Origin of the sequence: Erythrobacter sp. NFXS35, assembly GCF_040148725.1 — a bacterium.
Lineage (GTDB): Bacteria > Pseudomonadota > Alphaproteobacteria > Sphingomonadales > Sphingomonadaceae > Erythrobacter.
On record NZ_JAGDEB010000003.1, the window covers coordinates 230,687 to 288,217 of the forward strand.

The window sequence follows — 57,531 nt, forward strand, 5'->3', positions numbered from 1 at the left end:
GACCCGGAGAGCGGATCGTCGCCCGGCGCTGGCGCAGGAACTGGCCCGCAATCAGTTTCGAACGCGCGAGCGGCAGCACCAAGGGCACGCTGGTGGGACGCAAGCATGACGCCCGCAGTGCGGTACACCCGACCCCCGAAGCCGCGAACGAAAATTCGCCCTTTGCAAGCTGGCGGCGCGCCGCCGCCATCTTCGCACTGTTCGGCGCCGGCTGGCTTGCCAACGAGGTAACAGGTGACTTTTCGGCGCCGGCCCAGGCCGCCTCGATCGTTGACGAAGCGCACGCCTCGCACGCTGCTGGCCGTGCGCGCGAAGGAATTATCTCCCTGCCCGAATCCGAACGGCTGGACCGCGGCGAGATCGCACGGGCGACCGGCCTCGACCTGCCGGTACTACCGGCAGGCTGGCAGGTGAGCGACGTGCAGCTCTACCCATCCGATCTCGGAAACGTGGTGACGGTCACGCTTCTCACCGAGGCCGATGAGCGGCTTTCGCTGTTGGCCGCCCGCGCGGAAACCCCTGCCGAGGGGCTGCCGATGCTGGAACGGCGCGAAGGCGCCGCCATCGCCTACTGGGAAGAAGGCCCGCTGGCCTACGCCCTGGTCGGCGAGCTGGAGGCGCGGATTTTGCTGAAATATGCATCCCGTTTGAGCGCGGCTCCTGCGGGCTGAGGCATCGGATATTTCCGATTGCGCTCAGCTGGCAGGCGGATCAATCGGGATGAGGGTTTCATCCCCTTCGATGTCATCGACAACCTCGACGATGCCCTGCCCCAGATGGCTCCGGCGCCGACCGTAAGCGAAGTAAAACAGTATGCCGGCGGCCGTCCACGCCGGCAGCACGATCATGGCATCGCTCGGCAGGTTGAGGAACAGGAAGACGCATCCGGCGACCGTGGCCGGAGCGACGAACCACAGCCCCTGAACCCGGAACGGACGCTTTACGTCAGGCCGCTTCTTGCGAAGAACCATCACAGCGACGGCCACCATGGCGAAGGCATACAACGTTCCGGCATTGGCGATATCGGCCAATTTGCCGACCGGCAGAAACGCCGCGGCGAAGGCCACCACGCTGCCGGTGATGATCGTCACCACGTGCGGCGTGTGCCACTTGGGGTGCACCCGGCTGAGGACTTCGGGGAGCAGGCCGTCGCGACTCATGACGAAAAAGATGCGGGTCTGCGCGAACAGCAGCACCAGAATGACCGAAGGCAGGGCGATGAAGGCCGCATACCCCAGCGCATTCCCCACGCCGGACCAGCCGATCTGGCGCAGCACATGCGCGAGCGCTTCGTCCGAACACACCAGCGCGGCGGCATGCTGCGGCAGCAAGCACTGACGGGCGAGTTCCTCGGAACCTGCGGGGAAGGGAATTCCCCCCGGCCCCATGATCGGTTGCCCGCCGATGGTCCCGATCGCGCCAGCGGCGACCGCGATGTAGAACAAGGTGCAGAACAAGAGCGAGCCGACAAGCCCGATCGGCACATTGCGTTGCGGGTCCTTGGTCTCCTCCGCCGCAGTCGAAACAGCGTCAAAACCGACATAGGCGAAGAAGATCGTCGCCGCCGCCCCGATCGCGCCCACGCCGCTTCCCCAGCCGCCGAACACGCCTGCGGGAAGGAAGGGATTGAACCGATCGACCTCGACCTCAGGCAGCGTCAGCGCGATGAAGACCGTGAGCGCCGTGACCTTGATCGCCACCAGCACCGCGTTGACCTTCGCGCTCTCGCTCGTTCCGATCACCAGCAGCAAGGTGACGAGCAGGGCGATGGCGAGCGCGGGCAGATTGATAACCCCGCCCTCCACGCCGCCGAGCACAAGCGGCCCTCCGGATAGCCATGCTGGCAGTTGAACACCGAAAGTTTCGTTCAGGATCGTGCCGGTAAAATACCCCGACCAGCCGACCGAAACCGCGCTTGCGGCAATGGCGTATTCGAGCACCAGCGCCCAGCCCACCGTCCACGCCAGAAACTCGCCCATGGTTGCGTAGGTGTAGGTATAGGCCGATCCCGAGACCGGAATGGTCGAGGCGATCTCTGCATAACACAGCGCTGCGACGATGCAGATCAGCCCGGCGACGCCAAACGCCAGCATCAGGCCCGGCCCCGCCTTCTGCGCGCCAGCGGCGGTGAGGACGAAGATGCCCGTGCCGATGATGCAGCCGATACCGAACAGCATCAATTGCAGCCCACTCATGGTGCGCTTCAGGGACTTGTTGCGAGCCGCGGCCAAGATGGCATCCAGCGGCTTCACCCGGTCAAAAATCATGTTGGGATATATTCCGTGACCCGAAACGGCCGATCCCCGTCCTGCCGGTCAAAGCAGCCAGTAGCACCGCACCTGATCTTTCGGAAACAGGAAAATGGCGCGGCTGCTGGTAATCGGTTGCAGCCCGGTTGGACTCGTCTCCATGGATGCGACGCTAGTTTATGCTCCTCGAGACCGGCGTGGTCGGATTGTGCAGTATTTGTTATGTGCTGCGCCATTCAACCCGTCCTTTCAGCGGAGCCCCGCGAGGCGGTGGCTGACGCAACACTGCCCCAACAATCAGGTTCCGCCATTCTGGCACGCCATCGATTCACTGCGGCGGAAAGCGCGCAAGAAGATGCAGCACGGCATTTCTGCCATGCTGCGTCTAATAATGAATTTTTATGATATTCAATGGCTTGTTGGTAGCGGAGGAGGGACTCGAACCCCCGAAACGCGTATTATAATTCCAGCGGGAACATAGACATAGACGCGTCTACGTAGCGCTTCTATTCGCTTTTCTTGCGCTTGGTTTGGTTGCGAAACCTCTTTTCCGGTGATGTCTGCAACTGCGTCGAAGGCCGAACGGAAGCTTACTCGAACAGAGCGGAGGATTGACCAGAGAATTAGGCGCAGATCTGACGCTGGTAGCCCGCCCCGTCGCTCAATAAGCCGGCGACGGCTATGGCAGGGACTGGCCGCGAGAACAGGAACCCTTGAATGTGGCGGCAACCTTCACGTTCCAGCACTTCGAACTGGGCGATCTCTTCCACCCCTTCAGCCAGCGTCTCCATCCCCAGCGCATCGGCCAGCGTGGTGATCGCACGGATAATTGCATGGCCATTGCCGTTGGTGCCGAGGTCTTCGACGAAGCTGCGATCGATCTTGACCTTGTCGAACGGGAAAGAACGCAGGTAACTCAGCGAGGAATAGCCCGTTCCGAAATCATCGAGCGCTATCCGCACGCCTAGATTGCGCAAGGAATGCAGCGTCGTCAGCGTCGCATCGATATCGGCGATGAAGATGCTCTCGGTGATTTCCAGTTCGAGCCGCTGAGGGGGAAGTCGGCTGGCAGCCAGCGCCTGAAGTATGGTGCTGGCAAGCCCCGTAGCGGTAAACTGCTTGGGCGAGACATTCACCGCGACCGAGACATCATCGGGCCATGTGCTGGCGTGATGGCACGCCTCACGGATCACCCATTCGCCGATCGGGATGATCAGGCCGGTTTCTTCCGCCAAAGGAATGAAGTCGACCGGACTGACTTGGCCTCGGGTCGGGTGATTCCATCGGATCAACGCCTCGAACCCGGTCAGCCTGCGTTCTGCGACACAATAAAGCGGCTGAAAATGAAGCTCGAATTCGCCATCGCGAATTGCGCTGCGCAGGTCGATTTCCAGCTGGCGCCGGCGACGGGCGGCATCATCGAGGCTAGGTTCGAAAAAGTGGTAGGTCGATTTACCTTCGTGCTTGGCACGGTAGAGCGCGAGATCGGCGTTCTTCATCAAAGTGACGCCGTCGTTGCCATCGCCCGGGGCCATGGCAATGCCAATGCTGGCACCGCAGGTCGCGGCCTGTCCGTTGATTGTCATTGATCGGCCAAAGCAGCGTTGCAGCGCGTCAGCTATGCCGCCCAGACTATCGCCTTCGGCAATGCCATCGACGAGGATCGCGAATTCATCGCCGCCCAACCGCGCGATTAGCGCATCTGGATGATCTTCGCGCAAGTGGTCGGCGACCGCACGTAGCAACGTATCACCTGCTGGATGGCCGAGCGTGTCGTTGACCATCTTGAAGTCATCAAGATCGACGTAGGCGATCATCACCTGTTCGCCATCGCGGCGGCGCGCCAGCGTGTTGGCCAGCTGTTCGGTGAACAATTTGCGATTGGGCAGGCCGGTCAACCCGTCATGCAAACCGACATGAATGATCTGCCGTTCGCGTTCCTCGATCGCGGTCGCCATGTGATTGAAGCTGCTGGCGAGCCGCCCGATCTCATCATCGGTCGTAATGCTGAGCACGACTTCGCGCCCTTCGCCGATCAGCCTGGTGGCCGCATCAAGCTGCTGCAAAGGCTGGGTCACGCTGTGCGCCACCCGCCAGCTCAACCCCAGCACCAGCACAATCCCGCCCACCGCCAGTGCAGCCAGCAGCCACTTGAGGCCGGAATAGGCAGCAAGTGTTTCTGTCAGCGAATGGCTCAGCACGAGGCGGGGAGCGACGCCTTCCTGAAGCACAGTGAGGTCGGACACATGGTAAAGCAGCCGCTCGCCTTCTTGGCGTTCGAACACGTCGCCGGTGTTGGCGGCTTGCAGCCAACCGGGTTGCCGGGAGGCTTCCACCACCTGCGCTTCAAGCGCAATCGGGGCAAGTTCGACCAGCCGATCCAGCTCGGCCCGGTCCAGTGGTTGGGCGATCACCAGCCATCCGATCAGATCGGGCGCTTCAATCGGTGCGGCTGCTGCCAATGCAAGCCCATCCTTGCCTTTGATAATCCCGCGAGTTTCGCCAGCATCCAGCCGCGCCCACAGATCGGCGGCTGCCGGAGCGGCGCTGGCATCTGCGGCGAGCACCTCGCCATCGAGAGTCAGCACAAAGGCGGCGTCGCTGCGAACCCGGCTTTGAAGGCTGCTCAGAGCGCTGGCGATCGTCGGCGCATCGCCGGTTGCCACGGCTTCGCGAAACCCGAAATCACGCGCCAATACACCAGCCTGATCGCCCATCTGCCGGGCACGCGCCGCGAGAATTTCGTCAAACACCCGAGCATTGGCTGCCAGATCGCGTGCCGCGCTGGTCTCGGCAAAGCGCGACAGGCCGCTGCCTGCCAACGTCACCACAAGTGCCAGCACCACCGCAAACAAGGAGGCATAGAGCACGGCGATGCGCGCCCGCAGTGAACCGAACCGCAGCTTGGCGAGCCGGTTCAATGCCTTTGCCAAATTTGCAGGCGCAGTCGGCTCGTGGATCACCGCAAGGTCACCTTGATCTTGTGCACCTGCGCCGCGCCGCTCACGTTGAAGGCGGATTTCATTTCATTGGCGGGGCTACGCAATTGTGGATGCCACACAGTTATGCTGGCGTTACCCGCGGCCATCCCGGCCAGAATGACATAGCCATTGTGATCGGTCTTGCCTGCATACGGCGTGTCGGTAACGCGGATGTAGCCGCGCATATCATCATGGATGTTGCATCCCAGCTTCACGCTGCCAGTAATCGGAAAGCTTTGCGTGCGGGTCTGATCGCGGCCGTAAAGATCGATCTCGAAGCGCGCAGGCTTGGAAAAGCTGTAGATCGAATGGCGCACCTGATCCAGATTGGGAAAGGCGACGGTGCTGCCTTGGGCCACTACTAATGTGCCCGGTGTGAATTGCAGGCCCTTCTGAGCCATGCCCATCTTCCAAGGGAAGCGGATCGGGCCGGAAGCACCGCGAGCGTGGTGCAGTTCAACCACCGCATCGCGCACCGGCATGCCATTGACGTCGACAACCTGCACCCTCACGCTTGCACCGGCTGCAGCCTGCACAACGAATGCGCCGCCAGCAAGCGCCGCTGCGCCAGCAAGGGTAAGTGCCGACAAGAAATAGGGGAAACTGCGAAAGGCCATATCAGGGCATTGGAACTAACCTGAACCCCTTAAAAAACCGTCCCCCGCTGGTTTAGGCGCTATTTACCTTGTGCCATTAACGCCCAGCACCATGACGTTGCTCGCCACCTGTCTCCTGAGCCTGTGCCACGCTGCGGCCGGATCTGCCGCAGCGGATGATCGGGCCACGCAAGCGCCGCAAATCGCCTATGCGCCCGTGCTCGATAGTGAACAGTTCGAAGAACCGCAGACTGCCGCTGTGCCACTGGCGGCCGGTACTGGATCAGCCACGCAGCGTGCATTGCAACCGCTTGGGCCAACAAGCGCGCTCGGCGATGACGGCTTTCGGATCGGCAAGTTGCGCGCATTCAAGAGGGGGAAGTTGCTGCTGACCAACGGGATCACCACGGTCGAAGGCGCTTCGGGGGGCGGAATCGCGCGCTGGGCCACCATTGCCGGCCGGCAGACAGGCGGCGGGGTCGGAGTATCCGGCCATGCCACTGCGATCGAATTGCCTGAGTTCGGCTGGCGTTCCTATGGCGTCGCGATTGGCATCGGCGATCGGCTGGAGCTGTCGTTCGCACGGGCGGATTTCGACACCCGTGATGCCGGCGCGCTGCTGGGGCTTGGCGAAGGATTTACCTTCGGTCAGGAAGTGGTCGGCGCAAAAATGCGGGTAGCGGGTGATCTCGTCTATGGCGAAACCTGGTTGCCGCAGATTGCGGTCGGGATCGAACACAAACGCAATCGCGATGGCGCTATCGTGCGCGCATTGGGTGCTGCTGATGATGACGGCATGGACTACACCATCAGCGCTACCAAGCTGCTCTTGGCCCACAGCCTGCTGATCAACGCGACTGCGCGTTTCACCGAGGCCAATCAGCTCGGCTTGCTCGGCTTCGGCGCGGCCGCTGGCCGGGGGTATCAACTGCAATTCGAAGGCTCGCTCGGCTATCAATTGTCGCGCCGCGCGGTGATCGGCGCTGAATATCGCAGCAAGTCCGACAATCTTGGCTTGGGCGAAGACGATTGGATGGATCTGTTCGCTGCCTACGCGCTTACCGACAATGTCACTCTGACGGCGGCCTATGTCGACCTGGGTTCGATCGCCACTTTCTCGGATCAGCGCGGCGGGTTTGTGTCCGCACAAGTCGCATTCTGATGAATTTTCCGGAGCCTTCCCGATGCTGATGACCGCTGCCACCGCTCTGTTGATGGTGCTGCAACAAGCGCCTGCCGAAGGCACCGATTGGGATGCCGAGTTCGGGGTCGAAGAAAAAGTGCGCGATCCCGTGACGGGTGAACTGCCGGTCGATCCTTACACGCAGAGCGATACCAACGCCGGCGCCAAGCCTTATGACAGCGCAAGATTGGTCGCCGATTTCGGCGGACGCGAAGGCATCCGTCGAATCGCGATCCGCACTGTCGAAATGAGTCAGGCCGATCCGCGCATCGCCGATATCTTCGCCGCGCAAGACATGGTGCGGCTGAAGCGAACGCTGGACGAACAGTTCTGCTATCTGCTCGGTGCGGGCTGTGATTACACCGGCCGCGACATGCGCACCGCGCACGCCGGAATGGGCGTGACCAGAACCGATCTCAACGCGCTGGTCGAAAACCTGCAAGCCGCGATGCGCGAAGCCGGCGTGCCGTTCGCGGCACAGAACCGCCTGCTTGCGAAGCTTGCGCCGATGTCAAAGGACATCGTCGAACGTTGAGACCGTAAGCATTAGCTAGGGGTCGGATTAAGGCTTACCTTTATGGCAGCTGGGAATGGCTGGTATGGGGTCGTAACCCAAACGCCGGGTTTTGGTTGGACCCCACCCCTAAGCCGCCATCAGCCGCAGCTCCATCTCTACCTTCAATCTACGGCCTTAGCGGGGTTATGGCAGTGGTGCCCGCAGAACAGCGGAAGAGCCGCAGATTATGATTCCAGCGGGAACGTAGGCATAGACGCGTCTACGTAGCGCTATTATTCGATTTGGAAGGTATGGTTGCGGGCGTTTAGCTTGTTTTCGCTAATGGCGAAACTGGGTGGATTCCTGCCGCTAGGGCAGGATCCATTTTCATTTCTTGTGCCGGAATGCTGAACGTCGCCCCTTGATGTAACCTCCAGAAGCCGGGTCATCAATCTACCCAGTGCATTTGCTCAGACGGGGCTTACGAACGACCGGGGCCAGCGAATGGGCCGCTGACCCCGTGCAGTCCGATCTGATCAGAACCGAGTCCGCAGGCCCAGTCGATATCTGCGGCCGATGGCGTTGCCGATGAAGGGGTTGAAGCCAAGCGGCAACTGCGCCGCTGCCGGTTCGGCATCGGTGAAGTTCTCGATCGATGCCTGGAACTGGGTTTCAACCCCGCCAAGATCGAGGTCGATCGTCAGGCCAATATCGTGCTCCGTGAATGAACCACTATCGATGCCGAAATCGGTCGGGCCAGCGGAGGTCTGGAAGCAAGGATCGCGGCCGACGCAGCGATCATCCGTCACCCCGTCGATATAGGTAACCCCATAGCGCAGGTTGAAAATGTCGTAATTCACGTTGACGAAGCCGTTGGCGCGCCATTCGGGGACGGTGTTGGGATCACGGAAGTAATTGCCGAAGCCGATCGCGTCGTAACTCTCCTGAACCACCACGCCATCGATGACGAACTCGTCAAAGCTGAAGTCTAGATTCCACACCGCATTGCCGCCGAAAGAAAGATCGATCTGATCTGCGACGGGCACGTTGAAGGTCAGCGAGAAATCAAGCCCCGCCACTTTCACCCCTGGCCCATTGACGACGTCGGTCCGCACCCGGCTGATGTCGAGGCCGGTGGTGGTGCCCTGAATGCACTGATTGCCGCTGAACGTGATGAGGCCCGCCAGCGGGCTCGAACAATCGACCGGCAGTGTGCCGGTGGTCTGTCCGTTGGCCACCAGGCTGGCGATCGCATCACCCGGCGTCGTGGTGATCTGGTCATCGAGATCGATCGACCAGTAATCGACACTGAAGATCACGTTGCCCGCCCCTAGCGGCGCGTTGATGATCGCACCGATATTGTAGGTGAAGGCGGTTTCCGGGCCGAGGTCATCGGGATTGCCAAAGATATCGAGCGACTTGAAGTTGCCCCCGGCAGCAGTGAAGCCCTGCAAGGCCGTGACTGAGATCGGGGCGACTTGCGAGGGTATCGGTCCGCGGAAGGTGGTCCCGACCGAACCACGCAAGGTCAGCCAATCGGTCGCCTCGAAGCGTGCAGATCCTTTGGGATTGACGGTCGAGCCCACCGAACCGCCATAATCCTCGAACCGGATCGCACCTTGCAGTTCCAGCCGCTCGGTTACCGGCAAGCGCACTTCGCCGAAGAAGGCATAGACGTTCTGGCCGAGATCTATTGGGCGCGACCCACCAAGGAAGATGAATGGTCCGACACCTTCGGTCGTGGTGCCGACGCAGCTTGTGTCCCCTTCGATGAAGCAGGGATTGAAGTCGAGATTGGACTCATTGTTGAGCGGACGACTTTTGAAACTTGTATCACGATATTGGAACCCGACCGCGAACGCCACCGCCCCGCCGCCAAGCTCGAAACCCGTATCTCCCGAGAGGACAGCGTCGATGACGAATTGCGTTTCCTGCTCCGATGTCCCGTTGGGGATTTGCAGCCACCCAACTAGCTCAGAGGTATTTTCGGCGCCCGGCACATAGAATGGATTAGTGAGACCGAGCGTGGGGTTGGACGGGCCTGCATTGGAGAACGGATTGAAGAACAGGCAACCATTTGCGCCCGGTGTGGTGCCGGTGCAGTCAGGTCCGCCAAAGCCGTTGAGAGCGGCTTGCAACCGCGATCCGATGATCCCCGGAGCTGCGGCATCACGGTTGGATTCCCAGAAGGTCCCATCGATATCAAGCGTCAAGGTGTCGCTAAGTTCAATGTCGAAGCCGCCGCTGACGCGCCACGCATCGTTCAGCGCAAAACCAGTCCCAGCGCCGCGCGAAGGATCCTCGTCGAGCGGATTACCCAGATAGCCGAGTGGTCGGTAGAGCACATTGGTAACAGCTACGATCGGATTGGTCGGGCTGCTTGCCGGGAGGCCTTGCTGAGCGAGAAAGGCAGGCAGCCCCGGGTTGAGCGGGGACGTGGTAAAAGCGCTTTGAAAACCTGATCCCCGTGGCCCTTGTGTCGGCGGGAAGGCTGGGGAGTAATTGATCGATTCCAGATCGCTACGGGCCCAAAGCGCATCTGCTTGAAAGCGCACTCGGTCGCTGAGGTCGACGGTAAATTGTGCAAAGGCCTGATAGCGATCCTCGTCTTCAACGATGTTGTCGAATGGAATGAAGGTGAAGCGGCAGATCGCTCCATCTTGAAAACCACCGAGCTCGTTACATCCGCGGTCGGGGCGGACTTGTGTATTAACCGCGCCCGCGGCGGTGTCGAAATAGCTCACTGCGAACAATCCCGGCGTTGACAACGCTGAATAGGCCGAGGGGTTCACCGTATAGTCGAGCGATGTGAAATCGCGCGCAGTATTCGGCAGTTCCGAACGGTGCTGCCACCCGGCGCCGACCACCAGATTAGCGCGATCCCCCAGCTCGAATCCGGCCAGCGCACTCATCGTGTAGTTGTTGTCCGAGCCATTGATGAAGGTGTAATTGCCCTGCAGCTCGACCCCTGTGAACGTGCTGCGGGTGATGAAGTTGGCGACGCCGGCAATGGCGTCCGAACCATAGGTCGTCCCGGCCCCATCCTTCAGGATCTCGATCCGTTCCAATGCGAACAGCGGCATCAGCTGGGTGTCGACAAACCCTGCACCGGGCGTCTGGATCGTCCGCTTGCCATTGAGCAAGACCAGCGTGCGCTGCGGCCCGAGCCCGCGCAAATTGAGCGAACCGACACCTTGAAAACCCTGCGCAACAGTCGAAAATTGGTTGGTATCACCCAGGACTGCGCCAACGGCGGGAAGATCCTTGATGAATTCGAGCGGGCTATCCACGCCCTGTTTCGCGAGATCTTCGTTCGTGTAGACATCGACTGGCAAAGCCGCGTCTTGGGGAGTGCCGCGGATCAGCGAGCCAGTGACGACGATGGTGCGGGTTTCGGACTGCGCGGGCTGCTCTAGCGCATCAGTTGCTTGCTGGGCGAAAGCAGTTGCGGGCATCGCGGCTAGTATGCTTGCGATCGCTCCGAATGCGGTGCTCTGACGAAAAGTCGCGTTCATACACTTCCCCCTTTTCGAAAGGGAGACGACCTGACGCGGACATCATAGGCCTGCGCCTTCATCAAATCAGCAGTGAGCCGGAATTATATCCGTGCCCCAGTCTTATTCGAGGTCTCTCCCAACCTCGCAGTCATAGTGCTTTGGCCAACTACAATAGGCAAGTGCGAAAGTTACAAGTGTGTTTCAGGTATTGATATTACACCTTTATTTTCGTCAAACACGACTGTCATATAAGTTTTCTATAAAGACTGAAATTTCGCTGTGCTTTGACACAACTTGCTCATTTTGCGATGAAGAGATCGCCTAACATACATTCTTGCAGCCACTTCAGGCGTCAATGACCCAAGCTGAGGATCCGCGTGAGTGGGGTGACCGAACGAGAGCTGACACGGCCGCAGCCTTAGGGACGAAGCGTCGCATCCCAAAAAAGAGGGCGGTCGCTTGGCTGCAACCGCCCCCAGTCTGAGAGTTGCCGCCCTATCGGGGCAGGACAGCAGCTCCAATAATCGCAACTTTACTTAGCTTCGCCGCCATCCATGGGGGCCGGTTCGGCACGTTCGGCACCGGTCTCGCCCTGCGCTTGCCCGGCGATCAGTGCGTCCCCCGAAGCGCTGAACATGCCCGCCGGCAGCGTGCGGGCGACCTTGCCCTGCTTGACCACCACCTGCTCAATTTCACCGCGCCCATTGGCGACGATTTCACGAACCTTGCCAAGCGAGGCGCCATCGGGTGTCATCACCGGCATGCCGGGCGCAACCGAGGCGGCACCCTGACCGGCCGCGGCGGCGCTCCCTGCGACTGCCAGCATTGAGTCGGTCAGCGATGCAGAGCCATTGCCTTCACCCGAGGCGCTACCGCCACCAGTCACGCTGCCCAGAGCCGGAACAGCCATCATGCCGGGCATCGGCGCGTTCTGGACCATTCCGCCCGCCGTGCCCATCGCTTGGCCCGCTGCATCACCAGCCAAGCCCTTTGCCTCGTCTGGAGCCGGAGCAATCGTTCCGATTACAGCGTCGGTGCCGATCAACTGGGCGCTGGCATTGCCATTGCCGCTGGCCGAACCGCTCCCGCTGGCACTGCCCATCGCGCTGCCGAGTTGCGGCACGGCAAGATCGGCAAGGCTCGCTGTCGAACCGGTGATCGAGCCATTGGCGCTGCGGTCAGCAGCTACGCGGCCATTGCGGGCGTCAACTGACTGGCTGCCTCCTGTAGCTGCATCGCCATCGACAGTGCTGCGCACAGAACGCGTCGTGCGATCCACAGTGTTGCCGATGGAAGGGCTGATAGTGCCGCGCAACGTCCCACCGAGCGTTCCGCCGATCTGGCCGCCGAGACCACCGCCCCCGCCGAGCAGTTGCGCCTGGGCTGCTGCCGGGATCAAGGCAAAAACACTGGCTGCAAGAATGATCGTCTTCATGTCCGTATCCTTTCATTTGTTCAGCGAGCTTCGTGTTTGTGCTCGCTCGAAAGGAAAACGGATGGCCGACGCGGCTTAATGCATGGCAGCTGCCAAAAATGTCATTTTCTCTTGCCGCAGCCCGAGCACAACAATCCGCGACCATAGGTCGTGTCATGGCCCTTGGCGCCGAGGTCGCGGGCCTCGGCATCGAGCCGTGGGCGCCAATTTGTGCCGCCTCCGATCGCTGCGGCGACCCGGGCGGCAGCAAGCGGAGCAGCATAACTGGTGCCGCGCAGCACCATGCTCCGCCCGCGCGCGTCCAATGCGCGAACGTCGGCTCCCGGCGCAGCATAATCGAGATGGAGCGCACGTCCCGCCTCGATCAGTGCGCGCCCCTTGCGATCGACCCCGGTGATGGCCAGCACATCAGAATACGAAGCCGGAAAAGCGGGCGGTGCAGCGGGGCCGTCATTGCCAACGGCCGCAACGATCACAACCCCGCGCTGCTGTGCGGATTTAACTGCGCGTTCAACCAGCGCGTTCCTTGGCCCGACGAGGCTGATCGACACCACCTTGGAGCCACTGGCAGCGAGCCAGCCGAGCGCCCTGGCAATGGCGAGCGCGTTGCCGCCAGCCGGATCGCTGCCATAGACATCGGCAACAAGTAGCCGCCGCGCGCCGGTGAAATGCAGGAGGCTCGCCACAGACGTACCGTGATCCGAGGCAAGCGGCGCGCCGCGCGCAAAGCCCTTTTGTGCAGCGACTGGCACAGCCTTGCTGCTCGCACCGTCGATGATCCCAACCGGCAAATCGATAGTGGCGCCCGACACAGCAGCCAGTCCCGGCGGGGTCAGCGTTGCTGATGTCCGGGATGACTCGCCCCCTGCCTCGAAATGCAGGTGATCAGCGCTGAGTTCAAGATCAGGGGCAATTCCGCTCGCCAGCCGTTCAGCCTCTGCCAGCGGCATTCCGCTCGGCACAGCGAGGCGGTGGACGGCAACTGCCAATCCTTCGATTTCCTCGCGGGCGAGAATGCCGAAACCGGCCTGTTCCAACGCAAGCAAATCGCCAGCCGAAGAAGCGATCGCCAGCAATTCTCCACGACGTGCCAGATCGCCTTGCGTATCGCGTTCAATCACAGCCGGGTTCCGCTGGATCAATCGGTCAAGCGTCCGTTCACGCAAGCGCAGCAGGCGGCGGGCCTCGCGCGCGGCGGTGCGGTCGGCGGTTTCCACTGTGTCGCCGACCCGGTCGGTGAGATCATCCAGCGCGCTGCCTACGCCGGGCACTGGCAATCCGGGCACCTGCAATTGCGCTGCCACCGGGCCTGCCAGCATTCCTGTCAGCGCCAGCGCGGCAAGGATCGGGGGAAGGATCTGTCTCATTATTCCTCATTCGTCGTTTTCGTCTTAAGCATGGATGAAACGCTCGGCGCCATTCGTTTCATCCATGGAAAGGCACATACTCTGGCCATACGCTTCGAGAACCAGGTGTTGGAACTGCTGCCGCGGCTGCGCCGGTTCGCGATCGGGCTTGCCGGGTCGCCGGCCGATGGTGACGACTTGTGCCAAATGACAATCGAACGCGCCCTTGCCCGCCGTGACCAGTGGCAGGAGGGGACGCGGCTCGACAGCTGGATGTATCGGATCATGCGCAATATCTTCATCGACGAGAGACGTGCCACGTCGCGGCGGCGCGAGACATTTGTGGACGCGGATGCCGGTTTGACGATCGGATCGGACGGGGCGCAGGAAGCGCAGGTCGAACTTGGCATGGTCGATCGGGCGATGGCACGCCTTCCTGATGAACAACGCGAAGCAGTGCTGCTGGTGATGGTTGAAGGCTGCTCATACAAGGAAGCCGCCGAGATTGTCGGGTGCCCGGTGGGAACACTCAATTCGCGGCTGGTGCGCGGACGTGACGCGCTGCTGTCGCTGCTGGAGGACGGGCAATGATGGTGACCGACGAAATAATCGCCGCTTTTGCCGATGGCGAACTTGAGGGTGCGGACAAGGCGCAGGTCGAAGCAGCCATTGCCGCTGATCCTTTGCTCGCACGCAAGGTGGAGGCTCACCGTGCGCTGAAAGCGCGGCTTGCTGCGCACTATGCGCCTTTTGCGGAAGGCGGAGTGCCCCCGCATATCGCGGCGTTGCTGGAGAGTGGCGGTGACGAGCGCGGCACTGACACCGTCGACGTGGTCAGCTTCGCTGCCGAGCGGCAAAAGCGCGGACTTGCACCGTTCCTGCGCCGCTGGGCAACGATTGCCGGGCCGGCGCTGGCAGCTTCGCTGGTGCTGGCGCTGTGGCAACCGTGGCAGGGCGAGACGCCTGAAGGCTATGCGGGTGGCAAGCTTGCAGCCGCGCTCGACACGCAGCTCGCCGCCAATCAATCCTTGGATGCCGATACCCGCATCCTGCTGAGTTTCGAGCGACAGGGCGGCGGTCTTTGCCGTGCCTGGCGCGGAGCCGATGCAGGCGGAATCGCCTGCCGCGACGATACCGGCTGGAAGATCGAGCGGCAATTCGCCCTGGACGAAGCGGCATCAGGCCAGTTTCGGCAAGCCGGTAGCGAGGCAGATCTGCTTGCCGCAGCGCAGGACATGGCCGCAAGCGGCGCGCTTGATGCCGCAGGCGAGCGCGCGGCACGGGAACGCAATTGGCAGCCTTGAGCCGACCTGATGCCAAAAGGGGTCGGCACTGATACCGACCCCTCCCGGTGCCTGAAACGGATGATTGGTGGTGGATCAGTTCACTGTCACCGTCCCGCTGCGATAGCCGCGCTCCGCCATTTCCTCGATGTAATGAACGCGTGCCCGCACCAGAGCGCTCATTCGCCATGCGCGTGCGGTCGACGATATCTTTGTCACCCACGACGCTGGCGGCACGAGAAGCGCCGATCAGATGTGGGAACTTCAGGATGCGCGCAAGGCGTTCGAAGAGGTTCGGCCCAATGGCTGGCGCGATGCGGAAGCAGCCTATGTCAAGAACCCGGAACTCGCGCGCGAGGCAGGCAGCGGCCAGGTACGCCGCGCTGTCCAAGCGCTTCAGCTCGAAACCGAGCTGCGCACCGATCCGCAGCGCCGTGCCGACCGTTTCGTCGAGCGCTGGCAGAAGCTCGACCACACCAGCCAACGCCAGTATCAGGCGGGTGATATGTCCGGCTACAAGACAACGCGCGTCGCCATGGGCGACATGGCCAAGAGCCTCGAACGCGACCCGCAGCTGGAGTCGATCCTTGCCAATCGCAAGCTGGAGCTTGGCATCAGTTTTGACTCAGGTCGTAGTCTCGGCCGCGAGCTTGCGTTCAACCATGGCATCGACCTTGGCAGAGGCAGAGGAAGAGGGATCGGGATCTGACGGCGGTCGCCCCGCCGCTTCCCCTGCCTTTCTCGGCCTTGCTAGATCAGGCCTTCTTCGTGCGGCGTGGCTTTGGCGCAGGCGTGCCGGGCTTGCGACCAAGACCGATCTTCTTGGCGAGTTCGCGGCGCTTCTCCGCATAGGCAGGCGCGACCATCGGGTAATCAGCCGGCAGACCCCAGCGCGCGCGGTATTCTTCGGGGGTCATATCGAAGTTCGTGCGAAGATAGCGCTTGAGCATCTTCAGCTTCTTGCCATCTTCGAGACACACGATGTACTCGGGCTTCACCGAATTGCGGATCGCAACGGCGGGTTCCGGCTTGGCTTCTTCGAGGACCGGCGCGTGGCCCAGATCGGCGAGCGCCGCATAGACGTTGGTAATGAGGCCGGGCAGATCGCCGACAGCGACATCATTATTGCTGACATGCGCCGAGACAATATCGCTGGTGAGCTCAATGAGAGTTTCGGACGAGAGCTTCTGATTTTCTTCCAATTTTCGGTTTGCCTTTTTAATAACCAAGCTGTTCCCATCGTCATCAACGAGCTGGCGGACTATGACAACTATACGCGCCAAGCGACGCTTTTATAACCCAGGAATTCGGCACTTAGCGGACTGCTTTGCGCGTTGGTGTCGGTAATTGCGGTTATCACCCGATCGCCCGGACGCGGATTAAGTTGCCGATCTGCTTGAGTGGCGTAGTTTGGGTCGGGCGCGGTCGCCTTCACATCGGGCGCCAATGGCGGCTTTGCCAGAGGCACGGAAAAAAGCTGCCGTTCGGTAATCGACCCCAAAGTTGCCGTCCGATCCTAAGGCATTCCAGACCTTCGGCTATGCAGACCTAGGCAAGCCAAAGGGCGCGATAAGCCTGCTATATTCGGCTTCGGCCAGGCCGTAGCTATCGCCCGCCAGATCAAGCAGCTTCTCACGGTCAACTATGGTCACGGTCCCGCGTGCCGATCTGATCAGGCCTGCACCTTCAAGGACGTGCAGCGCCAACGTTACGCCGCTCCGCCGCGCTCCGATCATGGCCGCCATGAACTCGTGGGTGAGCTTGAGATCGTCAGTTTCCGTGCGATCCCGGCAGAGAAGAAGCCAACGCGCCAAGCGGCCCTCGATTTGAAATCGTGCATAGGCAACAGCGCTTTGACTCATCTGAACCATCGAAGTGTGGATCAGTCGCAGCACAATCTGGCGCAAGCTCTGGCTCTGCTCGACGGCAGCCGCAAACCGGCCGGACTCTATCCGCAGGGCATGCGTGTCACCGATCTGCATGAAGGTTTCGTGCGGGGATCGGTCTGATCCAAGCACCTGCGCATGGCCGGAGACACTTTCGAACCCGATCACGCCAATCTCGGTCCGTTCACCATCAGCCGAAAGCGCGGTCATCGAGGCGACACCGCCCTCAAGGAAATACATGTGCCTGATGTGTTCGTTCGTGCGCGCCAGCACGTCGTCACGTTCAAGCGGAACCCGCTCAAGATGGGGCGCGAGCAGTTCGTGGTCCGGATGAGACAAGGCTTTGATTATCAGATTTGGGCTTTCGATCAGCGGATCGTGAGACACTTTTCTGCCCCTTGGTTGGGGCGAGAGTGCGAAAGCCTAACAGCCGCTCGCGCCCTGGTAGATCGGCGAGCGATACACTGCATGTGGCGCTGAACTTTTTGAAGACAAGCAGTCGGCGGCCTCTTCGAGACGCCCGACCCCGATTATGTCTCCGACGAGCGCAATCCTTGCATCTGTCTCGTCGTCTAGGTTCGCTATCGAACCGACAGCTTCTTTCTTGCGATTTATTCACCCCACTAGGAGGCGGGTGAAAACCGTCATTGATGGTGGAGGCAAATCGCGTTGGAAAGCAGGATATCGGCCCTTGTGGTGGAGGACGATTTCTTCATTGCTCTCGAGCTGAAGGAGCATTTGGAGAACCGCGGGTTCGATGTGATCGGGCCGACTTCAAGTCTTTCAGCTGCTCGTGACATTCTCGCAAGACACTCGCCCGATGTCGTCCTGCTCGACATCAACATGGGAAGCGACGGACTTTCATACGATTTTGCCTTGCATGCAAAACGTCTCGGAGTGCCGTTCGTTTTCATCACCGGCTATGACGCTGTTGTCGTCAATCATACTGCGTTCGATGATACCCCCCTGTTGGTCAAGCCTGTTGATCTGGACGCGGTGGTGAAGCAGATCGAATTGGTGTGTTCATGACCATGGCAGTGGCAGATTGCGTGTGACCGGCCGTGCCTGCTGCCGCCGCATAACTTAGGAATCCGCCAACCAGCTTCGGCGCGTCAGTGGCTAAAAACCAAATTCTTGGAATGCTATCGGTAGCCGTTTGTTCGATCGATCATGTGCTTCCGAAGAGATCTAGGCGGTGCGAAACGGCCGCTCGATCGCTTCGTTTACAGCCTCATGAAGAATTGCTGTGCTCCACGGCTTATCAACAATATGCACAGCGGGTATGGCTTTGGGACCGGCTTCCGCTTGGCAGGTTTCAGATTACGTTGTGTCGACGCAGGTGGCTGGGAGTGGGTGTGGATGCGGCAACAGCCCTATGCGTCGGTGCTGTGAAGGTGGCATTTGGCCGACAGATTGTGCGGGAAACCGGCTGAACGAGAGCGCGATGTTTTTGACGCACCGACTCGTGAACTTAAGCTGGGGCTCGAGCGCCAGGCGCGGCACGGCCGGTCGAGATGGATCGCCTGAGGCATACTCCATGCCTCGTCTCCTCGCCGAGGCGCACTGTCGAACCTAAGCGACAGAACGAAGACGAGGGTAGGTGGGATTTGCGCGAGCATGGCAGTGAACATTCGTCGGAATACCTGAAGCGGCTCCTCGCTACTCTCCTGATCGTCGGTCTGCTTTTGCTAGCCTGGCGCATTCGTTACGTGCTCCTTCTTGCATTTGGATCTGTGCTCCTTGCGGTAGTTATCCGTGTGGTAACGCAAGGCTTCTGCAAATGGCTCAAGCTGCCGCCTGGTCTCGCCTTTCCGCTGGTTGTGATCCTGATGATCGCAACTCCAATTTTGACGCTGACGAAGTTCGGCGCTGACATCGTTGGTCAGGCAGATCTGATTTCGGACGCCTTGCCCGCCGCTCTGGAACAGGCACGGTCGCTGCTTGCGGAGGCGGGCTTCTCCGACCTTGCCAACAAGCAAGTGGGCGAACTGGCATCGGAATCGACGTTCTACGATGTTGCCGCCGGCGCGCTGATGTCGCTTGGAGACGCGCTCATAAATTTGGTAATCGTCGTTGTGGGAGGGGTCTTTCTGGCCTCCAGCCCAGAAGTCTACCGTCGCGGCTTTATCAAGCTGCTGCCTCCCACATCGCGCGATGCGGCGGATCTTAGCCTCCGGGAGATTGGGAGAGCTCTCGCCCTCTGGCTCAAAGGACGCCTGCTTGCGATGCTGCTGGTCGGATTATTCAGCGGATTGGGACTTTGGCTGATCGGGGTCCCCTCCTATCTGACATTGGCTCTGCTGGCGGGTTTGCTGGAATTCGTTCCTTTCATCGGACCGGTCATCGCCGCAATTCCCGCTGTCCTGCTGGCCCTTCTGATCGGTCCGACAGAAGCAATGTTCGTCATTGGCCTTTACTTCTTGGTTCAGCAATTTGAGGGAAACCTGATGACGCCGCTGATCCAGCAGCATGCAGTGGACCTCCCGCCCGCCCTCCTGATTTATGCGGTGCTCGGGTTCGGGTTCTTGTTCGGACTGGCCGGGGTTATCCTTGCAGCGCCGCTAACGGTGGTGCTGTTTGTGCTTGTGAAGCGGCTCTACGTGCGTGAATACCTGAATACTTCAACACCGATTCCTGGTTCCACGGAGTGATCAGAGGATGCGAGCCAGAGGCTGCTTCAAACTGGCGGCATTTGCACCTGCGGAAAGTCGATCGTGACGCGCAGGCCAGGCTTGTTGTCATCTAGCGCCAGCTCCGCACGATGAACGCGCACTGCCGCGGCCACAATGCTCAACCCGATTCCGCTGCCCGGCTGTGAGCGGCTTGGATCGAGCCTGACGAAACGCTGCAAAACCTTGTCCCGCTGGGATTCGGGGACACCCGGCCCGCTATCGGCAACCGTCAGGACGATCGAATCCTGCGCTGTCACCGAGACCGCCACGCATCCCCCGTCAGGTGAATATTTTATGGCGTTGTCGAGTAGGTTCGTCACCATTCGGGCAAGCAAGGAGCGCGAACCTGAAAGGCGCGCAGGGGCCGTTTCGACCCGCAGCGTGATGCCACGTTCTTCAGCAAGCGGTTCATAGAGTTCGGCAGCCTCGGCCACGATCTGGTCGAGCTGTAAGGGCGTAAAGCCAGTCTCCGCCGTGGCCTCTGCCCGGGCGAGTTCGACGATGTCCTCGATAAGGTGCAGGATGGCGTCCAAGTCCTCCCGGCTCTCCGCCATGACCGCAGCCAATCGCTCGGTATCGGCGTGCTGCATCTCGGCGAGTTCCAACCGTGCACGGATGCGCGTGATCGGCGTCCGCAGGTCATGGGCAAGACCTTCCGTCGCCGCCCTGAGCGAACCGACCAGCCTCTCGATTTCCTCGAAAGTGGTGTTGATCGTTTTCGCAAGCCGATCATATTCGTCGCGCCGGGCGGAAACGGGCAGACGTTCGTCCAGCTTACCGCGCAGAAACCGGTCGCCGGCATCCGAAGCCGCCTGCACAAAGGCAAGTCCGCGCTGGCTGTACCAGAGCCCGAGCGCCAGTCCGAGGATGCCCGTGGCGAGAAGCGACAAGGCCAGTGCCGAAACATACTGATCCCGTAGCATCATGCGCTCGTCCGACAGGTTGCCGACCAGCAGGCGGTAACCGTCCGGCAGGATGACCGCGCGGGCCTCCACGCTGCGCTCGCGCAGGGGCGCGCGGGTGCTGGCGACCTGTGTTGCGAAGCGATGATAGCCGGACCGTTCCACTGCGTCGGGCCATTCCACAAGATTGCCGACAATCGGCCTGCCGCCAGGCGTCGCGAGCAAATAGAAGAATTCGTTGAGGCGGGTCACGCCCTCTTCCTGCCGGATCGCGCGGGCAACCCCCGGCAGGCCCGCTGACCGGTAGCGCGAAACAAGGCTCGCAGCCTCGTCATCGACTAGCGCGTGGTTGCGCTCCTCGATCAGGCGCATGGTCTGCACGTATTGCACCGTCAGCGCGAGGCTTGTCGCGGCCAGTGCGATGAGTGTGATCCACACTGCACCGCGTAGGGCTGCGCTGCGAAAGATGCCGGAACGCTCAGGCGGCATCGAGGCGATATCCCGCGCCGCGTATGGTGGTGATCATTGCGGGATCGCCGTCGGCATCGATCTTGCCGCGCAGACGGCTGATGTGCACGTCGATGACGTTGGTCCCGGGATTGAAGTTGTAGTCCCAGATCGCTTCGGTGAGCATGGTGCGCGTCACCACCTGACCGGCATGGCGCATCAGATAATCGAGCAGCTGAAACTCCTTGTTGCCGAGCTCGATTGCTCGCCCCGAACGGTTCGCTGTCCGCGACAGCAGGTCGAGCGTCAGCGTCCCGACCTGCAAGCGCGCCTTGTCGCCGCCGTCACTGTCCGTTCTCCGCGTGATTGCCTCCAGTCTCGCGATCAGTTCCTGGAAGGAAAACGGCTTCGCCAGATAGTCGTCGCCGCCGGCCTTCAGGCCTGCCACGCGATCATCGACCTGACCGAGCGCCGAAAGCAGCAGGACCGGAGTACGGTTGTTCTGCGCCCGCAATGCGGTGAGCACGGCAAGCCCGTCCAAACCGGGCAGGTTGCGATCGAGGATGATCGCGTCATGCGCTTCGGTGAGAGCGGCGGAGAGGCCATCAAGCCCGTTGCCGAGATGGTTGCAGGTATGGCCGAGTTCGCGCAGCCCGCGCATGATGTATTCGGCGGTCTTTTCGTCATCCTCGATCAGCAGCAGTTTCAAGGGAATACCGGCTCCGGAAAAGCTTTGGATGACAGAACCGCCTCTCCCGGCCGATAGTTCCATTCCGATCAGGATCTGACCGGTGCGTTGCTGCCGATGGCAAGGTTCAGCGCCAGTCGGCGACCGTCGCGGACGATCTCCACCGGCACTGTGCTACCGGCCTTGGCATCCGCCACCGCGCGGGCGAGATCGCGCCCGTCCTCAAGCGCCTGCCCACCAAAGTGCAGCACCACGTCGCCGGGACGCAAGCCCGAGCGAGCGGCGGTGCCGGAAGGCTCGACTTGCGCGATCAGCACGCCGTTCTGGTCGGGCAGGCCCAGCGCCTCGACCAGATCCTCGTCGAGATCGCGAAGCGACACGCCGATCTGGCCGCGTGCCACGCTGCCGTTAGCGACGATCTCCATCGCCACTTCGCGCGCCAGATGGGAAGGAATGGCAAATCCGATCCCGACATTACCACCCGATGGGCTGAATATCGCGGTGTTGACGCCGATCACCCGGCCATACGCATCGAACAGCGGACCGCCCGAATTGCCCGAATTGATTGCGGCATCGACCTGCAGATAGTCGTCATAAGGCCCGCCGATCTCGCGCCCCAAGGCCGAAACAATGCCCGAGGTGACTGTGTTGCCGAGCCCGAAGGGGCTGCCAACCGCAAATACGCTGTCGCCGACGCGGCTGCGTTCGCTATCACCCCAATCGATGGCCTGATAGCTGCCGCCTTCGGTGATCTGCACAACCGCGACGTCCGTTTTGGCGTCGCGGCCAAGCACGCGGCCTTCAAGTTCGCGTCCGTCGCTCAGTTGCACCGTCACCTTCGCCGCATCGCCGACAACGTGATTGTTCGTCACCACCAGACCCGATGGATCGATGATGAAGCCCGAGCCGAGCGAGCCGCGTTGCGGGGCGCGGTCACGATCCGGCGAACCCTGGCCGAAATAGCGGCGCAGCATTTCTTCGCGGCTGAGCGCGCTTCCGGTCCGGTGCATCTGCGCATCCGGTTTGACCTGGATCTGGACCACGCTCGGCCCCACCGCTTCGACCATGTCGGCAAGCGAGGCATGAACGCCGCCCTGGATCACGGCTGCCGGGCCCGGAGCCTGAAGTTGGCCTGAGACCGGGCTGGTTCCATCGCTGGCCAAAGCGACGCCGCCGGCAATACCGCCGATGGCCGAACCACTCAGTAGCAAGGCTGCCAATGCGGGGCGGATGGAGAGAGTGCGCAATTTCATGATTGTCCTGACAAGAAGAGGTTTCGTTCGACAGCCTGTCTAGACACTCACTCTGACGCCAGCATGAGATGAACGTTAAATCCGATTCATGATAGTGCGGAAGTCTTTGCCGGGACGGAAAGTGACGAAGCCGAGGCAGCGGCTGATCGATTCCGTGCTCATCGTTAATTCTCGCTGCCAAGCCACTTGGCGCTGCAAGGCCCGCGAAGTGATTGAACCGAGGAATTCCGAAGATGCTGAGCTTGCTGCTGGTTACCCTCGTTTTAACTTCGGCCAACACTTCGGCCAACACTTCGGCCGGCGCGGCTGAGGCCCCGGATCTTGCTCTCCGCGGAATTGCTGTCTTGGACCGGGAGGTCGAAACTCTCGGTCACCGCCTCGCCGTTCGCAATGCGGAAATCTGTGACCAAAAGGCATACCACCCGGGCTTCAGCCTTCACCACTTGTCCCAGTACAGCGAAAAATACCGTCAGACGGCGAGTGCAATCTTCGGCCTCGCGCTTGAACCGCGCGTGCTCGCCACCGCACGCGGAGGCCCGGCCGAAGCCGCTGGGTTGAAGCCCGGCGACGCTGTGCTGGCGGTTGATGGTAGAGCCTTCTCAACGGCGGATTTCGGAGCTGATAAAACCGCCGCCGTGCTTGCGACGATTCACGCAAAACTGGATGAAGCCTTCGCCGATGGTCGCGCCGAAGTCCGGGTGGAGCGCGACGGCCGCAACCTTTCCTTCTACATCGATGCGGAACCGGGTTGCGCCACGCGGTTCTATCTTGAGCCGTCCTCCACTCCGAATGCCTGGTCGGATGGATCCAACGTTGTCGTCACCTCTTCGGTCGCAGCGTTCGCTGACGACGATTCTGAATTGGCAGCGGTGCTCGCGCACGAGCTCGCGCACAGTGTGCTAGGGCACAAAGCTCGGCTGGACGAAGCGGGGCGATCGCGTTCTAACGTGCGGGAATCCGAACTGGAGGCCGATCGCCTCAGCATCCACCTGCTGCGGCAGGCGGGCTTCGATCCACAAGGCGCCATCCGGTTTTGGAAGAGATTGGGACCGAAGCGCTTCAGGCTTTTCTCCGGTTCGGATCACCCTCCCTGGCGCCAGCGTGTTGAGGCGATCAAGACAGAGATCACCAATCTGGAAGCTGGCGAGCGTTTCCGGAAACGTGGTCCGAATTAGCGCTTCAGCGGGCCGACAGCAGCACCGGCCGCCAATATCGTGGCTTCGAGCTTGGGATCGGAATGCCAGCCACTACCGTGCGCGGTTTGTACTTCGCGATATTTTAGCAGCCCGAAGGTATCGAGTTGCTCGGCGTTCCTTTCATCAGGCAGATCGGCCAAAGCAACGCCCGACGCAGCAGGTGTGATTATTACCGTTTCTCCCTCCAAGGCAGCTGGCTCCGGGCCGGGCGACCATTCCTTTCCGGCGTATGATGCAGCAAAAGCGCGCGGCATGCCGGGCGCTCCTCGAAAACGATAAAAGACGTGCTTTCCGATCATGGCTGTCCTTTGCATTTCCAAACGCCAGCCCGGAGCGACGTAATCGGCGTGGTAATGGGTCGAGTATCCGACCGGCGCGAAGACTTCGCCAGCCAGCATTCCGCGGGCAATCCGCTTCGCCTTCTGCCACAGGCCTGGCAAAGGTCCCCGCGCCGTCGAGCCATCGCAAGTGAACGTAAATTGACAGCCTGTCCGGCGGTTCGCGCCTTGGTAAACGACGCCGCATATACTGTTGGGATAGGCTGTATGCCTGACCCGGTTAAGGACCACCTGAGCCACCGCGCGCTGGCCAGCTTCGCCTTCCAAAGCGGCCTCATAATAGAGGGCCGAGGTCAGGCACTCGATGGAGCGGCGGTGCGAGACTTCATCGCTGAAGACCGCATCGAAAGGCGGCGCGGCAGGACCGGATAGCGTCGCAGCGTGTATTGCCCAGTCCGCTGCTTCGGGAGCGCCGGTCCCTGCCGACCCTCCATCCCCGCTGGCAGTCCCAGCCATCGAGGTGGTCGTCGACCGAATTGAACCCGAAGCAACCTCGGTCGCCAAAAGTCTGTTCACCTGCAGCCCCGCAATCGCCATCGAGACGCAGCTGAACAGCGCGGCGACAAATACGAAGCGCGGCCGCCGCGACACCGCGGCGAGATGCCGATACCAACTCGCTCCACTGCTTAAGGTGCGATCAGGCATAGCCGATCGCATGGTGCATAATCTTCCATATAATGCTGAGCATATTCACCTACAGGCGCATCGCCGGGCGCTTTGGTCTTCGCCTTGCCCGAGCATGGTTCGGGAGAGTAGCGGGAGAAAGCCCCCAATCCGGAAGAATTGGGGGCTCCACCGCGCCGGCACGTGTTTCGCGGCCGACAAGATTGTTCGATGTCAGGCTGCAACGCCCATGGTGTCGACGATCTGGGTTTGCGAGAAGAAGTCGAAACCAAGAGCGGCTTCGGCCGTAGCTTCGTCCACAATCGCCGCCGGATTGGCGACACCCGAAAGCACGTCTTCAAGCACAATGCTGCTGAGTTCCCCATCGGCCAGTGACTGGATTACGAGATCGTCACCAGTTGCGGCGAAGTCCACGACAGCCTCGCCGGTAACTTCGATCCGGTCATCGGTACCGAAACCTGCAATGGAAACCTCGCTTGATGCCGTAGGATCTTCAAGGAACAGAAACCCGCCTCCGGTCGCATCCAGATCGACCACCGGCGTACCTGGATTCAGGTCGGTTGCGGTCTCCAGATCGACTTGCATGTCCGGCGCATCGGTGACGTTGAGGGTGACCGTCTCCGATGTCTGGTTACCGTTCGGGTCGGTCGCGAGGACGGTGAAAGAGGGATTCGCATCCGTCTCGAAATCCAGTTCGGAAACAAGGAAGACCTGTCCGGTCACCGGATCGATAGTGAAGCGTCCGTTGTTCGTATCCTCCAGACTGTACAGCACGCCTTCGGCTTCGGGATCGAGCGCTCTTACCGTGTAAACCAGTGCGCCGATGGCGAGGTCTTCGGGAACGGTCACCTCTTCATCGGTCACAAACAGCGGCGCTTCGTCGCCATCGTCCGGCACGTTCAGGAAGTCATAGCCCAACGCCGCTTCTGCCGTTGCCTCGTCGACGATGGCCTCTGGGTTGGCGACCCCGACGAGGACTTCATCGAGGGTAATCGAGCTGGCAACGGCACCATTGACCATCGATTCGATGATCAGGTCGTTGCCGTCGACCGAAAACTCGAGCTCAGCATCCTGAGTGAGTTCGATGCGGTCGCCGACCTCGAAGTTCGCGATCAGAACCTCGTTCTCGACCGTCGGATCGTCCACGAACAGGACATCCCCATCCGCAGCATCGACATCGACCACGGGAGTGGACGGGTCGCTATCCTCGACGGTGTCCAGATCCACTTCGGGATCATTGGTGACGTTGAGCGTAACCGTCTGCATTCCCTGATTACCCGCAGGATCGGTCGCTACGACCGTGAACGTGTGGCTTTCTGCAGATTCGAAGTCCAGCTCCTGTGCGAGAAGCACCGTGCCAGTCAGCGGATCGATCGTGAACCGGCCGCCGTCAGTATCCTGAAGGCTGTAGATCAAGCCCTCCGCTTCCGGGTCCAGTGCAGCCGCGACATAGACAGCCGATCCCAGCACGATGCCTTCCGCCATGGTCACGTTGTCGTCGGACGTGATGACCGGAGCCTGATTCTCGGCGCTGATCTCGTTGATGACGACGATCGACTGGCGCGTTTCGTTGCCTTCGGGGTCCGCAGCGACCAGAGTCACGTTATAGACCCCCTGGTCAAGATTTGCGCCATCCGCGAACACGACCTCGCCATCCGCATTGACCGTGAAATCATCGGCATCGTTGCCTTCGAGCGTCAGCGTGATTTCGCCGCCTTCAGGGTCGATCACTATCGGATCGATGACTAGGTCGCCCTCGGCTGCATCTTCCAGAACGATGGCTTCAGGGTCGATCGTGAAGACCGGAGCTTCATTCACGTCGGTGACTGTAAGGGTCACTTCCTGAGTGTCCTGGTTGCCTTCGGGGTCCGTGGCGACGACGGTGAAGTCGTACCCTTGCAGCGTTTCGAAGTCTGCGGGTTCGTTGAGCACGACTTCGCCAGTCTCGGCGTCGATCGTGAACAGATCGGCGTCATCGCCTTCAAGGCTGAAGGTGATCGTAGCGCTGTCAGCATCGGTAGCGGTCGCTGTGTACACGACCGTTCCCACTTCGATGTCCTCAGCGAATTCTGCAGTCGCCGGCGAAGTGATTACCGGTGCCTGAGGCTCGGGCTCGGGTTCGAATGGTAGATCGTCATCGTCATCGCCGCTCGCTGCAAGAGCAATACCGCCCGCTACGAGAGCAGCGGCCGGAACGAACAATATCGGGTTGAAGCCGTCACCCAGAAGAGCCGATGCCTCGCCGTCCAGTTCGGGCGCCGCACGCGCTCCATCAGCTGCCGCGACAGCCTCCATCATCTCGGCTGTCGGATCGATGGCGAGATCGTCAGGCGCCTGTTCGGTTTCCTCCTCCGCTTTTTCCTCGTCTTCTTCGTCGCGCTCCTTTTCGAAGTCGAGTTTGATCTCGGCTGCAGGCTCAGGGCTCAATGCGGCGTCGCTCGCTAGATCAACCTCGCTCACATCATCGAGAACAGGGGCGGCACCAATGTTTGCTGATGCAAGTTGCGGGCCGGTCGGCCTGACCGACGCAGCGTGCACGCTGCCCTCCGGAACCCCAGCAGTGTCTGCCTTCGCGGTCAGATCAGTGTCGGTCATATGGCTGTCGGGCGGCTCATACTGAACGGTTTCCTGCGGGATTTCGAACTTTTCCATTTTTCATTCCTTCGGAGTCTTGTGGGGCGTGAACACCGGGAGTGCATCTTGGCACCCCTCATGCGGTTTCGTCTCTGGCCCAGAGAAGGGCGCCGCTTCGGGCGCGAGCCGCTTAATCAGCGATCGATCCGCGCTGAAGACACCTGCTTCTTACGAACAACGAAAGAACCGGTCTCCAACTCCAATTTCGAAATTGCCATCGTAACTCATGTTCGGGGCACCCCCTCTCAAGTCCTTACAAGACTGCTCAACAGCTGCCGGAGACCAAGGTTGGTATGCAAACATTAGGCGGACTTACGGGGCTCACACCCGCCAACGCCCTTCGCCATTCTCGTGCGCTTTCGAGCAGTGGTGGAGGATCGGGATAATGTCACAGACCCGAGCAGGTGATGAGGCAGCAATAGGTCGCGCTCTAGGATTTGTGCGGTGTTTGCAGCAAAGCCGCGCGCCCGGATATATAGTCGCGAGCGCAGTGCTTTGTGTGGCATCGCCCTTGTATTGTCGAGCGCAGGAATCTGGCTCGAATGTTTATGGTCCCCCGGCCACGCCCAATGTGGAAGTGCTGCCTGCAGATGACGCTCCGGCGGCAATCCCGGACGGGCTGAGCGTTACCGCCTTCCAAGCAGTCCGCACCTATCCGGAAGTTCGCGCGGCCGAGACCTCGATCCGCGCATCGGCTGCAGACTTGCGAGCGGCAGAATGGCAGCGCTTTCCAAGTGTCTCGGTCGGAGCACGAGCGCAGGATGACCGGCTGGGGCGATTTTCTCCTGAATTACGGGTGCAGCAGCCGCTGTGGGCGGGCGGCAGGATCACTGCCGGAATACAGCGCGCCGAAGCGGTGCGGGCGGCTGCGGAGGCTCAGCTGGACGAAACGATTCAGGATATCGCGCTGAGAACGCTGACGGCGTATTACGATGCTGTGCAGGCGATGCAGCGCGAGGCAATCCTGCGCGCCAGCCTTGCCGAACATCAACGCCTGGTGGAATCTATGGCGCGCCGGGTCCGGCAAAGGGTAAGCCCTCGCTCTGACCTGGAACTGGCGACATCGCGGGCAGCCCAAGTTGAACAGCAGCTCGGCCTTACGGTCGCTCAGCGCTACACCGCGCTTCAACGGCTGGCAGAGCTGACCGGCCGCTCGGATCTGGAGCTAGGTCCGCTACCTGAATATTCCCGGGCCATTCATCATCCGCCAACAGAGGGGGCAGTTCCGCAGGCGCTCGTCTGCGATCCAACGAGGCGTCGGCTGCTAGCCGAAGCCGGCGTGGCGAGAGCAGAAGCCGAGGTTACCGAAGCTTCGATCCTGCCGCAGCTCAGTGCCGAGCTGATGCATGATCGCGATTTCGGAACGCGCTTTGGCTTGGTCGTGAACGCCCAGACCAATGGCGGTCTTGCCCCTTTTGCCGCCGCGGACGGCGCGCGCCTGCGCGAGCAGGCCAGCCAGATTCAGATCACAACAGCCGAACGCCAGCTGCGCGAAGCGGTTGTTCTCGACATCGTCGAAAACACCACTGCGAAAGATACGATTGCGAGCAGCGGCATTGCTGCGCGCTCGGCAAAGGAGGTCACGGAGTCCTTTGTCCGCCAGTTCATCACCGGCCGGCGCACCTGGTTGGACGTCATGAATGCGGTACGCGAAAGCATGACCGCCGAGATGGCGCTGGTGGACGCTCAAAGAACAGCGATGAGCTCTGCCGGAAGGTTGCTTCTGCGAACGTGCGTGTGGCGTCCTGATCTGACGGGGGCCGCCGGTGAGTGAGAAGCTTACAGACCTGGTGGAATCTTTCGCCCGTCGCCGCGGTGTGGCGCTTCCGCCCGATTGGGACAAAGGCGTCGACCCGACCGCGGACGATGGTGACAAGGCCCTTCACCGCCTCGCCGAAAGCGCCGGATGGAAGGAGCCGACCCGGGTTTCTGGCCGACCGCGAGCGAATCAATTTCCTCTGCTGGTTTTCTCGCCGACGCGAGGATGGGGCATCGCGGACCAGTGGGACAGCACAGAAACGCTGAGGGTGGACCGCCTCGGTAGCCATCAACGCTGGAGTTTCGGGCGCGGCGTGCGCTTCTACGAGCTGTCTCTCCCGAGATCGGTCGAACACGACGAAACGCCAAACGCGCTGAGCGTGTTCTGGAGAGCCATCCTGCTGCGCAAAAGGGTGTTCGCCTCCGCGATCGTGGCGACTGTGATCGTCAATCTGGTGACACTCGCCACCTCATTATACGCAATGCAGGTCTATGACCGCGTGATCCCGAGAAGCGGCTATTCCACTCTATGGGTTCTGACAGTGGGCGTGCTGCTCGCGCTGACAATCGATTTCGTGCTCCGCGCTACCCGCGCCGTGATGATCGAGCGCGAAGCCGCACATATCGACGCAGAAGTATCGGAGTTCTTCTTCGCACGGGCGCAGGCGATCCGGCTTGACGCAAGGCCCGGCGGGATCGGCACGATGGCGGCGCAGCTTCGCGGGCTCGAACAGATCCGTTCGCTGCTGAGTTCGGCCTCGATCTTCCTGATTGCCGATCTTCCGTTCGCGATCTTCTTCATCTTCGTAATCGCGAGCATTGCCGGGATGGTCGCACTGGTGCCCGTCATCAGCTTTCCGCTCGCCCTGCTCATCGCCTATATCCTCGCCCGCCTCATCATGAAGGATACCGACAAGGCCCAGATCAGCGGCAACCGGAAGAACGGATTGCTGGTGGAATCGCTCGACGCCGCAGAAACGGTGAAGGCCAATCGCGGCGGATGGCACATGCTTTCCCGCTGGAACGACCTGATGGATGAATTGCAGCTGCACGAGGATCCGGTGAAACGGTGGTCGGCTGCGGCCGGCCCGATTTTCGGCTCGCTGCAGCAGATTGCCTACGTCATGATTATCGCCTTGGGCGCGCTGCAAGTGACCAGGGGCGAAATGACGATCGGCGCGCTGCTCGCTGCCTCGATCATCGCCAGCCGCATCAACGGCCCGCTCGTCAATCAGCTTCCCAGTTTTCTGGTGCAATGGGGGTATGCCCGCTCATCGCTTGCCGCGCTCGATGCGATCCTCGCCCTTCCCATGGATCGTCCGGCGAATGTTGAGGCCTTGCGGCCCGAGACGCTTAAGGGGTCAATCAAACTGGAGGACGTGCAATTTGCCTATCCGGGCGCCCGTTCGGGCATTGACATACCCCGTCTTGAAATCGGCAAAGGTGAACGGGTCGCGATCATCGGCGGCATCGGCTCAGGCAAGTCCACCTTGCTGCGGCTGCTGGCTGGCCTGTACGCGCCGTCCAGAGGCCTGATCACGATCGGCGGACTCGACATTAGCCAGATTGCCGATGAGGTCGTGCGGTGGGAGATCGGCTATCTTCCGCAGGATACCAGAATGCTCAACGGCACCCTGCGCGACAATATTCTGCTTGGCCTACCCGATCCGGGCGACGATGCCGTGATGGCTGTTGCGGAGGATACCGGCCTTTCCTCGATCATTTCCGCTCATCCAATGGGCCTCGACCTGCCGATTTCGGAAGGGGGGCGCGGCCTTTCGGGAGGGCAGCGTACGCTTGCGGGCCTGTCACGCCTGATGCTCGGCAAACCGCGAATTTGGCTGTTGGACGAGCCAACCGCCAACCTTGATCAGCCGACTGAAAAGCGGGTGCTCGGGGCGGTCGAGCAGGCGATCGGGCCGGACAGCACGCTTGTCATCGTTACGCATCGCCTGCAGCTACTCTCGCTGGTCAACCGGGTTATCGTGCTCACCAACGGGAGGATCGCGCTCGACGGAACGCCGCAGGAAGTCATTCGCAAGTTGCAGCCGAAAAAAGCCACTTCCACGCCGCATTCGATCGATAAGAAAGACAAACCGAGCGGACCGGAAGTCAAGGTCCTCGAAAATTCAACGGCGCGCCGCAAATCCAGACATGCCAATCCCGCCAAGCCGGATACGGCCGTCGCGAAGAAGGCCGCGGGTTCGTCGTGATCAAACAGTCGAACCTCATAATCCTCGTTTCCGCGCTGGCCGTCTTGGGATTCCTGGGTTGGTCCATGTGGGCCGAACTGGATCAGATCACGCGCGCGCCTGGCACTGTGATACCAAGCGGACGCGTGCAGATCGTGCAAAGCCCGGAGGGCGGCGTAACCAGCAGAATGCTCGTGCGAGCGGGCGACCGGGTGGAGGAAGGCCAGCTCCTCGTCGTGCTGGACAAGGTCAGTCAGCAGGCCGCAGTCGACGAAAGCCAGGCGAAGGTCGCTGACCTGAGGACGCAGATGGCGCGGATCGAAGCGGAACTCTTCGACCGGCCTCTGAATTTCCCGGCTGTCCTGCGGCAGCAGCAAGAATTCGTCGCAAATCAGGCTGCGCTATATCGTCAAAGGCGAAGAGCGTTGGAAGATGAGCTGGAAAACCTGCGATCCATGCTCGGCCTCGTTCAGCGGGAACTCGAGATGAACCTCCCGCTCGTGGAAAGCGGGGATGTCAGCGAGTCCGAAGTGCTGCGCATGCAGCGGACCGTCGCCGATCTCCAAGGCCAGATCACCAATCGGCGAAACACCTACCTACAGGAGCTGCAGACAGAATACGCCCGGATAGAAGGAGAATTGGCTACCGCCGAACAATCCCTTGCTCAAAGGCGGCAGGCCCTGGAACACACAGAGCTCTATGCCCCGACTGACGGCGTGGTGGTCAACGTTTCATATACCACTATCGGCGCGGTGCTGCAGCCTGGCGACGAGGTGCTGCAGATCGTTCCCACTCGCGATGACCTGATAGTGGAGGCGCGGATTCCGCCATCCGAGATCGCTTCCGTCAGGAAGGGGCAGGAGGCGTCGGTAAAGTTCGACGCCTATGATTCGAGCATTTACGGAGCAGCCGACGGCAAGGTCACCTATGTCAGCGCCGACACTCTTACCGAGGATACCGAGGACGGTCCGGTCAGCTATTACGCTGCCTATGTCGAGGTGAACACTGGACCGATGCGGCCGCGCGAAGCTGGCGAAATCATACAGATCCAACCCGGAATGACTGCCACTGCCGAGATCAAGACCGGCGAAACCACCGTGTTCCGCTATTTGACCAAGCCAATCCTGAAAACCGCCGACGAGGCGCTGGAAGAACGCTAAATGGGAGGGCTTTTCGTCCGCTGTTTGCCTCTGTTCATCCGTTCTGACGGAACTGTCTCCGCATTGCACTGTTTCCGAAAAGAAGCAGCAAATACAGGAGGTTAAATATGTTAACAACTCGCAGCAGTCTAGCCGTCGCAGCGGCCTTCGGCATGGCCGTTGCGCTCGGCGCCTGTGCAACCCCGACACCTTATCAGTCTGCCGAGATGGCCGGGCAACAGTTCGGCTATTCCAGCGAAATGATCCAATCTGATCGCTACCGCGTCAAATTTGAAGGCAACGATGTCACATCGCGCGAGACGGTCGAGCAGTATCTGCTGTATCGGGCCGCTGAACTGACCCGGCAAAAGGGGTATGATGGCTTCTATATCGTGCGCGACCGGACGCAGACCGAAGTCGATATTGACACAGTGCCGACGACCTATCCCGGCTGGGGGCCGACCTGGAACTTCTATGGCGCAGGCTATGGCTGGAACACCTTCGATCCCTACATCGGTACAGCCTTCCCGACGCAGCAGATAATGGCAAGCGACCAGTTCGCCGCTACTGCGGTGATCGAGATGTATCGCGGTCAGCCGCCGATGGGTGCAGAAAACACCTTCAATGCAAGCGCGGTGATGGCACGCCTCGGCGATAGCGTCCAAATGCCGCAGACCTAACCAGATTATGCGCAGGTGGAGGCCTTGATGGCCTCTGCCTACGCCTGTTCACCCACCGCTCGCTTCCGGGAAATGGGAAGCGCGGCCGCGCTAACCGGAAATCATTCGTGTTGAGCTTGCGGCCGCGTCGCCGGCTAGGTTTCAAGGACGGGGCCTCCGGCCAGAAGTCAGCAAGACACCACTCTTGGGGTGGCAAAACTCGTTCTTGCGAGGACCAGTGCCTTTGCCCTGACAAGGCTATTTGATTTGATGGCGAACCATCCTCGGGAAACCGGCCAGCCGCTCTCTATCGACGATATGCGCAAGTCCTTAGTATCGGAGCGTCCCCGGCAGCCTCATTGCGCCAAATCTGTGCTCGTTTCTAGCGTATCGGCGCGATCCTCCGCCCGATCGGCAGCTGCTTCGGCGGCGTCCGCATGGACCTCCGCAAGAGGCGTTCCGTAAATGTCCGCTTCACGCTCGAGGCGATCCACCCGAGCCTCCATCTGGTCCATCCGGTTCTCCCAAATGTCGGCTTCGGCTTCTGTCATGACAGTTCCCCCCTCGGTCACGACCGCTCCTTCTTCATAGGGCTCCTCGCACGCGGAGAGGGTGAGGCCAGCCGCAGCAACAATGATAATCCTCGAATTCATGCCAAACTCCTTTTCCGTCCGATTATACAGTCGCTTGAAAGCAGAATGCTTCGGGCACTTAATGGTGGAATAGGCTGATTGAATTCGCAAATTTCGGAAACAATGCAGTTCAATAAACTAATTACGGATGCGGTTCTGCACGGCGGGATCAAAATGCGAATAGGTCACGGAAATCCTGCGCGGTCGAGATCGGCCAGGAGAAGGAACGGGTGTCGACCAACGAGGGTCGATCGAAAGCGGACATCAATGCAATGCGGACTTAATGACCGCTTTCGGAACGTTGACGACAGACCTGATGATCGGAATGAGGGCGCTATTCTGACCCAGCGCTTTGAAGTTCCTAATGGCAGGTCCTGGTAAGACCGGACACTCGTGGCGATTCTGTTGAAGGACCGGGTCTGGGTCGGTAGCGGTCACGGCTCAGATCGGGCCGCTAATGGCGGCTTTGCCTTGCTTCTGGAAAAATTCCTGCCGTTCAGCAAACGACCCCTTTGCTGACGAGAAGGTGACAGGGCACTTTACGTCGATCAAATGTTTGATGCCTTGCCCTGACAGTTCACCTATTCCTTCGGCGTTGACATATTGGTATGATAATCAACTGAGACAGTTACGCATCACGACCTCGATAAACCGATGCTTGGGCTCACGGTAAAGCTCGATCACACCACACATAGGATTCTGAGAATGAATTCAATGAAGGATTTAATAATCGCCCTCGTAGCACTGGCCGGATGTGGCGGAGTACATACAGTAGGTGGGAAGACGTCTGCAGATGTATTCAGTTCGGGCGCTCAGGTTCAACTGGCCGATACTTCATGCGTCGGAGATAAAGACGCTATATATGAAGCGATAGCTTTAGGGGCAGACGTCAATCACGCAGGCTTTGGCGGAACAACACCTTTAATGTGGGCAATCACATGTCAAAGTGAACGAGGAATCTCGGCGCTACTTAATAAAGGCGCAAACCCTAATAAATACATTGATGGTTCTGTCAACCCGATAGTTATCTCGTCAACGTATGACAATTCGAATTTACTTCGTATTTTACTTGAGGGGGGTGGTGACGCAAATTCTATTGACAAACGCGACGGGCGTCGAGCAGTTGATCTGGCCTTCTTGAAGGGCGTTGAGGACAGTGATTGGACTAATTTTAATCAGTTGATTTCAAAAGGAGCAAGGGTCGATATCGAAGATCAAATGGGATCTACAAGTGTGGAGTACTTTGCGAAGCTAAATAGGTTTGACGTTGTAAACAAAATGCTGATCAATCATAATTATCGTCATAATTTAAAAAAATTGAGGGCTATTGCACACTCTGCGATCATAGATCCAGAAAGTCATTTATTTAAAGAACGAATAAGCACCTTAAGAATATTACACCGAATTTATCAATGAAGTTTCACTCGCAAAATTGATTTCTAGGCCAAGATGGGCGTCATAGTAGCATATACCCCTGCTGGCCCAACGACTCTATACCTTGCCGCACACCTCCAAGCGCAGAGACGAAGCGCGAAGTTCTGCAATGGAGCGGCGGACGATCCGATTGTGAGTTTCAAACGTTACATTAAGGCTTGATTGGCAGCTCTCCACCCACAATGAGCCGTTCGCGAGCGCCTCGGCAAATCCCGAAAGCGGACAGGCTGATATCGCGGCATTGGGACGAAAAGCTGACAAGCAGGAAACGATCCCTTTGCCGTCATAGCGTCTCAATGTTTCCCTTGCCCTCCGAAGTTGCGCGCTGCCTCGTCGACTGTGCGTTGCGCGGCCGAGCGCGCAATCAGACGTAAAGGCCAAGCCTCGTAATGGGCGAGCGAACCTTTCACCGCTTCGTTCAGTTCGCGGCGAGTGTAGAGCCGACCGGTGACCACAACGGCTTCAAGGCTGTCGAGTGCATCGAGCGAGCGGGTCGGGTCGCGAGCAAAGATCAGCAGATCAGCACGCCCACCGATAGAGACTCTGCCGGCGCCATTTCCAAGCGAGGCTCCGGCAACGTTGGTTGCGTAAGCGAGCGCTTGCTCGGGCGCGACGCCAGCGTCGCCGAACAGGCGCAATTCGCGCCAGAACGACCAGCCCGGAGCGGTAAAAGGCTGACCGACGTCGGTCCCGAGATGCAGCACGGCGCCGCCATCTGACAGCTGTTTGACAAGACGCTGCTTTAGTCGGAGCGCCTGCCCGGCCTGATCGAACCGAACACCATTTATGCCGCGATAGACTGGAAGGCCTGTGCGCGCGTTCCACACCACCTCGGCGAAGAAGGTCGGCAACAGCGAACTAGAAAGCCGCGCTGAGGCGGTAGGATCGGCGAGCCGCCCGAAGCCTTCGAGAGTGGCAATGGTCGGCGTGTTGCGGATGCCGCTGGCAAGAACATGTGCCTTAATTGCTTCAAGGCGCGCCTCGTCCACTCGGGTCCAATCACCATTCCGGTAGGTGACATCATGACCGTGGAGCCCGGATGGATCTGGCACACCGAAGAAGTGCTGAACATCAGGCACGCCTGCCTTTTCAAATGTAAGGTCGACTGGCACGTGACCGATAACCTGGAGGCCGCGCGCATCTGCGGCCCGGACCAGCGCGGCAATCAGGACAGGATTGAGGCCCTCATAAGCCTTGACGCAGCCATGGTCGCCAGCAGCGATGCGCGCGACTGCGCGCTCGGCGTCTGCGGGTGTTTCGATCAGAAGGCTGTTCGGCCACACCTTTCCCCCGCGGGAGACAAAGGGCCCGCAGGAAATGAGATGTGGAAACGGCGCTTGGGCCGCGATCAACTCCCGGGCCGCGACGTCCGCAGTCCCGTCGATATCGCCAGCGGTACGGATCGTGGTGACGCCGTGGGCCAGATGGAGAAGTCCGTAATGCTGGGTCAGCTTGAGCAGGTTGTCGCCCGGTAGGTGGGTGTGCATGTCAATGAAGCCGGGCAACACGAAACGGCCGCGATACTGCTCCAGCACCGGAAGATCGCTGCCGGCACCAGCATCCCTCGCAAAGATCCCGCCCTGGACCACAATTCGGGTATCGCTGCTGCGATCCTGCATCGGGTTGATGATCGTCACGCCGTCAAGAACAAAGCCCTGGTGCGCGGGGGCAGGCGGTGCCGGCACGCGAAACACGACCAGCCACACCACCCCAACTGCGAAGCACAACACCGTCAGCACGGCCAGCGCCCGCCTTGCCCAGCGCGTCACGCGCCTGTTTCCCCCGCAGGGCGCAATTCCGCCCGCTCGAAGGGGACGGCCGCACCATGTGCGTCTACAAGACCAATACGCAGACGCTCGCCAGAGTCGGCATGGACCAATCGGGTGGGCGGATCATCAAGTCGCAACACTGCGTCTCCCCATTCCTTCATGGCCAACAACATCGGCAACAGTCCGATGCCAGCCTCGGTCAAGTGGTAGGCGGCGCGGGCGCGCTCGCTTTCAAGCTTGTAGTGCGCTCGCTTCAGCACCCCGGCCTCGACCAATGCGGTCAGCCGCTTATCGAGCGTTGCTGGCGGGAGGCCCAAATCGGCGCGGATATCAGCGAAGCAGGTGACGCCATAAAACACCTCACGCAGCACCAACAGCGTCCAGCGGTCGCCAAAAAGGCGCGCGGTCATGGCCATGCCGCAGTCGGCGGGGGCGACCGGCGCACGCAGGCGCGGGGGTGGGCTCGAGTCAAACTTCATTTTCTGAACTTAGGTGTGCAACAGAGCTCAAGTCAAGCCGTGCGTTAAGGGCAGGTCTGTCGTGCAGATGATCTATGCTGGATGTGCGGCGATGACTCTGTCGGTCATGGGCAGAAATCCACCCAGTTGCAGTCAATAGCGGGGTCAGCGTTCGACTCCGAAAGCCGTATGGCGGCTTTGTGCGGAAGCAGACATTTATCCTGATGATCGGGAGCAGACTGAGTCTGGATCGCGAGGTGCCGTTGCTGATTGGCTGATCCAACGGCACCGCAGCGCAACGAAAAATCTGAATCTGGTCAGCGAGGGAGTTCCCGGCTTGTTGGGGAGCGAGCTCCTGCCCGATCGGAGCATGGTCCGATGGGGGATCAAGAAAGACCACTACATCCCGCCCAAAGTGTGGGACCGGATGTGGCGCCAACTTTCACAGACAGCCAATTAATTGTTTAAAGTCATTAGGATAAATGACTTGACTGGTAGCGGAGGAGGGACTCGAACCCCCGACACGCGGATTATGATTCCGCTGCTCTAACCGGCTGAGCTACTCCGCCCCATGGGCTTCCGGCGCAATTTTCAGCCGGAATCGCGCAGCGGAGACCGCCGTGCGAGGCGCGCGTTTAGGGCGCTGTTCTGGCCGGGTCAAGCCCCGTTGCGGCCCAGATCGCGGCGCCCCGATCACAGCTGCTGGCGGCCGCGAAATGCGCAGGTCTTGATCTTCAGCCACGGCCCGCCCTGATACAGGTGAAGCTCCAGCGCGGGAAAAGCGAAACGCCCCTTGGCGATCCACGGCGTCAACGCCGAGGCGAGGCTGGACTGGAGCGCGCGTGCGTCTTCCTTCGTCACCTTATTCTGGATCGTGATGTGCGGACGCGGCTCGTGGAGGTCCTGCGCCGTCAAGCTACCGTGGAAATGCTCCGCGATCATGGCACGCACATGCAACAGTTGCGGCGCTTCGAGCGCGATTGCGGTGCCCTTGCCCAGATCCATTACCCCCTTCACCGCGCCCTCTGGCGCAGCGAACTCGCCGGCGATGCGTGGCACGAAGTCGCGCAGTTCATCAAGCAGCGAGGGCGCGAAGGCATGAAACAGCGTCACATGGGCGTGAAGGTGGTTCTTGTCGGCCGGAAAATGAGCGCGGCGCAGCCCCTCGGCGAAGCCCTGGAGATCGGCCGGCAATGCGGCGGTGAGGATGAAAGGTTGCGGCATGATGTTTTTGGTCACGTGGCCGAACGCCGCGCTCCGGGCTACATTTCGCCGCGTTCGCGACGGATCGCATACCACTTGGCGACGTTGGCGTTGTGCTGCTCCAGCGTATCGGCAAACCAGTGCCCACCGGTGCCGTCGGCGACCATGAACAGCGCGCTGGTCTTGGCCGGGTCGAGCACCGCGGCGATGCTTTCGCGCCCCGGATTGGTGATCGGCCCTTCGGGCAAGCCGACGCGGGTATAGGTATTGTAGCCGTTGACCGCCGAGATTTCCGACTGGCGAATGCGGCGGCCCAGCGGCTTGCCCTTGGTGATCGGGTAGATGATCGTCGGATCGGCCTGCAGCAGCATCCCCGTCTTGACCCGGTTGGAATACAGCCCGGCAACCATCCGGCGTTCTTCGGGCTTGCCGGTTTCCTTTTCGACGATCGACGCAAGGATCAGCGCATCGCGCATCGTATCCACCGCGATGTCGGGCGCGCGCCCGGCCCATTCTTCTGCCAACGCAGTGTCCATCGCTGCCTGCATCCGTTCGACGAGGGCTTCACGCGACTGCCCACGTTCGAAGTCGTAGGTATCGGGCAGGATCGACCCTTCGGGAGGAACTGGCACTTCGCCGCTCAGCAATTCCTCGGCCATCAGCCGTTCCCACACGAGGATCGACGGCATCCCTTCGGGGATGGTGACGAACCGCCGGATCACGTCGCCTGACTGAAAGGCGGAGAGAATATCGCCCTGGCTCATGCCCGGAGCAAGCAGGAATTCGCCCGCCTGGATCGGCGCATCGGAACCAAAGATGCGCGCCTGCAGCACAAAACCGGAGGCGGACGACACCAGCCCCTCGGCCTCGAGCTTTTCCGCCACCGCGCTGACCGAAGCGCCTGCGGGAATGGTGAAGCTGGTCTCCTGCGTCACTGTCGCCGAGCCCATCAGGCTCCACGCAAAGACCAGTGCCGCCAATGTCAGCGCGATGAGGCCCAGCAGAGCAAGGCGCGCGCGCGTCATCGGGTCAGTCGATCTTCTGCATGATGATCGAGGCGTTGGTGCCGCCGAACCCGAAGCTGTTGTTCAGCACGGCGCGCACTTCGCGCTTCTTTGCTACCAGCGGGACGAGATCGATGCCCTCTGTGCCCTCGTCCGGATCGTTGAGGTTGAGCGTCGGCGGCACGATCTGGTCGCGCATTGCCAGAATGCAGAAGATCGCTTCCACCGCGCCCGCGCCGCCCAGCAGGTGGCCAATTGCGGACTTGGTCGAGGACATTGACGCGCCGCCCAGATCCTCGCCCAGCACGCGCTTGATCGCGGCGAGTTCGATAGTGTCGGCCATGGTCGAAGTGCCGTGGGCGTTGATGTAATCGATATCGCCTGCACCAAGCCCCGCCTTCTTCAGCGCCATGCGCATGGCGAGTTCCGCACCGCGACCTTCGGGGTGCGGAGCGGTGACGTGATAGGCATCGCCCGACAGGCCATAGCCGGTCACTTCGGCGTAGATTTTCGCACCGCGTGCCTTGGCGCGTTCGTATTCCTCCAGCACCAGCACGCCCGCGCCCTCGCCCATGACGAAGCCGTCGCGGCCCTTGTCATAGGGGCGGCTGGCTTCGGTCGGCCGGTCGTTCATGCTCATATTGAGCGCACGGGCCTGTGCAAAGCCCGCAATGCCGAGCGGGTTGATGGTACCTTCCGCCCCGCCCGCCAGCATCACGTCGGCATCGTCTGCCGCGATCATGCGAGCCGCGTCGCCGATCGAATGCGCGCCGGTGGAACACGCGGTAACGACCGCGTGATTCGGCCCCATGAAGCCGTATTTGATCTGCACCTGTCCGGTGATGAGGTTGATCAGGCGACCGTGGACGAAATGCGGGCTGACCCGGCTCGGCCCACGTTCATGCAGATTGACACTTTCCAGCTCGATCCCCGGCAGGCCGCCGATGCCCGATCCGATCGAGCATCCGGTGCGTTCCTTCTCGGCCTGCGTCATGTCGGTCAGGCCGGCATCTTCCAGCGCCTGCCCGGCGGCGTCGATGCCGAAGATGATGAACGGATCGACCTGCCGCTGAACCTTGTGATCCACCCGCTTGTCAGGATCGAAACCCCAGGGATGATCCTTGTCCTTCACCTCGCAGGCGATGGTGCATTTCTGGTTCGAGGCGTCGAAACGGGTGATCTGCCCCGCCCCGCTTTCGCCCGCGATCAGGTTTGCCCACGTCGTTTCGACATCGCCCCCGAGCGGGGTGACAAGGCCTAGCCCGGTTACAACCACACGGCGCATTCAGGTTCTCCGAAAGAAAATGGATTGGCTCCGAAAGAGCAACAGGCTCAACCCGTAAAGGGCTGAGCCTGTGTAAGCCCTGATCGGCGTGTCCGCAAACCGATTGCCGGACAATGGCCCCACCTGCGTGCAAACAGGTGGTCGGCAAGCGCGGTCACAGGGTTGACCCTGCAGGCACTCGTCCCGGGAAAACCGGGACTTGGCCTGCAAGACTTAGCCCTTGTGTTCTTCGATGTACTTCGTGGCGTCACCAACGGTGGTGATCTTTTCGGCCGCATCGTCAGGGATTTCGACACCGAATTCCTCTTCGAAAGCCATCACCAGTTCGACGATGTCGAGGCTGTCGGCACCAAGATCGTCGATGAAGCTCGCATCCTGGGTGACCTTGTCAGCCTCGACGCCGAGATGCTCGACGACAATCTTTGCTACCCGGTCGGCAGTATCGCTCATGATATTCCCTCTTGAACTGGGGTTTGGAAAACTCCCCTTCGCCCTAATGAAGGGCGCTGGCAAGCGCAAGTGGGCAAGAGGAGTGCCGCACACAGCGACCGCGGCCCTCCTGCCCGAAACGAGGCGGGTCAGGCGCCCTCTTTCTTCGGCGGTTCGACGACCCGAAGCGACAGTTCGCGCAAGGACCGCGGTTCGGGGCTGCTCGGCGCACCCATCAGCAGGTCTTCGGCGCGCTGGTTCATCGGGAACAGCGAGATTTCGCGCAGGTTCTTGGCCCCGCACAGCAGCATCACGATCCGGTCGACACCGGCGGCCATCCCGCCATGCGGCGGCGCGCCGTACTGGAACGCGCGGTACATCCCGCCGAACCGTTCCTCCACGTCCGCCTTCGAAAGGCCGACGATCTCGAATGCCTTGACCATCGTTTCGGGTTTGTGATTCCGGATCGAACCGGAGGCGATTTCAAAGCCATTGCAGACCAGATCGTATTGGAACGCCTTGATGGTGAGCGGGTCCTGCCCTTCCAGCGCCTCCATTCCGCCCTGCGGCATCGAGAACGGGTTGTGGCTGAAATCGACCTTCTTCTCGTCTTCATTATATTCGTAGAACGGGAAGTCGACGATCCATGCGAGCGCGAAGGCGTTTTCGTCGATCAGGCCGAGTTCCTCGCCCACACGGATGCGCGCCGCGCCTGCCAGCTTGGCAGCATCGGCTTCCTTGCCTGCGGCAAAGAACAGCCCGTCATTCTCGCCAAGGCCCAATTCGGCGTAAAGCTCGGCCATGCGTTCAGGCCCGTGGTTCTTGGCGATCGGGCCGCCGAATTCGCCGGCTTTTCTGGTGACGTAGCCGAGGCCCGCGTAACCTTCCTTGCGCGCCCATTCGTTCATCTCGTCGAAGAACTTGCGGCTCTTTTCGTGGGTGGCGGGCGCCGGGATCACCCGCACCACGCCGCCGCTGCCGACGATTTTCTCGAACAGGCCGAAGCCGCTTTGGGTGAAATGCGAAGACACATCGCTGATGATCAAAGGATTGCGCAGATCGGGCTTGTCGCTGCCGTATTTCAGGATCGCTTCGTCATAGGGAATGCGCGGGAATTCGCCTGCGGGCGTGACCTGCTTGTCGCCCGCAAAGGCTGCGAAGGTGCCCTGAATGACGGGCTCCATCGTTTCCCACACTTCTTCCTGTGTGACGAAGCTCATTTCCAGATCGAGCTGGTAGAATTCGCCCGGCAGGCGGTCAGCGCGCGGGTCTTCGTCGCGGAAGCAGGGGGCGATCTGGAAATAGCGGTCGAAACCCGCCACCATCAGCAGCTGCTTGTACTGCTGCGGTGCCTGCGGCAGCGCGTAGAACTTGCCGGCATGAATGCGGCTCGGCACGAGGAAATCGCGCGCGCCTTCGGGCGATGATGCCGTGAGGATCGGAGTCGAAAACTCATTGAAGCCGACCGTCGCCATGCGGGCGCGCATATCGGCGATCACCGCCACGCGGGTCATGATGTTCCGATGCAGCGTTTCACGCCGCAGATCGAGGAAGCGATACTTCAGCCGCACGTCTTCGGGGTAAGGCTGTTCGTCGGCGACCGGCAGCGGCAGTTCCTCCGACGCGCTTTGCACGGTGATGCTGCGTGCGAACACTTCGACTTCGCCGGTGGCAATGCGCGGGTTCACTGTCTCGGCCGACCGCGCCTTGACCTCGCCTTCGATGGTGATGACCGATTCCACCCGCAACCGATCCAGCACCGGCAAGGCGGGCGAATCCGCATCGGCGACGATCTGGGTGATCCCGTAATGATCGCGCAAATCGACGAACAACACCCCGCCGAAATCCCGCTTGCGGTGAACCCAGCCCGACAGGCGAACGGTTTCGCCCACCTGAGCGGAAGAAAGCTGTGCGCAAGTGTGCGTGCGATACGGGTGCATCTAAACTCTTGTCCTGTCCGAGGCTATGACGCTAGGGCGCCGGGCAGCCGGAATAGGTTAAGCCTGATCCGGGCCATTACCGGCGCGCTAACAGGGCAAGCCCGGCACTTTGTCAAGCCAAGCTTGGTAAGGGTACGGGCGCACACTGGGATCAATCCCGAGGGCGGCACTCCGCCCGTAACGCGAAAAGACGATATGAAAATCCATCCGCTGATTACCACGACCGAAGCTCTCTCCGATCTCTGCACCCGCCTTGCCAAGTCAGAATTCGTGGCGGTCGACACCGAATTCATGCGCGAGAACACCTACTGGCCTGAACTGTGCCTGGTACAGATCGCCAATACCGAAGAGGCCGCCGCGATCGATCCGATGGCGGGAGGTATCGATCTTACGCCGCTGCTCGATCTGATGTGCGACAATGAAGACGTGCTCAAGGTGTTCCACGCGGGCGGGCAGGACGTTGAGATCATCGTCAACCTGACCGGCAAGACCCCGCACCCGATCTTCGACACCCAGATCGCGATGATGGCGATCAGCCAGTCCGAACAGATCGGCTATGCCAATCTGGTCGAAACTTGGATGGGCCTGACAATCGACAAGGGCGCGCGCTTTACAGATTGGAGCCGCCGCCCGCTGACTGACCGGCAGATCGAATATGCCATCGGCGATGTCACGCACCTCGCCACGATCTTTCCGCGCATCCTGAAAAAGCTGATCAAGACCGGGCGTGGGCTGTGGCTGGATGCGGAAATGGAAAAGCTGGCCGACCCGTCGAATTACCTGACCGATCCGGGCGTGGCGTGGAAACGCATTCGGCAATCGGGGCGCAATCCGCAGATTCTGGGCCGGGTGAAGGCGCTCGCCGCCTGGCGCGAAGGCGAAGCGCAGCAAAAGAACATCCCGCGTGGCCGGATCATGCGGGATGAAACGCTGGCCGACATCGCCTCGCATCCTCCGAAAAATCAGGCCGATCTCGCAAAGGTTCGCGGTCTTTCAACCGCATGGAAGGACAATGATATCGGCAAACGGCTGATGAAGGTGCTGGCCGAGGCCGAGCCGATGCCCAAGGACGAGATGCCCGACAAGGCGGCACGCGGCGCGCCGCTGGGCAAGGAAGGCGCATTGGTCGCCGATCTGCTCAAACTGCTGCTGAAGATTCGCGCCCGCGAGATCGACGTCGCCCCGCGCCTGCTGACCCGCGCCGACGAAATGGAGTCGCTCGCCGCAGGGATGCGCGATCTGCCGGTGCTGAAGGGCTGGCGTTATGACGTGTTCGGCAAGGACGCGCTCGATCTGGTAGAAGGCAAGCTGGCCTTCGCGGTCGAGAAGGGGCGGCTCAAGATGACCCATATTGACGATGTGGTTGCGGGAGATCCGGCCCAGCCTGACACGCCAGACACGTTGGCGGCCGAGTGACCCCCCGCCGATGAGCACCTATCTCCCCACGATCAAGCAGCTGCAATATCTGGTGGCACTGCACGAACACGGCCATTTCGGCAAAGCCGCCGATGCCAGCTTCGTTTCGCAATCGACCCTGTCGGCGGGGATTCGCGAACTGGAATCGCTGCTCGGCGTGACGCTGGTGGAACGCTCACGCCGGGTGGTGCGCTTCACCGCGCTGGGCGATCAGGTGGTGGCCAAGGCCAACCGGCTGCTGCGCGAGGCCGAGGAACTGGCCGATCTGGTGCAGGCTGCCGGCAAGCCGCTGGTGGGCGAGCTGCGTATGAGCGTGATCCCCACCATCGCCCCCTTCCTGCTGCCGCGCGTACTGCCCCGCTTCCGGCGCGAGCGGCCGGAACTCAAGCTGATGCTGCGCGAGGAAACCAGCCATGATGCGCTCGAATCGCTGCATCACGGGCGGGTGGATTGCGTGCTACTGGCCCTGCCGTTCGATACCGGCGACGCCGCGATCGAGCACATCGCCGATGATCGGCTGTTCATCGCCTTTCCCAAGGACGATCCGCGCGATCCCCCGGCCAGCATTTCGCCGGACATGATCGATCAGGGCCGCCTGATGCTGCTGGAGGACGGCCATTGCCTGCGCGATCATGCGCTCGCCGCGTGCTCGCGCAGCGAACTGCGCGCCAGCGCGGCGATGATCGGCACCAGTCTGCACACGCTTGTCCAATTGGTGGACAATGATCTGGGCCTCACCATGCTTCCCGAAATGGCGCTGAAGGCGGGCATTCTGGCCGGCACGCAAGTGGTCGCCCGTCCGGTCGACAGCCCCACCGCCAAGCGCGAGATCGTGCTGGCATGGCGCAAAAACTCCCCGCGCGAGGCGGATTTCATGCTGCTGGCTGAAGAATTGCGGCAGGGCGATTCGCCGAAGTAGAGGCAGCAACGGAAACTTCGCGGTTCAGCACTCCACCAGCGCAAGACTGATCGCAAGGCCGGTGCCCAGCGCCGCACCAAGTGCGCGCGAACGCGGGCCGAAAACCGGCTTGCGGCGCCTGCCGGAAGCCGCGTGATGTTCGGCCACCAGCAGCATCATTTCGCTGTTCCGGCGTTCCTCGATGGCATCCACCATCGCGCCCACATCGTCGGCGAGCATCGCGGCATCGTCTATCAGCGCAGCCGCGCGTTCGTAATCGCCGCGCTTCAACGCCGAATGCGCTTCGCGCTGGAGCATGCTCGCATGTGTTGCCAACCGGCCGACATACTCTTGCTGCCGGCCTCTCGTTTCGGATCCCATTTACCAAAAATAGCGCATTCCGAAGCGCCTTTCCAGCCTCAATCCATGTGCTTGAGGCCGACCCGCAGGTAATCCCATCCCGTCACGCAGGTCAGCACCGCCGCCGCCCAGAGCGATACCAGTCCGACAAGATGGACCCAGCTTTGCGCAACCGTACGGCACATGTCGCCCACCGCCTGACACGGCGGCCCATGCACCGCACCGCCGAGGATCAGCGCGCCCAGCGACACCAGTTGAAAGGTCGTCTTCCACTTGGCCAGCTTTGACACCGGCACCGACACCTGAAGTCCGCCAAGAAATTCGCGCAGGCCCGACACCGCAATCTCGCGCACCAGAATGACCAGTCCGGCAATCACATGCACATCGCCGGCATATGGCCCGCGCAGATAGCCTTGTGCGGTCAGCACCAGAATGACAGCGGCGATCATGATCTTGTCGGCGATCGGATCGAGGAACGTGCCCATCTTCGAAACTGTGCCTTGCGCGCGGGCAAGATAGCCATCGAGGTAATCGGTCAGCGCAATCACGCAATATAGCACGAACCCGACCAGGTATCCGAACCGCCATTCCGGCCACCACAGGAAAAAGGCAAGCAGCGGCACGGCGAAGATCCGTGACAAGGTGAGGATATTGGGCAGGCTCGACATGGCTATCCTACGCTGTAGCGCGGCATTTGAGCGGGAAAAAGCCCAAGCTCCATGCCCCTGCCCCAGATTGCGGTATCCGCGCAAGGCTTGTGAATACCCGCGTCCGCGCTATGTCCGGCCTATCTCACAGGGAAGTACCGGCACATTCACGCATGACCACGTCGACCGATCTCATGCGCCAGCGGCGCTTTCTGCCGCTGTTCCTGACCCAGCTGCTGAACGCGCTCAACGACAATCTCTACAAGAACGCGATGGTGCTGTTCGTGGTCTATCAGGTCTACGATTCGCCCGAGACCGAAACCTTCATCAGCGGCATTGCCACCGCCGTGTTCGTGCTGCCGTTCGTGCTGTTTTCGGCGACCTCGGGCCAGCTTGCAGACATGCGCGACAAAGCGAAGATCATCCGCTGGATCAAGTTCGCCGAGATCATCATCATGACCGTGGGCGCGACCGGGCTGGTGATGGCAGCACGCGGCATGTCGGTCGAAACCATCGCGATCCCGCTGATGTTCGTGGCGCTGTTCGCGATGGGGGTGCATTCCACCTTCTTCGGCCCGATCAAATACGCGATCCTGCCGCAACACCTGAAAAAGGACGAAGTGCTGGCGGGGACGGGCCTGGTCGAGGCTGGCACCTACGTCGCGATACTGGTGGGCATGATGCTGGGCGGCGCGATGCCGATCATGGCCAGCACCGTTGCGGTCATCGTCATCGCGGTGGTGGGTTACATAACCTGTCGCTGGGTGCCGCCCGCCCCGGCCCAGTCCGCCGAGGTCAAGGTCGACTGGAACCCGATCCGCGCCTCGAAAGCCCTGATCTCCTTTTCGATGGGCAATCTGGAGCTGCGCTATTCGGTGCTGGCAATCAGCTTTTTCTGGACCATTGCCGCGATCCTTTCGGTACAGTTCATCCCGCTCGCCAAAAACGTGCTGCTGGCGGACAAGCAGGTGGCGGCGGTGATGCTGGTGGCATTTTCGGCCGGGATCGCGATAGGTTCGGTGTCGATCAACACGCTGTTGAAGGGCGACATTTCGGCGCGCTATTCGGCCGCCTCGGTGCTGGCGCTCGGCGGCTTGCTGGTCACGTTCTACCTGCTGTGCCGGATCTGGGATTTGCAGCCTGCGGGCGACCTGTTCACGGTAAGCGAGTTTCTGGTGCAGCCTTTGGCACTGGTGCTGCTGGCCAATCTGTTGCTGATCGCAGTCGCAGGCGGCATGTTCGTGGTGCCGCTTTACGCCTTTCTCACGACGCGGGTGGACAAGTCCGAAGCCTCCCGCTCGGTGGCGGCCAACAACTTCATTTCCTCGATCTTCATGGTGGTTGGGGCTGGTGTCGCGGGCGGTCTGGGGTTTCTCGGCATTCCGCTGCAGGAACAACTGCTGGCGAGCCTGATCCTGTGCCTGTTCTCAGCGCAGTTGTCGCGCAAGCTGCACGCGTTGGAGCACTTGCGCGGCCCGGAATTCGCTTAGCTGGTGCCGATCAGATGATGAACACCAGGATCGCCGCCGTCGCCGCGACATAGACACTGGCGAACCCGCGCACGTCTGCCAGTGTCAGCCGCCACAGGTCTTCCGCCGGGATCGGGATCAATTCGCGCTTCACGTGCGGGGGCAGGCTGGCGCGATACCAGTGCCGGGCAGTTTCTTCGGTCAGAACTAGGCTGCGACGCATTACGTGAGTCTCCTGTGGCGGGACGATGCACTTTAATACTTTCTTAACTGTTTGGAACCTTCGCGACTGCACATGTCACAGCTTGGGACAGGCTTTCTGCCGCAAGCGAGCCCCTGTCGTTTGCGCCGCCCCGCGCCCGACTGTAGATGCCGCAAGGACGACAAGACGGGAGAATGTCACGTGCCTGATTCCACGCGCCCAGGTTCCTTGAGAAGTGCCGCTGCGCTGCTGGTCGATTGCCTTGCAACACAGGGCTGCGACCGGATTTTCACTGTGCCGGGCGAAAGCTTCCTGGCGGTGCTGGATGCATTGCCCGATCAGCCCGCAATCGACGTGGTGACATGCCGACAGGAAGGCGGAGCCGCCTTCATGGCGTGTGCCGACGGCAGCATGACCGGCAGGCCGGGTGTGGCTTTCGTCACCCGCGGACCGGGGGCGACCAATGCCAGCATCGGGGTGCATGTCGCGCATCAGGATTCGCAGCCGATGATCCTGTTCGTCGGGGATGTTGCCCGCCCGATGCAGGGGCGCGAAGGGTTTCAGGAGGTCGATTTTCCGGCGTTTTTCGGCCCCATCTGCAAATGGGCGGCGCGGATCGACGATCCGGCGCGGATCCCCGAATATATCGCGCGCGCCTATGCCACCGCCATCAACGGGCGGCCCGGCCCGGTGGTGCTCTCCCTGCCCGAAGATATGCTGATCGAGCAGGTACCGATTAGCCTCGATCCGCGCCCTTTCGTCACCCGTGCGACCCAGGCTGCCTGTCCCGACGCAATGCAGGCGCTGTTCGATCTGATCGCCGATGCCGCCAGCCCGATTGCCATCATCGGCGGAGCCGGCTGGAACACCAAAGCACGCGAATATTTTCAGCAATTCGCGGAACGGGTCGGCCTGCCGGTGGCGACAGCTTTCCGCCGTCAGGACGCAATTGCGCCGTCTTCACCGGTCTATGCCGGAAACCTCGGCTATGGGCCGAACCCCAAACTGGTCGAGCGCGTAAAAAACGCCGATCTCGTCATCGCTGTCGGCGCGCGGCTAGGGGAGGCGACCACCGATGGCTATGACGTCCCGAGCCTTGAGCATCCGGGGCAACTGCTCGTCCACATTCACCCCGACCCCGAAGAACTGGGCCGGGTCTATCGCACCGATCTGGCGCTGTGCTGCGCGGTCGACGAATTCGCCGAATGCGCGTCCTTGTGGGAGGATTCCGGCATCATCGCCTTCGATGCCGGCGCGCAGGCTCATGCCGAATGGCTGGAATGGGCCACGCCGCACTCATCGGATGCCGCCCTCGATCTTGCCGCCTGTGTCGCGGCGATGCGCGACATGCTGCCTGCAGACACCATGATCGCCAACGGGGCGGGCAATTTCGCCGGCTGGTGGCACCGCTACTGGCGCTATGATGCCTACCCCGGACAGCTCGCCCCCACGTGCGGCGCTATGGGTTACGGGGTGCCTGCCGCGGTCGCCGCCGCGTTGCGCTATCCGGATCGCACCGTTGTGGCGGTCGCCGGTGACGGGGACTTCCTGATGAACGGGCAGGAATTGGCCACAGCCATGCAATACGGCGCCAACCTGATCGTGGTGGTGGTGGACAACGGCGCCTATGGCACCATCCGGATGCATCAGGAACGCGAATACCCGGGCCGTGTCTCAGCCACCAACCTCGCCAATCCCGATTTCGCCGCACTCGGCGCAGCCTATGGCGCATGGAGCGCAAGGGCGGAAACGACCGAGCAATTCCTTGCCGCGCTCGCCGAGGCAAAGGAGCGCATGGGACTGCGCCTGATACACGCCAAGACCGATCTTGAACGGATCGCGGCCAGCGGCGCGACGATCAGCGGGATCAGGGAGCGCGCGAAGGGCTAACCCCGACAAGCGAGAGGCCGCCCTCCCCTGCGGGAGGACGGCCTCGTGCAATGCCTTTGGTGGGGTCGTCAGACCCGGTCGCCGGTCGCGCCCTTGATCTCGCCCTTGGCCTTGTCGGTCTTTCCGTCGACCTCCTGGGCCCGGCCCTCGGCGCGGGTCTTGGGATCGTTGGAATGCTGCTTGGCCTCGCCGATACCTTCCTTGACGCTGCCCTTCGCTTTGTCGGTAAGTTCACCCATGATTGATCTCCCTTTGGTTCAAGCCAATGGATTTATTGACCTTTCATGAGACCAATGGGCGGCAGGCGTGATTGTTCCGGTGCTCAGGGCGAGGTGTGCAAGCGCGGCGACGAGGCGACCGAAAAGCCGCCTCAGCCCTGTGCCATCGCGCAGATAAGCTGCCATTCCGCAGGCGTCACTCCGGACACCGACAGGCGCGATTGCCGGATCAGCTGCATGTCGGCAAGGCGCGGTTCTGCCTTGATCGCGACCAGCGTGACCGGGTGAGCGAACTTTTCCGCCGGCTTCAGCTTCACCGCGGCCCACTTGCCGGTTTCGTCGGTCGGATCGGTTATTTCCGCCACGCTGATCGTGCAGACGCCGACAATCTCCAGCCCCTCGCGCGAGTGATAGAAGAACGCCTGATCGCCCACCTGCATCGCAGCCAGGTTGTTGCGCGCCTGATAGTTGCGCACCCCGTCCCACGTCCCCTCGCCTTCGGCCACAAGGTCGTCCCAGCTGTATTTGAACGGCTCGGACTTCATCAGCCAGTATTGCGGCGATTGGCGGGTCATGCGGCGTTTGCTCCTTGCACAGTGTCATCATGCTCGGCCCATCGATAGCCCTACGGAGTGCCCCCGCTCAAGCCCTCGGCCCGCGAACGCCGATGGGATTAACCCGATATTTAGCGAGACCTGCGATAGCTTGCGTGATTGGGGATGGATTGGCCGCCTTGGCTAACCACCTGCCGAAATTGCAGGAATGACGGCCTTGACGGATCATGACGAGCAAAACCCGTTGGAAAATGCCGAGCGCGATGTGGTCGCGCTGGGGATTGCTGCGGCCTCGATTCTACTTCTGGTTGCAACGGGCGGGACAGTGGTGCCGGACGCGGTGCGTTCGCTGCTCGGCACGGGCGCAGCGCCGAACCAACTGCTGGCAAGCGCATTGCTGCTCAACATCGCAGTGATAATCTTCGGTTGGCGCCGCTATCGTGAGCTCACAGATGAAATTGCCGAGCGCCGCCGTGCCGAAGATCAGGCCCGCCAGCTGGCGGCGACCGATCCCCTGACGCAGTGCCTCAACCGCCGCAGCATGATCGAGGCGACCGAGCAGTTGCGCGCCCGCGCAGCCTTGCGCGGGGAGGCGATCGCCTATTGCATGATTGATCTCGATAACTTCAAACAGATCAACGATATGTACGGCCATTCCTGCGGCGATGCGGTGCTGGTCAGCCTGTGCGACAAGATGCGCGCCATGCTTCCGCGGGAAGCAAGGCTGGCACGGCTCGGGGGCGATGAATTCGCATTCGTCATGCCTTACCCGATTGGCCATACCGACAGGATCGACGATCTCGTTATCCGGCTGTTCGCCAGCATTGCGGAACCTGTCGAGGTGACGGACATCACGGTCGAGCTGACGATATCGGTCGGGCTTTCCACCGATCATGATACGGATGGCTCACCCAGCCCGGTTGTGGATGCCGGTGTGTTGATGCACCGTGCAGACATGGCGCTTTACCACGCCAAGAAGCAGGGCCGGAACCGTCATTTCTGGTTCGAAGCGAGCATGGAAAACGAACTGCGGTTCCGCAACCAGCTCGAAACCGGGATCCGGCGCGGGATCACCCAGCAGGAATTCGTGCCCTATTACGAACAGCAGGTCGACATCGACAGCGGGGAACTGGTCGGCTTCGAAATGCTGGCCCGCTGGCAATCGGAGCAACTGGGGCTGGTCAGCCCGGAAATCTTCATTCCCATCGCCGAGGAAATGGGCCTCATCACCCAGCTTTCGGAGCAATTGATGGATCGCGCATTTGCCGATGCGCGCGACTGGGACGATAGCCTGACCCTGTCGGTCAATATTTCGCCGGTGCAATTGCGCGATCCCTGGTTTGCCCAGCGCCTGCTGAAGCGGCTAGTGGCCGCCAATTTCCCGCCGCGGCGCCTGGAAATCGAAATCACCGAAAGCTGCCTTCACGAGAATATCGGATTGGTGCGAACGATGATCACCAGCTTGCGCAATCAGGGTGTGCAGGTGAGCCTCGATGATTTCGGCACCGGCTATTCGAGCATAGAACAGCTGCGCGACCTGCCGTTTGACCGGATCAAGATCGATCGCAGCTTCATCAGCGAACTGCGCCACGCCTCGGAACATTCACGGATCGCCAATGCCATCATCGCGCTCGGTCGAGGGCTCGATCTGCCGCTGACGGCCGAGGGCGTGGAAGACGAGGAAATCCTCGCCGCGCTGCGATCAATGGGTCGGATCAAGGCGCAGGGTTATGTCTACGGCAAGCCGGAAACTGCGGTCGAAGTGCGCCAGCGTCTTGCCGAACAAGGAAAGCTTGCGAGGGCCGCAGTTCCCGCAACCGCTCCCGAAGCGCTGCCGCAAAACCTTCCCCGCGCCGCCAACTCCTGAGCTTTCGGTAGCGTCCGGCACTGGACGCGCCGCTTGCGCGTGCATAGATGCGCATCAGTGACAACGCGCATTCCCTTCACCAAGATGCACGGGCTCGGCAATGATTTTGTCGTGATCGATGCCCGTGCGCTTGCCTTCCCGCCAATGACCCCTGCGGTCGCGCGCGCGCTGGCCGACCGGCGCACCGGCATCGGCTGCGATCAGTTGGTGTTGCTGGAGCCGAGCGCTGCGCCCGAGGCGGGCCACGCGTTCCGCATGCGCATCTTCAATTCGGATGGCTCGGAAGTGGAAGCCTGCGGCAATGCCGCACGGGCGGTGGCGTTGCTGCATGGTGAGGCCGCAGTGATCGAAACCGGCGGCGGGCCGATCACGCTGGAGCCGCTGGACGGCGGTGCGCGGGTCGACATGGGCACGCCTCGCTTCGATTGGGATGCGATCCCGCTGGATGTGCCGATGGACACTGCCGCGATGCCGGTGGGTTGGGACTCGCTGGAAAGCCCGATGGCGGTCAATGTCGGCAATCCCCACGTGATTTTCTTTGTCGATGATGCCGATGCTGTGCCGCTGGAAAGCATCGGCCCCGTGATCGAGCACGATCCGTTGTTTCCCCAGCGCATCAACGTCAACGTGGCGAGCCTCGCGGGGCCCGATCATCTCCGCTTGCGGGTGTGGGAACGCGGCGCCGGTCTGACGCGGGCGTGCGGCACCGGGGCATGTGCCAGCGCAGTCGCTGCAATTCGGCGCGGGCTGGTTGCCAGCCCGGTGCGCGTGAGCCTGCCGGGGGGCGATCTGGTGATCGCGTGGGAACCGGGCGGCACCATCCAGATGAGCGGCCCGGCCAAGGCGAGCTTTCGCGGCAGTTTCGACTGGGATGATTTCGCGTGACCGCTCCGCAGATCATCAGCCTCGGCTGCCGCATGAACTTCGCCGAAAGCGAACGGATGCGGACGATGCTCGCGAACGAAGGCAACCTGGTCGTGGTGAATTCCTGCGCGGTGACGGGCGAGGCGCTGCGCCAGACCCGGCAGGCGATCCGCCGCGCCCGCCGCGATCATCCCGATGCGCGGCTGGTGGTGACCGGCTGCGCGGCCGAGATCGACCGTGAACAAATCGGTATGATGGACGAAGTCGACGGTCTGGTCGCGAACGCCGCCAAGCTCGATCCGCGAGCCTGGAATGTCGCCGCCGACGCTGCGCCGATTGCTCCGTCCCGCACCCGCGCCTTTGTCGCCGTGCAGAACGGTTGCGATCACGCCTGCACCTTTTGCGTGATCCCGCAGGGGCGCGGCGTCAGTCGCTCGGTTCCGGTTGCGCAAGTGCTGCGCGAGGTCGAATCGCATCTGGCGACGGGAGCTAAGGAAATTGTGCTCACCGGTGTCGATCTTACAAGCTGGGGACAGGATATTTCCAACAATCCCCGATTAGGCACGCTGGTTCAGGCGATTCTGCATGGCTTTCATCAACTAGACCGCCTGCGCCTGTCCTCGGTTGACGGGGTGGAGATCGATCCGCTGCTGTTCGACCTGCTGGCCCACGATCCCCGCGTCATGCCGCACCTTCACCTCAGCCTGCAGCACGGCGCCGATCTGATCCTGAAGCGAATGAAGCGCCGCCACTTGCGCCATGATGCCGTGGATTTGGTCGCCCGGCTCAAGGCTGAGCGGCCCGACATCGCAGTCGGTGCCGACCTCATCGCGGGCTTCCCGACCGAGACCGAGGCGCACCACGCAGCGAACCTTGCGATCATTGACGAGCTCGACATCGTCCATGCCCACATCTTCCCCTATTCCCCCCGTCCCGGCACGCCTGCCGCGCGGATGCCGCAAGTGCCGCGTGACGTGGTGAAGGCCCGCGCCGCGGCCTTGCGCGCACGTGCCGGCGTCCGTCGCACTGCATGGCTTGCCTCGCTTGTGGGCGAAACCCTGCCCGTGCTCGCCGAACGCGACGGCACGGGCTATGCCCCCAACTACGCCCGCGTGGCCCTGCCCCCGCAGGTCGCGGCGGGCCAAGTGATCGACGTGACCGTTCGCGAGGCCAGGGAGGGCCTGCTCCTATGAGTGAAACCAGCTGGAGCCAGCGCCTGTTTGGCGGGTTTGCCAAGACATCAGAGAAGCTCGCCTCAAGCTTACCTGCGATTTCCAGCGGAGCGAAGCTCGACAATGCCACACTGGACGACGTTGAGGACGCGCTGATCATGTCCGATCTCGGTCCGGCAGCGGCAGGGCGCATCCGTGCCCGGCTGGCGGACAAGCGGTTCGGGCTGGAAATCACTGCGCGCGAATTGAAGGAAGCCGTCGCCGAGGAAATCGCCGCGATCCTGCGTCCCGTGGCCAAGCCGCTGGAAGTCACCGCCTTCCCGCGCCCGCAGGTGATCCTGGTGATCGGTGTGAATGGCAGCGGCAAGACCACGACCATCGCCAAGCTGGCGCACCTGTTCACCGAAGACGATTACGGCGTGCTGCTGGCGGCGGGCGATACCTTCCGCGCTGCGGCCATCGGTCAGCTGGCGACCTGGGCGGAGCGCGCCGGGGTCGAATTGGTGCGCGGCCCGGAGGGCGGAGATCCGGCGGCGATCGTGTTCGATGCGGTCAAGCAGGCCACCGATACCGGCATCGACGCGCTGATCGTCGACACGGCTGGCCGCTTGCAGAACAAGAAGGAATTGATGGAGGAGCTGGCGAAAATCCGCCGCGTCCTCGGCCGCCTGAACCCTGAAGCGCCGCATGACGTGGTGCTGGTGCTCGATGCCACCAACGGCCAGAATGCGCTTTCGCAAATCGATGTGTTCAAGGAAGTGGCGGGCGTCACCGGACTGATCATGACCAAGCTGGATGGCACCGCGCGCGGCGGGGTGCTGGTGGCGGCGGCGGAGCAATATGGCCTGCCGATCCATGCCATCGGGGTGGGCGAGAAGATGGAAGACCTGCGTCCGTTCGATCCCGATCTGGTCGCCCGCGTGATTGCCGGGGTGGCGTGATGAGCGAGAGCGAAGGCAAGAAAGCCGCTTCCAGCTGGATCAACGTGGCGGTGGATTACGGACCGCTGCTGGTGTTCCTGGGCGTTTACCGGATGAATGCGCCCGAAGACCCAAACGCGGCCGGAGAACTGGGTGCGATCATCTATGGCACCGTCGCCTTCATGATCGCCGCCGTCGCCGCACTCGTCATTTCGAAATGGCGGCTGGGCAAGGTGTCGCCGATGCTGTGGTTTTCGACCGCGCTGATCGTCGGCTTCGGCAGCCTGACGATCTTTTTCGGCGACCCCACCTTCGTGCAGATCAAGCCGACGATCATCTACAGCACGTTTGGCGTGGCGCTGCTGGGCGGGTTCTTCGCCGGGAAGGCGCTGCTGAAAATCCTGCTCGAAGCCGCGTTCGAAGGGCTGACGGACGCCGGCTGGCTCAAGCTGTCGCGCAACTGGGGGGTGTTCTTCCTCGCGCTCGCCGGCCTCAACGAAGTCCTGCGCGCCCAGCTCGATTTCGAGGGCTGGCTGTGGGCCAAGTTCTGGGTGTTCCTGCCGCTGACCTTCCTGTTCACCTTCAGCCAGATCCCGATGCTGCTGAAGCACGGGCTGAGCTTCGAAGATCGCGACGAACCGTTCAAGGACGAGCCGCCGACGGGGTGAATTGTGCGATGGCTCTGATTTTCCTCAACGGCACGACTTCATCGGGCAAGACAAGCATCGCGCGCGCACTTCAGGATGAACTGGTGCGCCCCTATTGCGTCACGGGTATTGATGATGCTTTCGCGATGCTGCCCGATCGCCTTCACAACAATCCCGATGGCTTTTTCTTCGACCGCGACGAACGCGATCATGTGCGCCTTAACTTTGGGCGTATTGGGTTGGCGTGCCTGAAAGCGCACCATCGCTCGGTCGCGGCAATGGCCCGAAGCGGCATCGATCTGATCTGCGATGAGGTCATATTGACCGAAGAACTGCGCCGCGACTGGCATGAAGTGCTTAGTGGCGTCCGAACTGCCTTTGTCGGCGTGCATTGTTCTTTGGAGGAACTCGAACGACGAGAGATCATACGCGGTGACCGGGTCATAGGTCAGGCGCGCGGCCAGTTCGACATCGTGCACTTGCGAATGCAATATGACATCGTAGTCAACAGCACAAATAAGACACCGGCGATGCTGGCTCGCGAGATCGCTGGCCTACTGCCTGCATCATTCTGACTGGTAACGCAGCAATCGGCGAAAGCGCTAGATTTCCACCTGACTCCCCAGCTCCACCACGCGATTGGTGGGCAGCTTGAAGAAGTCCATCGCGCTCGCCGAATTGCGCAGCAGCCACGCAAAAATCTTCTCGCGCCACAGCGGCATTCCCGGCTTCTCGGAAGGCAGCAGCGTCTGGCGTGACAGGAAAAAGCTTGTGTGCATCATGTCGAACACGCCGCCGC

The 57,531-nt window shown here is 61.3% G+C and carries 51 protein-coding genes and 1 tRNA gene (2 of these 52 only partly in view); 24 read left to right on the top strand and 28 right to left on the bottom strand.

Annotated elements, in window-relative coordinates; genetic code table 11:
- Window positions 1–671, top strand: the 3' portion of a protein-coding gene (locus tag J3454_RS12665; protein ID WP_349514138.1) for a class I SAM-dependent methyltransferase. 631 nt of this gene lie to the left of the window's left edge; the window shows 671 of its 1,302 coding nt (coding positions 632–1,302); its start codon lies beyond the left edge, outside the window; the stop codon is at window positions 669–671.
- A gap of 24 nt (window positions 672–695) precedes the next feature.
- Here J3454_RS12665 and J3454_RS12670 read toward each other — a convergent pair whose 3' ends face one another.
- The 3 genes from J3454_RS12670 to J3454_RS12680 form a co-directional block, all read right to left on the bottom strand.
- Window positions 696–2,267, bottom strand: coding sequence for an amino acid permease (locus J3454_RS12670; RefSeq protein WP_349514139.1), 1,572 nt, complete (start codon window positions 2,265–2,267; stop codon window positions 696–698).
- Between the two features lie 605 nt (window positions 2,268–2,872).
- Entirely contained in the window at window positions 2,873–5,212 is a 2,340-nt protein-coding gene (locus J3454_RS12675; RefSeq protein ID WP_349514140.1) for a putative bifunctional diguanylate cyclase/phosphodiesterase, read from the bottom strand.
- Window positions 5,209–5,847, bottom strand: coding sequence for a cupredoxin domain-containing protein (locus tag J3454_RS12680; RefSeq protein ID WP_349514141.1), 639 nt, complete (start codon window positions 5,845–5,847; stop codon window positions 5,209–5,211). The genes J3454_RS12675 and J3454_RS12680 overlap by 4 nt, the downstream gene beginning before the upstream one ends.
- 91 nt (window positions 5,848–5,938) lie before the next feature.
- On the opposite strand from J3454_RS12680, the gene J3454_RS12685 reads away from it, so the two are divergent.
- Together J3454_RS12685 and J3454_RS12690 are read left to right on the top strand one after the other, a co-directional pair.
- Complete coding sequence (locus J3454_RS12685; RefSeq protein ID WP_349514142.1) at window positions 5,939–6,988, top strand: DUF3034 family protein; 1,050 nt, start codon at window positions 5,939–5,941, stop codon at window positions 6,986–6,988.
- 22 nt (window positions 6,989–7,010) lie between these two features.
- Window positions 7,011–7,544: a group I truncated hemoglobin gene (locus J3454_RS12690; protein ID WP_349514143.1), complete on the top strand. Its 534-nt coding sequence runs from the start codon at window positions 7,011–7,013 to the stop codon at window positions 7,542–7,544.
- A gap of 497 nt (window positions 7,545–8,041) precedes the next feature.
- Here the strand turns inward: J3454_RS12690 and J3454_RS12695 are convergent, their stop codons facing one another.
- The 3 genes from J3454_RS12695 to J3454_RS12705 form a co-directional block, all read right to left on the bottom strand.
- Window positions 8,042–11,020, bottom strand: a complete 2,979-nt coding sequence (locus tag J3454_RS12695; RefSeq protein ID WP_349514144.1) for a TonB-dependent receptor domain-containing protein — start codon at window positions 11,018–11,020, stop codon at window positions 8,042–8,044.
- Window positions 11,021–11,534: 514 nt separating this feature from the next.
- Window positions 11,535–12,437, bottom strand: a complete 903-nt coding sequence (locus J3454_RS12700; protein ID WP_349514145.1) for a hypothetical protein — start codon at window positions 12,435–12,437, stop codon at window positions 11,535–11,537.
- 101 nt (window positions 12,438–12,538) lie between these two features.
- Window positions 12,539–13,804, bottom strand: a complete 1,266-nt coding sequence (locus J3454_RS12705; protein ID WP_349514146.1) for a S8 family serine peptidase — start codon at window positions 13,802–13,804, stop codon at window positions 12,539–12,541.
- A gap of 87 nt (window positions 13,805–13,891) precedes the next feature.
- Between J3454_RS12705 and J3454_RS12710 the strand changes: the two genes are divergently transcribed.
- From J3454_RS12710 to J3454_RS12720, 3 genes are all read left to right on the top strand, one after another.
- Window positions 13,892–14,374, top strand: coding sequence for an RNA polymerase sigma factor (locus J3454_RS12710; RefSeq protein WP_349514585.1), 483 nt, complete (start codon window positions 13,892–13,894; stop codon window positions 14,372–14,374).
- Complete coding sequence (locus J3454_RS12715; RefSeq protein ID WP_349514147.1) at window positions 14,371–15,087, top strand: anti-sigma factor family protein; 717 nt, start codon at window positions 14,371–14,373, stop codon at window positions 15,085–15,087. Before J3454_RS12710 ends, J3454_RS12715 begins: the two co-directional genes overlap by 4 nt.
- A 232-nt stretch (window positions 15,088–15,319) precedes the next feature.
- Entirely contained in the window at window positions 15,320–15,775 is a 456-nt protein-coding gene (locus J3454_RS12720; RefSeq protein ID WP_349514148.1) for a hypothetical protein, read from the top strand.
- Window positions 15,776–15,821: 46 nt separating this feature from the next.
- On the opposite strand, the gene J3454_RS12725 is transcribed toward J3454_RS12720, so the two are convergent.
- Both J3454_RS12725 and J3454_RS12730 read right to left on the bottom strand, forming a co-directional pair.
- Complete coding sequence (locus J3454_RS12725) at window positions 15,822–16,268, bottom strand: Ros/MucR family transcriptional regulator (RefSeq protein WP_349514586.1); 447 nt, start codon at window positions 16,266–16,268, stop codon at window positions 15,822–15,824.
- Window positions 16,269–16,604: 336 nt separating this feature from the next.
- On the bottom strand, window positions 16,605–17,339 hold the full coding sequence (locus tag J3454_RS12730) for a Crp/Fnr family transcriptional regulator (RefSeq protein WP_349514149.1): 735 nt from the start codon (window positions 17,337–17,339) through the stop codon (window positions 16,605–16,607).
- A gap of 282 nt (window positions 17,340–17,621) precedes the next feature.
- Between J3454_RS12730 and J3454_RS12735 the strand changes: the two genes are divergently transcribed.
- The gene (locus J3454_RS12735) at window positions 17,622–17,981 is read left to right on the top strand and encodes a response regulator (protein ID WP_349514150.1); all 360 of its coding nucleotides are present in this window, start codon (window positions 17,622–17,624) and stop codon (window positions 17,979–17,981) included.
- A gap of 578 nt (window positions 17,982–18,559) precedes the next feature.
- On the top strand, window positions 18,560–19,603 hold the full coding sequence (locus J3454_RS12740) for an AI-2E family transporter (RefSeq protein WP_349514151.1): 1,044 nt from the start codon (window positions 18,560–18,562) through the stop codon (window positions 19,601–19,603).
- A 26-nt stretch (window positions 19,604–19,629) separates the two neighbouring features.
- Here J3454_RS12740 and J3454_RS12745 read toward each other — a convergent pair whose 3' ends face one another.
- The 3 genes from J3454_RS12745 to J3454_RS12755 all read right to left on the bottom strand — a co-directional run bounded on the left by J3454_RS12745 (window position 19,630) and on the right by J3454_RS12755 (window position 22,914).
- Complete coding sequence (locus tag J3454_RS12745; RefSeq protein ID WP_349514152.1) at window positions 19,630–21,015, bottom strand: sensor histidine kinase; 1,386 nt, start codon at window positions 21,013–21,015, stop codon at window positions 19,630–19,632.
- A complete protein-coding gene (locus J3454_RS12750; protein WP_349514587.1) occupies window positions 21,005–21,688 on the bottom strand; it encodes a winged helix-turn-helix domain-containing protein in 684 nt (227 codons plus the stop codon). The genes J3454_RS12745 and J3454_RS12750 overlap by 11 nt, the downstream gene beginning before the upstream one ends.
- A 62-nt stretch (window positions 21,689–21,750) precedes the next feature.
- On the bottom strand, window positions 21,751–22,914 hold the full coding sequence (locus J3454_RS12755; protein WP_349514153.1) for a trypsin-like peptidase domain-containing protein: 1,164 nt from the start codon (window positions 22,912–22,914) through the stop codon (window positions 21,751–21,753).
- A 233-nt stretch (window positions 22,915–23,147) separates the two neighbouring features.
- Here J3454_RS12755 and J3454_RS12760 point away from each other — a divergent pair, with 233 nt between their 5' ends.
- Window positions 23,148–24,089, top strand: a complete 942-nt coding sequence (locus J3454_RS12760; RefSeq protein ID WP_349514154.1) for a M48 family metallopeptidase — start codon at window positions 23,148–23,150, stop codon at window positions 24,087–24,089.
- Here J3454_RS12760 and J3454_RS12765 read toward each other — a convergent pair.
- Together J3454_RS12765 and J3454_RS12770 are read right to left on the bottom strand one after the other, a co-directional pair.
- Entirely contained in the window at window positions 24,086–25,093 is a 1,008-nt protein-coding gene (locus J3454_RS12765; protein WP_349514155.1) for a cell wall hydrolase, read from the bottom strand. The genes J3454_RS12760 and J3454_RS12765 overlap by 4 nt on opposite strands.
- Before the next feature lie 192 nt (window positions 25,094–25,285).
- The gene (locus J3454_RS12770; protein ID WP_349514156.1) at window positions 25,286–27,724 is read right to left on the bottom strand and encodes a cadherin repeat domain-containing protein; all 2,439 of its coding nucleotides are present in this window, start codon (window positions 27,722–27,724) and stop codon (window positions 25,286–25,288) included.
- Window positions 27,725–28,205: 481 nt separating this feature from the next.
- Here J3454_RS12770 and J3454_RS12775 point away from each other — a divergent pair, with 481 nt between their 5' ends.
- The 4 genes from J3454_RS12775 to J3454_RS12790 all read left to right on the top strand — a co-directional run bounded on the left by J3454_RS12775 (window position 28,206) and on the right by J3454_RS12790 (window position 33,475).
- Window positions 28,206–29,480 (top strand): TolC family protein, encoded by a 1,275-nt coding sequence (locus tag J3454_RS12775; RefSeq protein ID WP_349514157.1) that lies wholly within the window; start codon window positions 28,206–28,208, stop codon window positions 29,478–29,480.
- Between the two features lie 253 nt (window positions 29,481–29,733).
- The gene (locus tag J3454_RS12780) at window positions 29,734–31,677 is read left to right on the top strand and encodes an ATP-binding cassette domain-containing protein (protein ID WP_349514158.1); all 1,944 of its coding nucleotides are present in this window, start codon (window positions 29,734–29,736) and stop codon (window positions 31,675–31,677) included.
- Complete coding sequence (locus J3454_RS12785; RefSeq protein WP_349514159.1) at window positions 31,674–32,816, top strand: beta-barrel domain-containing protein; 1,143 nt, start codon at window positions 31,674–31,676, stop codon at window positions 32,814–32,816. The genes J3454_RS12780 and J3454_RS12785 overlap by 4 nt, the downstream gene beginning before the upstream one ends.
- 107 nt (window positions 32,817–32,923) lie before the next feature.
- The gene (locus J3454_RS12790; RefSeq protein ID WP_349514160.1) at window positions 32,924–33,475 is read left to right on the top strand and encodes a CC0125/CC1285 family lipoprotein; all 552 of its coding nucleotides are present in this window, start codon (window positions 32,924–32,926) and stop codon (window positions 33,473–33,475) included.
- Between the two features lie 335 nt (window positions 33,476–33,810).
- Here J3454_RS12790 and J3454_RS12795 read toward each other — a convergent pair whose 3' ends face one another.
- Entirely contained in the window at window positions 33,811–34,107 is a 297-nt protein-coding gene (locus J3454_RS12795) for a hypothetical protein (protein WP_349514161.1), read from the bottom strand.
- 684 nt (window positions 34,108–34,791) lie between these two features.
- Here J3454_RS12795 and J3454_RS12800 point away from each other — a divergent pair.
- Window positions 34,792–35,502: an ankyrin repeat domain-containing protein gene (locus J3454_RS12800; protein ID WP_349514162.1), complete on the top strand. Its 711-nt coding sequence runs from the start codon at window positions 34,792–34,794 to the stop codon at window positions 35,500–35,502.
- 311 nt (window positions 35,503–35,813) lie between these two features.
- Here J3454_RS12800 and J3454_RS12805 read toward each other — a convergent pair whose 3' ends face one another.
- The 8 genes from J3454_RS12805 to aspS form a co-directional block, all read right to left on the bottom strand.
- Window positions 35,814–37,289, bottom strand: a complete 1,476-nt coding sequence (locus J3454_RS12805; RefSeq protein ID WP_349514163.1) for an amidohydrolase family protein — start codon at window positions 37,287–37,289, stop codon at window positions 35,814–35,816.
- Window positions 37,286–37,705 carry a winged helix-turn-helix transcriptional regulator gene (locus tag J3454_RS12810; protein ID WP_349514164.1) on the bottom strand — a complete coding sequence of 140 codons (420 nt, stop codon included), beginning with the start codon at window positions 37,703–37,705 and terminating at the stop codon, window positions 37,286–37,288. The genes J3454_RS12805 and J3454_RS12810 overlap by 4 nt, the downstream gene beginning before the upstream one ends.
- A gap of 534 nt (window positions 37,706–38,239) precedes the next feature.
- Window positions 38,240–38,316: transfer RNA gene (locus J3454_RS12815), tRNA-Met, on the bottom strand.
- A 124-nt stretch (window positions 38,317–38,440) separates the two neighbouring features.
- Window positions 38,441–38,971: a 2'-5' RNA ligase family protein gene (locus J3454_RS12820; protein ID WP_349514165.1), complete on the bottom strand. Its 531-nt coding sequence runs from the start codon at window positions 38,969–38,971 to the stop codon at window positions 38,441–38,443.
- A gap of 38 nt (window positions 38,972–39,009) precedes the next feature.
- Window positions 39,010–39,975 carry an endolytic transglycosylase MltG gene (mltG, locus tag J3454_RS12825; protein ID WP_349514166.1) on the bottom strand — a complete coding sequence of 322 codons (966 nt, stop codon included), beginning with the start codon at window positions 39,973–39,975 and terminating at the stop codon, window positions 39,010–39,012.
- A 4-nt stretch (window positions 39,976–39,979) separates the two neighbouring features.
- Complete coding sequence (gene fabF, locus J3454_RS12830; protein WP_349514167.1) at window positions 39,980–41,239, bottom strand: beta-ketoacyl-ACP synthase II; 1,260 nt, start codon at window positions 41,237–41,239, stop codon at window positions 39,980–39,982.
- A 213-nt stretch (window positions 41,240–41,452) separates the two neighbouring features.
- Window positions 41,453–41,689, bottom strand: coding sequence for an acyl carrier protein (locus J3454_RS12835; protein WP_017666217.1), 237 nt, complete (start codon window positions 41,687–41,689; stop codon window positions 41,453–41,455).
- 128 nt (window positions 41,690–41,817) lie between these two features.
- Window positions 41,818–43,608, bottom strand: coding sequence for an aspartate--tRNA ligase (aspS, locus tag J3454_RS12840; RefSeq protein ID WP_349514168.1), 1,791 nt, complete (start codon window positions 43,606–43,608; stop codon window positions 41,818–41,820).
- Window positions 43,609–43,803: 195 nt separating this feature from the next.
- Here aspS and rnd point away from each other — a divergent pair, with 195 nt between their 5' ends.
- Together rnd and J3454_RS12850 are read left to right on the top strand one after the other, a co-directional pair.
- Complete coding sequence (rnd, locus tag J3454_RS12845) at window positions 43,804–45,024, top strand: ribonuclease D (protein WP_349514169.1); 1,221 nt, start codon at window positions 43,804–43,806, stop codon at window positions 45,022–45,024.
- A gap of 10 nt (window positions 45,025–45,034) precedes the next feature.
- A complete protein-coding gene (locus J3454_RS12850) occupies window positions 45,035–45,943 on the top strand; it encodes a hydrogen peroxide-inducible genes activator (protein ID WP_349514170.1) in 909 nt (302 codons plus the stop codon).
- A gap of 24 nt (window positions 45,944–45,967) precedes the next feature.
- Here the strand turns inward: J3454_RS12850 and J3454_RS12855 are convergent, their stop codons facing one another.
- On the bottom strand, window positions 45,968–46,240 hold the full coding sequence (locus J3454_RS12855; RefSeq protein WP_349514171.1) for a hypothetical protein: 273 nt from the start codon (window positions 46,238–46,240) through the stop codon (window positions 45,968–45,970).
- Between the two features lie 101 nt (window positions 46,241–46,341).
- Window positions 46,342–46,950, bottom strand: a complete 609-nt coding sequence (gene pgsA, locus J3454_RS12860) for a CDP-diacylglycerol--glycerol-3-phosphate 3-phosphatidyltransferase (RefSeq protein WP_349514172.1) — start codon at window positions 46,948–46,950, stop codon at window positions 46,342–46,344.
- Window positions 46,951–47,102: 152 nt separating this feature from the next.
- Between pgsA and J3454_RS12865 the strand changes: the two genes are divergently transcribed.
- Window positions 47,103–48,419 (top strand): MFS transporter, encoded by a 1,317-nt coding sequence (locus tag J3454_RS12865; protein WP_349514173.1) that lies wholly within the window; start codon window positions 47,103–47,105, stop codon window positions 48,417–48,419.
- Window positions 48,420–48,429: 10 nt separating this feature from the next.
- Here J3454_RS12865 and J3454_RS12870 read toward each other — a convergent pair whose 3' ends face one another.
- The gene (locus tag J3454_RS12870) at window positions 48,430–48,621 is read right to left on the bottom strand and encodes a hypothetical protein (protein WP_349514174.1); all 192 of its coding nucleotides are present in this window, start codon (window positions 48,619–48,621) and stop codon (window positions 48,430–48,432) included.
- A gap of 180 nt (window positions 48,622–48,801) precedes the next feature.
- On the opposite strand from J3454_RS12870, the gene J3454_RS12875 reads away from it, so the two are divergent.
- A complete protein-coding gene (locus tag J3454_RS12875) occupies window positions 48,802–50,490 on the top strand; it encodes a thiamine pyrophosphate-binding protein (RefSeq protein ID WP_502878596.1) in 1,689 nt (562 codons plus the stop codon).
- 68 nt (window positions 50,491–50,558) lie between these two features.
- Here the strand turns inward: J3454_RS12875 and J3454_RS12880 are convergent, their stop codons facing one another.
- Both J3454_RS12880 and J3454_RS12885 read right to left on the bottom strand, forming a co-directional pair.
- Complete coding sequence (locus J3454_RS12880) at window positions 50,559–50,729, bottom strand: CsbD family protein (protein WP_349514176.1); 171 nt, start codon at window positions 50,727–50,729, stop codon at window positions 50,559–50,561.
- 131 nt (window positions 50,730–50,860) lie between these two features.
- A complete protein-coding gene (locus tag J3454_RS12885; protein ID WP_349514177.1) occupies window positions 50,861–51,283 on the bottom strand; it encodes an EVE domain-containing protein in 423 nt (140 codons plus the stop codon).
- A 187-nt stretch (window positions 51,284–51,470) separates the two neighbouring features.
- On the opposite strand from J3454_RS12885, the gene J3454_RS12890 reads away from it, so the two are divergent.
- The 6 genes from J3454_RS12890 to J3454_RS12915 all read left to right on the top strand — a co-directional run bounded on the left by J3454_RS12890 (window position 51,471) and on the right by J3454_RS12915 (window position 57,307).
- A complete protein-coding gene (locus tag J3454_RS12890; RefSeq protein ID WP_502878597.1) occupies window positions 51,471–53,129 on the top strand; it encodes a putative bifunctional diguanylate cyclase/phosphodiesterase in 1,659 nt (552 codons plus the stop codon).
- A gap of 84 nt (window positions 53,130–53,213) precedes the next feature.
- Complete coding sequence (dapF, locus tag J3454_RS12895; protein ID WP_349514588.1) at window positions 53,214–54,014, top strand: diaminopimelate epimerase; 801 nt, start codon at window positions 53,214–53,216, stop codon at window positions 54,012–54,014.
- A complete protein-coding gene (locus J3454_RS12900; protein WP_349514179.1) occupies window positions 54,011–55,186 on the top strand; it encodes a MiaB/RimO family radical SAM methylthiotransferase in 1,176 nt (391 codons plus the stop codon). Before dapF ends, J3454_RS12900 begins: the two co-directional genes overlap by 4 nt.
- Entirely contained in the window at window positions 55,183–56,106 is a 924-nt protein-coding gene (gene ftsY / locus J3454_RS12905; protein ID WP_349514180.1) for a signal recognition particle-docking protein FtsY, read from the top strand. Before J3454_RS12900 ends, ftsY begins: the two co-directional genes overlap by 4 nt.
- Window positions 56,106–56,753, top strand: a complete 648-nt coding sequence (locus J3454_RS12910; RefSeq protein WP_349514181.1) for an inner membrane-spanning protein YciB — start codon at window positions 56,106–56,108, stop codon at window positions 56,751–56,753. Before ftsY ends, J3454_RS12910 begins: the two co-directional genes overlap by 1 nt.
- A gap of 8 nt (window positions 56,754–56,761) precedes the next feature.
- Window positions 56,762–57,307, top strand: coding sequence for a chloramphenicol phosphotransferase CPT family protein (locus J3454_RS12915; protein ID WP_349514182.1), 546 nt, complete (start codon window positions 56,762–56,764; stop codon window positions 57,305–57,307).
- 27 nt (window positions 57,308–57,334) lie between these two features.
- On the opposite strand, the gene J3454_RS12920 is transcribed toward J3454_RS12915, so the two are convergent.
- Window positions 57,335–57,531, bottom strand: partial view of a potassium transporter Kup gene (locus J3454_RS12920; RefSeq protein ID WP_349514183.1) — the final stretch only. Its footprint extends 1,726 nt past the window's final position; 197 of the gene's 1,923 nt are visible here — the last part of the coding sequence; its start codon lies beyond the right edge, outside the window; its stop codon occupies window positions 57,335–57,337.

What these genes read in the sequence shown, in the direction of transcription:
- pgsA (WP_349514172.1), bottom strand. Translation starts at nt 46,950, where the DNA reads ATGTCGAGCCTGCCCAATATCCTCACCTTGTCACGGATCTTCGCCGTG.
- J3454_RS12870 (WP_349514174.1), bottom strand. Translation starts at nt 48,621, where the DNA reads ATGCGTCGCAGCCTAGTTCTGACCGAAGAAACTGCCCGGCACTGGTAT.
- J3454_RS12850 (WP_349514170.1), top strand. Translation starts at nt 45,035, where the DNA reads ATGAGCACCTATCTCCCCACGATCAAGCAGCTGCAATATCTGGTGGCA.
- J3454_RS12855 (WP_349514171.1), bottom strand. Translation starts at nt 46,240, where the DNA reads ATGCTCCAGCGCGAAGCGCATTCGGCGTTGAAGCGCGGCGATTACGAA.
- J3454_RS12835 (WP_017666217.1), bottom strand. Translation starts at nt 41,689, where the DNA reads ATGAGCGATACTGCCGACCGGGTAGCAAAGATTGTCGTCGAGCATCTC.
- J3454_RS12745 (WP_349514152.1), bottom strand. Translation starts at nt 21,015, where the DNA reads ATGCCGCCTGAGCGTTCCGGCATCTTTCGCAGCGCAGCCCTACGCGGT.
- J3454_RS12705 (WP_349514146.1), bottom strand. Translation starts at nt 13,804, where the DNA reads ATGAGACAGATCCTTCCCCCGATCCTTGCCGCGCTGGCGCTGACAGGA.
- J3454_RS12765 (WP_349514155.1), bottom strand. Translation starts at nt 25,093, where the DNA reads ATGCCTGATCGCACCTTAAGCAGTGGAGCGAGTTGGTATCGGCATCTC.
- J3454_RS12715 (WP_349514147.1), top strand. Translation starts at nt 14,371, where the DNA reads ATGATGGTGACCGACGAAATAATCGCCGCTTTTGCCGATGGCGAACTT.
- J3454_RS12770 (WP_349514156.1), bottom strand. Translation starts at nt 27,724, where the DNA reads ATGGAAAAGTTCGAAATCCCGCAGGAAACCGTTCAGTATGAGCCGCCC.
- rnd (WP_349514169.1), top strand. Translation starts at nt 43,804, where the DNA reads ATGAAAATCCATCCGCTGATTACCACGACCGAAGCTCTCTCCGATCTC.
- J3454_RS12720 (WP_349514148.1), top strand. Translation starts at nt 15,320, where the DNA reads ATGTGGGAACTTCAGGATGCGCGCAAGGCGTTCGAAGAGGTTCGGCCC.
- J3454_RS12670 (WP_349514139.1), bottom strand. Translation starts at nt 2,267, where the DNA reads ATGATTTTTGACCGGGTGAAGCCGCTGGATGCCATCTTGGCCGCGGCT.
- J3454_RS12910 (WP_349514181.1), top strand. Translation starts at nt 56,106, where the DNA reads ATGAGCGAGAGCGAAGGCAAGAAAGCCGCTTCCAGCTGGATCAACGTG.
- J3454_RS12800 (WP_349514162.1), top strand. Translation starts at nt 34,792, where the DNA reads ATGAATTCAATGAAGGATTTAATAATCGCCCTCGTAGCACTGGCCGGA.
- J3454_RS12880 (WP_349514176.1), bottom strand. Translation starts at nt 50,729, where the DNA reads ATGGGTGAACTTACCGACAAAGCGAAGGGCAGCGTCAAGGAAGGTATC.
- J3454_RS12865 (WP_349514173.1), top strand. Translation starts at nt 47,103, where the DNA reads ATGACCACGTCGACCGATCTCATGCGCCAGCGGCGCTTTCTGCCGCTG.
- ftsY (WP_349514180.1), top strand. Translation starts at nt 55,183, where the DNA reads ATGAGTGAAACCAGCTGGAGCCAGCGCCTGTTTGGCGGGTTTGCCAAG.
- J3454_RS12795 (WP_349514161.1), bottom strand. Translation starts at nt 34,107, where the DNA reads ATGAATTCGAGGATTATCATTGTTGCTGCGGCTGGCCTCACCCTCTCC.
- J3454_RS12695 (WP_349514144.1), bottom strand. Translation starts at nt 11,020, where the DNA reads ATGAACGCGACTTTTCGTCAGAGCACCGCATTCGGAGCGATCGCAAGC.
- J3454_RS12915 (WP_349514182.1), top strand. Translation starts at nt 56,762, where the DNA reads ATGGCTCTGATTTTCCTCAACGGCACGACTTCATCGGGCAAGACAAGC.
- J3454_RS12885 (WP_349514177.1), bottom strand. Translation starts at nt 51,283, where the DNA reads ATGACCCGCCAATCGCCGCAATACTGGCTGATGAAGTCCGAGCCGTTC.
- J3454_RS12755 (WP_349514153.1), bottom strand. Translation starts at nt 22,914, where the DNA reads ATGAAATTGCGCACTCTCTCCATCCGCCCCGCATTGGCAGCCTTGCTA.
- aspS (WP_349514168.1), bottom strand. Translation starts at nt 43,608, where the DNA reads ATGCACCCGTATCGCACGCACACTTGCGCACAGCTTTCTTCCGCTCAG.
- mltG (WP_349514166.1), bottom strand. Translation starts at nt 39,975, where the DNA reads ATGACGCGCGCGCGCCTTGCTCTGCTGGGCCTCATCGCGCTGACATTG.
- J3454_RS12685 (WP_349514142.1), top strand. Translation starts at nt 5,939, where the DNA reads ATGACGTTGCTCGCCACCTGTCTCCTGAGCCTGTGCCACGCTGCGGCC.
- J3454_RS12680 (WP_349514141.1), bottom strand. Translation starts at nt 5,847, where the DNA reads ATGGCCTTTCGCAGTTTCCCCTATTTCTTGTCGGCACTTACCCTTGCT.
- J3454_RS12690 (WP_349514143.1), top strand. Translation starts at nt 7,011, where the DNA reads ATGCTGATGACCGCTGCCACCGCTCTGTTGATGGTGCTGCAACAAGCG.
- J3454_RS12790 (WP_349514160.1), top strand. Translation starts at nt 32,924, where the DNA reads ATGTTAACAACTCGCAGCAGTCTAGCCGTCGCAGCGGCCTTCGGCATG.
- J3454_RS12810 (WP_349514164.1), bottom strand. Translation starts at nt 37,705, where the DNA reads ATGGCCATGACCGCGCGCCTTTTTGGCGACCGCTGGACGCTGTTGGTG.
- J3454_RS12760 (WP_349514154.1), top strand. Translation starts at nt 23,148, where the DNA reads ATGCTGAGCTTGCTGCTGGTTACCCTCGTTTTAACTTCGGCCAACACT.
- fabF (WP_349514167.1), bottom strand. Translation starts at nt 41,239, where the DNA reads ATGCGCCGTGTGGTTGTAACCGGGCTAGGCCTTGTCACCCCGCTCGGG.
- J3454_RS12890 (WP_502878597.1), top strand. Translation starts at nt 51,471, where the DNA reads ATGACGGCCTTGACGGATCATGACGAGCAAAACCCGTTGGAAAATGCC.
- J3454_RS12820 (WP_349514165.1), bottom strand. Translation starts at nt 38,971, where the DNA reads ATGCCGCAACCTTTCATCCTCACCGCCGCATTGCCGGCCGATCTCCAG.
- J3454_RS12700 (WP_349514145.1), bottom strand. Translation starts at nt 12,437, where the DNA reads ATGAAGACGATCATTCTTGCAGCCAGTGTTTTTGCCTTGATCCCGGCA.
- dapF (WP_349514588.1), top strand. Translation starts at nt 53,214, where the DNA reads ATGCACGGGCTCGGCAATGATTTTGTCGTGATCGATGCCCGTGCGCTT.